The sequence below is a fragment of the Paenibacillus sp. LK1 genome (assembly GCF_002750415.1).
Classification (GTDB): domain Bacteria; phylum Bacillota; class Bacilli; order Paenibacillales; family Paenibacillaceae; genus Paenibacillus; species Paenibacillus taichungensis.
Window position 1 is genome coordinate 115343 of the sequence record NZ_PEII01000009.1, and the last position, 57671, is coordinate 173013.

General features: G+C 48.7%; 41 protein-coding genes (2 of these 41 running past the window's edge). 30 read left to right on the forward strand and 11 right to left on the reverse strand.

The window, feature by feature from the left end:
- The 6 genes from CS562_RS20290 to dnaI all read left to right on the forward strand — a co-directional run.
- On the forward strand, window positions 1–982 hold the final stretch of the coding sequence (locus CS562_RS20290) for a glycoside hydrolase family 3 N-terminal domain-containing protein (protein ID WP_180287192.1). The gene continues 1367 nt to the left of window position 1, outside the view; 982 of the gene's 2349 nt are visible here — the last part of the coding sequence; the start codon falls outside the window, past its left edge; the stop codon is at window positions 980–982.
- A 4-nt stretch (window positions 983–986) separates the two neighbouring features.
- Entirely contained in the window at window positions 987–4094 is a 3108-nt protein-coding gene (locus tag CS562_RS20295) for an alpha-mannosidase (RefSeq protein ID WP_099858049.1), read from the forward strand.
- 293 nt (window positions 4095–4387) lie between these two features.
- A complete protein-coding gene (locus CS562_RS20300; protein ID WP_099858050.1) occupies window positions 4388–5707 on the forward strand; it encodes a glycoside hydrolase family 125 protein in 1320 nt (439 codons plus the stop codon).
- The gene (locus CS562_RS20305) at window positions 5704–8877 is read left to right on the forward strand and encodes a beta-galactosidase (protein WP_099858051.1); all 3174 of its coding nucleotides are present in this window, start codon (window positions 5704–5706) and stop codon (window positions 8875–8877) included. Before CS562_RS20300 ends, CS562_RS20305 begins: the two co-directional genes overlap by 4 nt.
- A 4-nt stretch (window positions 8878–8881) precedes the next feature.
- Window positions 8882–11659, forward strand: a complete 2778-nt coding sequence (locus tag CS562_RS20310) for an alpha-mannosidase (protein ID WP_099858052.1) — start codon at window positions 8882–8884, stop codon at window positions 11657–11659.
- Between the two features lie 230 nt (window positions 11660–11889).
- Entirely contained in the window at window positions 11890–12840 is a 951-nt protein-coding gene (gene dnaI / locus CS562_RS20315; protein WP_053783224.1) for a primosomal protein DnaI, read from the forward strand.
- Window positions 12841–12956: 116 nt separating this feature from the next.
- Here the strand turns inward: dnaI and CS562_RS20320 are convergent, their stop codons facing one another.
- On the reverse strand, window positions 12957–13112 hold the full coding sequence (locus CS562_RS20320; RefSeq protein WP_090810527.1) for a YqzM family protein: 156 nt from the start codon (window positions 13110–13112) through the stop codon (window positions 12957–12959).
- Window positions 13113–13375: 263 nt separating this feature from the next.
- Here CS562_RS20320 and trxA point away from each other — a divergent pair, with 263 nt between their 5' ends.
- Together trxA and uvrC are read left to right on the forward strand one after the other, a co-directional pair.
- Entirely contained in the window at window positions 13376–13693 is a 318-nt protein-coding gene (trxA, locus tag CS562_RS20325) for a thioredoxin (protein ID WP_036605788.1), read from the forward strand.
- Between the two features lie 315 nt (window positions 13694–14008).
- Window positions 14009–16099 carry an excinuclease ABC subunit UvrC gene (uvrC, locus tag CS562_RS20330; protein ID WP_099858053.1) on the forward strand — a complete coding sequence of 697 codons (2091 nt, stop codon included), beginning with the start codon at window positions 14009–14011 and terminating at the stop codon, window positions 16097–16099.
- Here uvrC and CS562_RS20335 read toward each other — a convergent pair.
- A complete protein-coding gene (locus CS562_RS20335) occupies window positions 16068–17765 on the reverse strand; it encodes a CPBP family intramembrane glutamic endopeptidase (protein ID WP_099858054.1) in 1698 nt (565 codons plus the stop codon). The genes uvrC and CS562_RS20335 overlap by 32 nt on opposite strands.
- Before the next feature lie 475 nt (window positions 17766–18240).
- Here CS562_RS20335 and CS562_RS20340 point away from each other — a divergent pair, with 475 nt between their 5' ends.
- Complete coding sequence (locus CS562_RS20340; RefSeq protein WP_373561757.1) at window positions 18241–19575, forward strand: TrkH family potassium uptake protein; 1335 nt, start codon at window positions 18241–18243, stop codon at window positions 19573–19575.
- A 17-nt stretch (window positions 19576–19592) separates the two neighbouring features.
- A complete protein-coding gene (locus CS562_RS20345; protein ID WP_076290888.1) occupies window positions 19593–20264 on the forward strand; it encodes a potassium channel family protein in 672 nt (223 codons plus the stop codon).
- A gap of 55 nt (window positions 20265–20319) precedes the next feature.
- Here the strand turns inward: CS562_RS20345 and CS562_RS20350 are convergent, their stop codons facing one another.
- The gene (locus tag CS562_RS20350) at window positions 20320–21243 is read right to left on the reverse strand and encodes a LysR family transcriptional regulator (protein WP_076290887.1); all 924 of its coding nucleotides are present in this window, start codon (window positions 21241–21243) and stop codon (window positions 20320–20322) included.
- Between the two features lie 312 nt (window positions 21244–21555).
- On the opposite strand from CS562_RS20350, the gene CS562_RS20355 reads away from it, so the two are divergent.
- From CS562_RS20355 to CS562_RS20380, 6 genes are all read left to right on the forward strand, one after another.
- Complete coding sequence (locus tag CS562_RS20355; RefSeq protein WP_076290972.1) at window positions 21556–22224, forward strand: succinate dehydrogenase cytochrome b558 subunit; 669 nt, start codon at window positions 21556–21558, stop codon at window positions 22222–22224.
- 43 nt (window positions 22225–22267) lie between these two features.
- Window positions 22268–24010, forward strand: coding sequence for a succinate dehydrogenase flavoprotein subunit (gene sdhA / locus CS562_RS20360; protein ID WP_076290886.1), 1743 nt, complete (start codon window positions 22268–22270; stop codon window positions 24008–24010).
- A 464-nt stretch (window positions 24011–24474) separates the two neighbouring features.
- A complete protein-coding gene (sdhB, locus tag CS562_RS20365; RefSeq protein ID WP_053783217.1) occupies window positions 24475–25239 on the forward strand; it encodes a succinate dehydrogenase iron-sulfur subunit in 765 nt (254 codons plus the stop codon).
- Window positions 25240–25416: 177 nt separating this feature from the next.
- The gene (locus tag CS562_RS20370; RefSeq protein WP_099858055.1) at window positions 25417–26358 is read left to right on the forward strand and encodes a metallophosphoesterase; all 942 of its coding nucleotides are present in this window, start codon (window positions 25417–25419) and stop codon (window positions 26356–26358) included.
- A 39-nt stretch (window positions 26359–26397) separates the two neighbouring features.
- Complete coding sequence (locus CS562_RS20375; RefSeq protein ID WP_076290884.1) at window positions 26398–27132, forward strand: metallophosphoesterase family protein; 735 nt, start codon at window positions 26398–26400, stop codon at window positions 27130–27132.
- 180 nt (window positions 27133–27312) lie between these two features.
- Window positions 27313–27945: a GNAT family N-acetyltransferase gene (locus CS562_RS20380; RefSeq protein ID WP_099858056.1), complete on the forward strand. Its 633-nt coding sequence runs from the start codon at window positions 27313–27315 to the stop codon at window positions 27943–27945.
- A 470-nt stretch (window positions 27946–28415) separates the two neighbouring features.
- Here CS562_RS20380 and CS562_RS20385 read toward each other — a convergent pair whose 3' ends face one another.
- Both CS562_RS20385 and CS562_RS20390 read right to left on the reverse strand, forming a co-directional pair.
- Window positions 28416–29225 carry a histidinol-phosphatase gene (locus CS562_RS20385; RefSeq protein ID WP_099858057.1) on the reverse strand — a complete coding sequence of 270 codons (810 nt, stop codon included), beginning with the start codon at window positions 29223–29225 and terminating at the stop codon, window positions 28416–28418.
- A 32-nt stretch (window positions 29226–29257) separates the two neighbouring features.
- Window positions 29258–30160 (reverse strand): LysR family transcriptional regulator, encoded by a 903-nt coding sequence (locus CS562_RS20390; protein WP_076290883.1) that lies wholly within the window; start codon window positions 30158–30160, stop codon window positions 29258–29260.
- 446 nt (window positions 30161–30606) lie between these two features.
- Between CS562_RS20390 and CS562_RS20395 the strand changes: the two genes are divergently transcribed.
- The 5 genes from CS562_RS20395 (at window position 30607) to CS562_RS20415 (ending at window position 35675) form a co-directional block, all read left to right on the forward strand.
- Window positions 30607–31065, forward strand: a complete 459-nt coding sequence (locus tag CS562_RS20395) for a chemotaxis protein CheX (protein ID WP_063566082.1) — start codon at window positions 30607–30609, stop codon at window positions 31063–31065.
- A 56-nt stretch (window positions 31066–31121) separates the two neighbouring features.
- Window positions 31122–31895 (forward strand): SDR family NAD(P)-dependent oxidoreductase, encoded by a 774-nt coding sequence (locus CS562_RS20400; RefSeq protein WP_063566081.1) that lies wholly within the window; start codon window positions 31122–31124, stop codon window positions 31893–31895.
- Between the two features lie 406 nt (window positions 31896–32301).
- On the forward strand, window positions 32302–33675 hold the full coding sequence (locus tag CS562_RS20405) for a DEAD/DEAH box helicase (protein WP_076290882.1): 1374 nt from the start codon (window positions 32302–32304) through the stop codon (window positions 33673–33675).
- Window positions 33676–33702: 27 nt separating this feature from the next.
- Window positions 33703–34455, forward strand: coding sequence for an ABC transporter ATP-binding protein (locus CS562_RS20410; protein ID WP_076290881.1), 753 nt, complete (start codon window positions 33703–33705; stop codon window positions 34453–34455).
- A 2-nt stretch (window positions 34456–34457) separates the two neighbouring features.
- Window positions 34458–35675: an ABC transporter permease gene (locus tag CS562_RS20415; RefSeq protein ID WP_099858058.1), complete on the forward strand. Its 1218-nt coding sequence runs from the start codon at window positions 34458–34460 to the stop codon at window positions 35673–35675.
- 159 nt (window positions 35676–35834) lie between these two features.
- Here the strand turns inward: CS562_RS20415 and CS562_RS33025 are convergent, their stop codons facing one another.
- From CS562_RS33025 to CS562_RS20425, 3 genes are all read right to left on the reverse strand, one after another.
- A complete protein-coding gene (locus CS562_RS33025; RefSeq protein ID WP_162842448.1) occupies window positions 35835–35972 on the reverse strand; it encodes a hypothetical protein in 138 nt (45 codons plus the stop codon).
- 283 nt (window positions 35973–36255) lie between these two features.
- Window positions 36256–37554, reverse strand: coding sequence for an aminotransferase class I/II-fold pyridoxal phosphate-dependent enzyme (locus tag CS562_RS20420; protein WP_076290879.1), 1299 nt, complete (start codon window positions 37552–37554; stop codon window positions 36256–36258).
- A 178-nt stretch (window positions 37555–37732) separates the two neighbouring features.
- Complete coding sequence (locus tag CS562_RS20425; RefSeq protein ID WP_076290878.1) at window positions 37733–38350, reverse strand: pyridoxamine 5'-phosphate oxidase family protein; 618 nt, start codon at window positions 38348–38350, stop codon at window positions 37733–37735.
- 136 nt (window positions 38351–38486) lie between these two features.
- Here CS562_RS20425 and pdxR point away from each other — a divergent pair, with 136 nt between their 5' ends.
- Together pdxR and CS562_RS20435 are read left to right on the forward strand one after the other, a co-directional pair.
- On the forward strand, window positions 38487–39944 hold the full coding sequence (gene pdxR / locus CS562_RS20430) for a MocR-like pyridoxine biosynthesis transcription factor PdxR (RefSeq protein WP_099858059.1): 1458 nt from the start codon (window positions 38487–38489) through the stop codon (window positions 39942–39944).
- A 124-nt stretch (window positions 39945–40068) separates the two neighbouring features.
- Window positions 40069–40854, forward strand: a complete 786-nt coding sequence (locus CS562_RS20435; RefSeq protein WP_076290876.1) for a helix-turn-helix domain-containing protein — start codon at window positions 40069–40071, stop codon at window positions 40852–40854.
- A gap of 491 nt (window positions 40855–41345) precedes the next feature.
- On the opposite strand, the gene asd is transcribed toward CS562_RS20435, so the two are convergent.
- A complete protein-coding gene (gene asd, locus CS562_RS20440) occupies window positions 41346–42137 on the reverse strand; it encodes an archaetidylserine decarboxylase (protein WP_076290875.1) in 792 nt (263 codons plus the stop codon).
- Window positions 42138–42222: 85 nt separating this feature from the next.
- Window positions 42223–43353, reverse strand: a complete 1131-nt coding sequence (locus CS562_RS20445) for a YheC/YheD family endospore coat-associated protein (protein ID WP_099858060.1) — start codon at window positions 43351–43353, stop codon at window positions 42223–42225.
- A gap of 394 nt (window positions 43354–43747) precedes the next feature.
- Here CS562_RS20445 and CS562_RS20450 point away from each other — a divergent pair, with 394 nt between their 5' ends.
- On the forward strand, window positions 43748–48976 hold the full coding sequence (locus tag CS562_RS20450; RefSeq protein ID WP_099858061.1) for a WIAG-tail domain: 5229 nt from the start codon (window positions 43748–43750) through the stop codon (window positions 48974–48976).
- 183 nt (window positions 48977–49159) lie between these two features.
- Here CS562_RS20450 and CS562_RS20455 read toward each other — a convergent pair whose 3' ends face one another.
- Window positions 49160–50725, reverse strand: coding sequence for a M4 family metallopeptidase (locus tag CS562_RS20455; RefSeq protein WP_099858062.1), 1566 nt, complete (start codon window positions 50723–50725; stop codon window positions 49160–49162).
- A gap of 761 nt (window positions 50726–51486) precedes the next feature.
- On the opposite strand from CS562_RS20455, the gene CS562_RS20460 reads away from it, so the two are divergent.
- The 6 genes from CS562_RS20460 to CS562_RS20485 form a co-directional block, all read left to right on the forward strand.
- On the forward strand, window positions 51487–52437 hold the full coding sequence (locus tag CS562_RS20460) for a glycosyltransferase family 2 protein (protein WP_257219558.1): 951 nt from the start codon (window positions 51487–51489) through the stop codon (window positions 52435–52437).
- Window positions 52438–52499: 62 nt separating this feature from the next.
- Window positions 52500–53615 (forward strand): glycosyltransferase family A protein, encoded by a 1116-nt coding sequence (locus CS562_RS20465; protein ID WP_256716887.1) that lies wholly within the window; start codon window positions 52500–52502, stop codon window positions 53613–53615.
- Window positions 53612–54385: a glycosyltransferase family 2 protein gene (locus CS562_RS20470; protein WP_099858064.1), complete on the forward strand. Its 774-nt coding sequence runs from the start codon at window positions 53612–53614 to the stop codon at window positions 54383–54385. The genes CS562_RS20465 and CS562_RS20470 overlap by 4 nt, the downstream gene beginning before the upstream one ends.
- A complete protein-coding gene (locus CS562_RS20475; protein ID WP_076290869.1) occupies window positions 54382–55113 on the forward strand; it encodes a sugar phosphate nucleotidyltransferase in 732 nt (243 codons plus the stop codon). The genes CS562_RS20470 and CS562_RS20475 overlap by 4 nt, the downstream gene beginning before the upstream one ends.
- A 773-nt stretch (window positions 55114–55886) precedes the next feature.
- The gene (locus CS562_RS20480) at window positions 55887–56648 is read left to right on the forward strand and encodes a GT-D fold domain-containing protein (RefSeq protein WP_256716886.1); all 762 of its coding nucleotides are present in this window, start codon (window positions 55887–55889) and stop codon (window positions 56646–56648) included.
- Between the two features lie 64 nt (window positions 56649–56712).
- Window positions 56713–57671, forward strand: the 5' portion of a protein-coding gene (locus CS562_RS20485) for a glycosyltransferase family 2 protein (RefSeq protein ID WP_179087204.1). The gene runs 607 nt beyond the window's last position; 959 of the gene's 1566 nt are visible here — the first part of the coding sequence; the start codon lies at window positions 56713–56715; its stop codon lies off the right edge, out of view.

Below are 57671 nucleotides of genomic sequence, written 5' to 3' on the forward strand. Positions count from 1 at the left end.
TGTAAGTGAGAGTGGGCACGCAGGGGAAGGCTCAGTTGGACATTCGAATAGTGAAAATCAGGTTCTCTATGCACCGGGATGTCGCATCAAGGGTGATTCGAGAGAAGGGTTCGAGCACGCAATAGAAACTGCACGTCAGGCAGATACGGTCATCATGGTCGTTGGCGGCTCGAGTGCCCGTGATTTTGGTGAAGGAACCATCGATCTGAAGACAGGTGCTTCCAATGTGTCCGATAACTCATGGAATGACATGGAGTGTGGAGAAGGCATTGACCGCATGACGCTTGGGCTTGCAGGAGTCCAGCTGGAGCTGATTCAAGAGATTCACAAGCTTGGCAAAACACTTGTCATTGTTTATATCAACGGTCGCCCGATCACCGAGCCTTGGGTGGATGAACATGCCGATGCCATTCTGGAAGCATGGTACCCAGGCCAAGAGGGTGGGCATGCCATTGCGGACATCTTGTTCGGTGAAGTGAATCCGTCCGGTAAACTGACGATATCCATTCCGAAGCATGTGGGTCAATTACCGATTTACTATAATGGCAAACGTTCACGCGGCAAGCGTTATTTGGAAGAGGATCTGGAGCCTCGTTATCCATTCGGATATGGGCTCAGCTATACTACTTTTGATTACAGTGAGCCGAAGCTAAGTACAGAATCGATGACGGCCAACGAGACAGTCACCGTATCAGTAGAAGTCACCAATACAGGGTCTTGCAGAGGTGCAGAAGTCATTCAGATGTATGTATCCGACGTGGTTAGCCGTGTGGCACGTCCAGCCAAAGAGCTGAAGGGGTTTGAAAAAGTGATTTTGGAACCTGGAGAGACGAAGACGGTAGCCTTCCATATTGGAGCGGAGCAGCTGCAATATATCGGTCGTGATCTCACGCCTGTCGTTGAACCAGGACAATTCCATATTCATATCGGAAGACATGTGAAAGATACGCAGTTCGCCGAGCTGACGGTAGAGGAGGCGTAAGGAAATGGAACGCATCAGACGATTTATTCGCGAGTTGTCCGAACGTCAGTGGTTGGAGCAAATGGAGCTGCGCAGCTGGGACATCAGCCGCGCTTATTATAAAGTGCCAGGGCAATATGAAGATCAGAAGGCTTATCCAGAAGGAGAGGGGTTGAATCGTTTCCCAAGTGATCAGGGAACGACCTATTTCTTCCGGACACGGTTGGATGTACCTGCCTCCTGGCAGAAAGAACCTTACGGACTTGTATTTGAATCCGGTGGGGAAGGCTTGCTTCGGGTGAATGGACACTCTTATCAGGGGCTGGATCGTAATCATACGTATGTAACACTTGACCCTTCACGAGTAGGGGCTCAGCCTGAACTTGAGATTGAGTTATTCGATCCGGTACCCGAGCCTGTAGATCCACTGAACCAACAAGCGGTTATTCAGCCGCCGATTACATCGATTAGCAGTTTGCTGGTGCGACCGAATGAACCTGTTCGCAGTCTGATGTACACGGTCACGATTGTGCGTGATTCCGCGGTGCTGCTGCCGGAAAGTGATTTCCGTCGTGTACGCCTGCTGGAAGCGATCTATCGGGCAATGGATCAATTTGTTGGCCTGACAGAAGAGGCTGTCAAGCAGGGGAATGACATCCACAGTATCGAAGAAAGATTGATCCATGAAGTGCGAGAGATTGGTGGAAACGCCGAAGGCTTGGAGCATATGGTGGGGCAATCGCACATTGATATTGCCTGGCTGTGGCCTGTACGTGAGACGGTGCGCAAGACCAGTCGTACATTCTCCACGGTGGATGCACTCATGAATGAATACCCGGATTATGTTTATTCCCAGAGCCAGCCTTTGCTGTACGCTTTTCTGAAGGAACATGATCCCGAACTGTATGAACGGGTAAAGAAACGCATTGCGGAAGGACGCTGGGAACTGGTTGGAGGTATGTGGGTTGAGCCGGATCTGAACATTCCGAGCGGGGAATCCCTGATTCGTCAGATGTTATATGGTCAACGCTTCTATATGGAGGAGTTCGGCAAAACATCACAGATTGAATGGCTGCCAGATACATTTGGTTATTGTGCTTCCCTGCCTCAAATTTTGAAGCATGGCAATGTGGAGTACTTCATGACGACCAAGCTCGGATGGAATGATACGAACGTATTTCCACATGATCTTTTCCACTGGGTAGGCATTGATGGTACGTCCATCCTGTCTTATCTCAATCATGGTGTTAACGAGCATACGCTGCCGAAGGATATTCATGATCATTGGCAGTCATACCGCGAGAAGGCGGCGCATCCTGAGCATATGCTTCTGTACGGGCATGGCGATGGTGGCGGCGGCGTGACGCGAGAGATGTTGGAGTACGTGGACCGTTCCGAGTTGATGGTGGGCCAACCGAAGAATGGTTATAGTACCGCCGGAGCCTTTTTTGAAGGAATCGAGAAGGCACAGCCTGATCTTCCGAAGTGGCATGGCGACTTGTATCTGGAGCTTCACCGGGGTACCTATACGACCCATGGCCGCAATAAGCGCAACAATCGGAAGGCTGAGGTGCTTTATCGCGAAGCGGAGCTCTGGAACACACTTGCCCTACCGGATATGGAGCCGCAGCAGGATGCTGAAGTACGTTCGGCGCTGCATGATGGATGGAAGCTGATTTTGCTGAATCAATTCCATGATATTATCCCTGGTTCGGCCATAACAGAATCCTATGTAACGTCGGATGAGGAGTATATTCGGGTATTCGAATTGGGTAGAGAAGGACTGAATCAAGGTGTAGCTGCATTAACGAGGGGAATTAATACGCAGGGGCCAGAGGGTTCTGTTCCTTATGTTGTTTTCAACAGCCTTGGTTGGAATCGAAGTGAAGTCGTTCAACTTCATTTCCACGATGAATTGGATCGTTACGTCATCGATGAAGAAGGTCAGCGTTTGCGCATGGATCGGGAAGATGGCCAAATTTCGGTTCTAGTGACGGATATTCCAGCGTTTGGTCATAAGACGATTTGGCTCGTACCGGAAAATGCAAGGGAAACAAATGTACGGGAAATGGCGAGCATTGCTGGGCAAAAGAACTTTACAGATACATGGGAAACCGAGTATTACCATGTTCAGTTTAACGAGCTTGGCGAGATATCCCGCTTGTGGGACAAGACAGCAGAACGCGAGATTCTGAAGCCAGGTGAACGCGGCAATCAATTTCACTTTTTCCATGACCGTCCGACGCTCTGGGATGCCTGGGATATCGACAGCCGTTATGAGGCTCAGGTTGCTGGAGAAGTGGAGCTCTTGGAGAAAAAACTGGTTTTGGCAGGTACTACGAAGGACGTACTTCGTTTTCAGTGGAAGCTTCATCAGTCTGTGATTACACAGGATATGGTGTTCTATCATGACAATCGACGGATCGATTTCAAAACCCATGTAAGCTGGAATGAAGATCATAAATTGCTCAAAGTGGGCTTCCCGATCGATATAGTGACTTCCAAAGCAACCTATGAAATTCCATTTGGTGCATTGGAGCGTCCAACTCATCGCAACACGAGTTGGGAGCAGGCTCAGTATGAAGTGTGCGGACACCGCTTCGCAGATGTCGCCGAGCACGGATATGGCGTCAGTCTGCTCAATGATTGCAAATATGGATACGACGTACAGGGAAGCACGATTCGCCTTTCCTTGTTGCGTGCACCGAGATGGCCTGACCGGACTGCGGATATTGGAGAACATGATTTCACTTATTCCCTGTATCCACATGAAGGCGACTGGAGAAGTGCACATACAGTACGTCAGGCAGCCGAATTGAACCATGAAGTGCCTGTGCATCAGGTGGACCAGAACGCAGGCGTACGCCCGGCAACTGGAGCATGGATTGAATTCGATAGCAGCCATGTCATCTTGGATACGGTCAAACCGGCAGAGGCAGGAAACGGTATAGTGCTCCGTTTCTATGAGTCTTCGGGCACACGTGAACGTGTGACGCTGCAATGGCCGCATGCATTTGAGCAAGCTTATCTCTCCAATGCATTGGAAGAAGCAGGCGAGCCTTTGGATAGCACCAATGGTCAGATTGCATTATCTTTTAAACCTTACGAAATAAAAACCGTGCTACTACGGTAAACCTTTTTGAAATATTTTTGAGCTATGTAAGATGAATTAAAACATGTACACGATAACGGAGAGTGCAGAACCAGATGAAGAAACGGAGTGTTCGCCTAAAAGCTTTCTGAAAGAAAGCTGCATCGGAAGCATACGCTATCCCCGGATTTTCCCTTTGGAGAAGGGAACCAAAAAAATCTGGGGATAACAGCGATCGGATGATGGTACTGCAATCGTAGTGTCCTAGTGTACAGTTAATGGGTTTATCTTGCTACAGCTACACCATTCAATTTGTTTAAGGAGTGCACTCATTCATGGAACAATTCAGACTACCCAAAATACCGATGCCAACTGTTGCATTGCCACAAGCCGTACAGGCTGTAATGGAAGAAGCAGAGCAGAAGCTGGCGCATCGACCGAAGCTGCTTCAACTATTCAAGAACTGTTTCCCGAATACGATTGAAACAACCACGAAATTAATGGACGACGGCACGACCTTTGTCATCACTGGCGATATTCCAGCTTCCTGGCTGCGTGATTCCGTGGAGCAAGTGGTGCATTACATTCCATTTGCCAAGGAAGATCAAGACCTACAACGCATTATTGGCGGTCTGATCAAGCGGCATATCCAGTACGTTCATATTGATCCATATGCCAACGCCTTCAACGAGACAGCAAATGATTGGCACTGGAACACCACCGACGTGACCGAGATGTCACCTTGGGTGTGGGAGCGCAAATTCGAGATTGATTCTTTGTGCTTTGTTGTGCGTCTCGCTTATTTATATTGGAAAGAAACTGAACTGACGGATATTTTCGATTCCAGCTTCAAAGCCGCCATGCGCAAAATCGTGGATTTGTTCCGGGTGGAGCAGCATCACATGGAGCAATCACCATACAGCTTTACCCGCAATAACGGCATTGCTACGGATTCAATCCGCAATAACGGACGAGGCATGCCCGTCAATTACACAGGCATGATCTGGTCCGGTTTCCGTTCCAGTGATGATGCGTGTGATTTCCATTACAACATTCCAGGCAATATGTTTGCCGTCGTTGCCCTGCGTCAGATGCAGGAGTTCGCGGAGTGGGTATTCCGGGATATGGAGTTCCTGCAGGAGCTTAAGGATCTGGAAGCGGAAGTAGATCATGGTATTCAGCTGTACGGTATTTACCGCCATCCTGAATTTGGCCCGATCTATGCTTATGAGACGGATGGTTTTGGCAACTACTGCCTGATGGATGATGCGGGTACACCGGGACTGATGTCCATTCCTTATCTTGGTTACGTCACAGCGGATGATCCGATCTATCAGAATACGAGACGTTTTGCGCTCAGCAAAGAGAATCCGTTCTATTATGAAGGCAAAGTTGCCAAAGGAATCGGCAGCCCGCATACACCGCCGGATTACATCTGGCATATGGGTCTGTCCATGCAAGGATTGACGGCCCAGTCTGCTGAAGAGAAGCTCGAAATCATTCGGATGCTGGAAGCAACGGATGCGGATACAGGATATATGCATGAAGGTTTCCATGCCGATGATCCGACGATTTTTACGAGAAAATGGTTTGCTTGGTCCAACAGCCTGTTCTCCCAGTTGGTCTATAAATCCATGAAGGATGGTTTGCTATGAGTAGCGCACAGGTGAAGAGAACCAAGTTGATTATTTTCTCTGATCCAACGTTTCCAGTGGAGGGTACTTTGCCAACGCAAGGTGCTCTTGATTCATGGAAAGCATCGGAAGAGATCATCGTTGTGGGCGCGGATGAATTGGCTTCGGCTTTGAGCACAGCGGCAGGTGAAGGGTGTTTCGTGAACCTGCATGCGCCTTATTTTCCAAAATCCGCTTGGACCGCAATTGCAGCTTTTCTTCATCAGGGCGGAAGTCTGATCAGCATTGGTGGCGCACCATTCAAACGTCCTGTTCGTCAGGAGAATGGGGCATGGATTTCCGAGTCGGAACAAACGGCGTATCATCAGGAACTTTATATTCATGAGGCGTTAAAGGTATCCGCAGCCAAAGTGGATTCACTAACTTCCTCAGAAGATATTCCACTTCTTGCAGGCAAAGAGGGACTGTTCGAGAGTGCGGATACATGGAATCTGGTACCTCATACAACCAAAACAAGCGATTTGCCACATCAGATGGGTTCCTCAGGTCCGATGAGCACGCAGATTTCTCCGCTGCTTCGCGGCCGTAGCAAGGATGGTCGCAGCATTGCTGCCCCAATCGTATTATGGGAAAACTCCCGCAGTACGTTTGCCGGTTCGCGCTGGCTGTTTGTGCATCTGCCTTTGACGGCTGCCTTCTGGGAACAGAACGGAGCAGCCGAAATGGTGAACTGGGCGCAGTATTGCGCCAAAGGTGTAACCGAGCTATCTCTGAAGCCGAACTATGCTTCGTATGAATTGGGTGAACGAGCTTCACTGATCCTCCAAACCCAAATTCTACAGCGTGCGGGTAGCAGAAGAAGTGAGCCGGAACTTTGGACGTTTGATTTAACCGTTGAACGGGAAGATCGCACAAACGGCACGGTAGAGAAGGTATGGAATCATCAACTGGAGATGGAACTTTCCGGCGAACAGCGTTTTGAACGTATTCTTCTTCCGTTTTCAATCGAGAGCGGGCTGTATCGAATCGTCGGTCGTGTTCAGGCACCGGATGGAGAAGTTCGCATACTGCGGCAGGGCTTCTGGGGTCAGGACGCAGCGTTGTTGGCAGAAGGGGAAGTCATCACACGCAGCAGAGATTATTTTATCAAAGACGGTCGTCCATTGCCTGTGGTTGGTATGACTTACATGACCTCAGACGTGGCACGGAAATTCCTGTTCCTTCCCAATGCGGATGTGTGGGATCGGGATATGGCACAGATGGCGGCAGCCGGCATTAACTGGATTCGGACCGGAATCTGGACTGCCTATCGCAACATGATGCAGGTGGATGGTCACATGTCCGAGGATGTACTGCGTGCTATTGATGCGTTCCTGTTAACGGCAAAACGGCATGGTCTTCAAGTGACGTTTACCTTTTTCTCCTTTACACCCGAGACGTGGGAAGGAACAAATCCATATTTGGACCCGCAGAGTGTAGATGCACAGAAACGATTCATTCGCAGCATTGTTAGTCGTCACAGACATTCCACACATGTGGACTGGGACTTGATTAATGAACCGTCGATGTTTGATCCTGTGCGCATATTCTCCGATGGGCCACGTTCGGCAAGAGATTCATATGAACAGCAGGCGTTTATCGAGTGGCTTCAGCAGCGGCATCAGACGATTGAAGCGTTGCAGGAGGCATGGAACATGTCACCTAAAAAGCTCCCTGACTTTACCGCTGCAGTCATTCCTGAACCGGAAGAGATCAATTTCGATGTACAGGACATGCACAAGGCTAAAAAAGGAACACGCTGGCTTGATTACTGTCTCTTCTCGATGGAGATGCATAATGTTTGGGCGAGAGAGCTTGTAGGCACGATCAAGGATCTTGTTCCCCATCATTTGGTTACCGTGGGGCAGGATGAAGCTCTGGGAGCACAGCGTCCTTCACCGTTCTTCTATGAGCGGGAAGTGGATTATACAACCGTGCATTCCTGGTGGCTCAACGATGACCTGATCTGGGACGGCATTTTCGCCAAAACACCACATAAACCTAATCTCATTCAGGAGACAGGCATCATGTATGTGGAAACTCCGGATGGACGGGCCAAACGTACAGAGGAAGAGCTTCATAGCATTCTGGAGCGCAAATACGCTTATGCCTTCTCAACAGGCGGAGCCGGAGCTGTGCAATGGATATGGAATACGAACTTTTATATGGATAATGCCAATGAATCTCATATTGGAGCGCTGAGAGCGGACGGTACAGAAAAACCTGAAGCCGATGTGTCTTACGATTTTGGCCGATTCATGGAGCAGATTCGAGACCTGTTTACCGATCGCGAGCTGGAGGAAATTGCGGTGGTCTTCCCGTATTCCAACGATTTCTCGAACCGTTCCCTGGCCTACGATGCAACCACAAAATTGACACGTGTGATGGCTTATGAACTGAAGCAGCCATTCCGTGCTGTATCCGAGTATCATCTGGAAGCATTGAAGCAGCAACCTCCGAAGTTGATCATGGTTCCGAGCCCGCACAACATGGACAGCGATGCCTTAAGCGAGCTATTGAACTTCGCGGAGAATGAAGGAGCTACGCTGCTTATTACTGGCCCGCTCGGGTTGGATGCTTATTGGAAGAGAAGTGATCGGGCAGACCATCTTGTTGGCCAGCGCAGTCTGGGCAACGTACAACGAGAAGAAATGCTGAATATTAACGGTGTGAATCACCGCGTCACGTATGGTCGTCGCCGTATTGCCGAGGTGGCGAAGGAAACGTTGCTTCATGCGGAGAATCATACACCTGATGAAGTAGTCGTACTACCATTAGGCAAAGGCAAGTTGATCTGGAGCCCGCTGCCGCTGGAGCTGAACGGCCGGGATGAGCCGCTGGCTGACCTGTATCGATATGCGTCAGAAGTGGCTGGTATTGAAAATGAACTGGAATGGATATCTGGCGGTGATCTGGCAGGGATTTATGGCCGGAAGCTGAGCTTCCCGAAAGGCAATCTGTACGTATTTGTATCGGAGTTCGCTTTGAATCATGAGGTGAAAGTCAGAGATACACGTACGGGAGCCATATATACGTTCCTGTTGGAGAAAAATCGCTCCGTGCTGTTTGCCACAGATGCTGCCGGACAGCTGCAAGCCGTATATCGTCCGGATGAAGTAGAGATTGTACAACAAGAGGTAGAGGGGGAATAATACAATGACCAAACCAACAAGCAAATCGAAAAGAGCGCATATTATTTCTCACACGCACTGGGATCGGGAATGGTATTTGCCGTATGAGAAACATCATATGCGATTGGTGCAACTGGTGGATGCCTTGCTGGATCAGCTCGATCAGGGGCCGGATTTTAAAAGCTTCTACCTGGACGGCCAGACGATCATCATCGATGACTATCTTCAGGTTAGACCGGAGCAGAAGGAACGGTTAGAGAAGCATATTCGCGATGGGCGGATTGTCATTGGGCCTTGGTATATTTTGCAGGATGCCTTCCTGACCAGTGGTGAAGCGAACGTACGTAATATGCAGGTTGGACATCGTGATGCCAAACGATACGGAACACCTTCAAAGATCGGATACTTCCCAGATACGTTCGGACTTGTAGGACAGACACCGCAGCTTATGCTGCAATCGGGCATCGATAATGTCTTTTTCGGGCGAGGCGTGAAGCCAACGGGCTTCAACAACATGGTGTCTGACGATGGATACGAATCCAGTTTCTCAGAGCTGATGTGGGAAGGTCCGGATGGATCTAAAGTGCTCGGTGTTTTATTTGCCAACTGGTACTCTAACGGGAATGAAGTTCCGGTGGACGAAGCTTCAGCTCGCAAGTTCTGGGAAACCAAGCTGGCTGACGCGGAGAAATATGCATCGACCAATGAATTGCTGTACATGAATGGATGTGATCACCAGCCGATTCAGAAGGATCTGCCTGAAGCCATCCGTATGGCTGAACAATTGTATCCCGATATCGAGTTTGTTCACTCCAACTTCCCGGACTATCTGTCAGCGTTGAAAGCATCTGCGGTTCAGGAGCTGTCTGTTGTAAAAGGAGAGCTGCGCAGCCAGCGTACCGATGGCTGGGGCACTTTGGTGAACACAGCTTCCGCACGCGTTTATCTGAAACAGATGAACCAACTGGGCCAATCCATGTTGGAAAAGGTGGCTGAGCCCCTGGCTTCGTTCGCGCATCTGCTAGGTCATCCATATCCGCATGATCAGTTTACCTATGCGTGGAAAACGTTGATGCAGAATCATCCGCATGACAGCATCTGTGGCTGTAGCGTAGACGAGGTGCATCGCGAGATGGTCACCCGGTTTGATAAGAGCCGTCATGTGGCTGAGGCCCTGATTGAGGATAGCACCAGCCAAATCGCTGCAGCTGTGGATACTTCAACATTTGAACGATATGGTGAGGAAGCGCGGCCTGTGGTTGTGTTTAACACTTCGGGATGGGAGCGCAGCGGTGTAGTTCAGATTGAACTGGATGCGGCCCGATTGTACTTCCGTGATGGTTTCTCATTGGAAGATATGGCAGCCAAAATGAACGCCATTGACCTGTCAGGTCGTATTTTGGTGGATGAAGAAGGCAAACCAGTTCCGTGTACGGTAGAGGATCTGGGTCTGCAATTCGGCTATGATCTGCCTGATGATCGATTCCGTCAGCCATATAGCTGCCGTCGGGTCAGCATTACGTTTGAAGCAGAGAATGTGCCTGCACTTGGCCTGAAGACGTATGCTTTGGTCCGCATGGACAGCAATGCTGCGAATTCAAATACACTGCTGCGTGGTGAACGTGGCATGGAAAATGAATATTTTATCGTAAATATTGCAGACAATGGATCTTTTGCACTCACAGATAAACGGACAGGCCGGACGTATAAAGATCTTGGCGTGTATGAAAATGTCGGTGATATCGGCAATGAGTACATGTTCAAGCAACCGGAGAATGAAGTGGCATTGACTACGAAGGATCTTCGGGCAGAAATTCGGGTTATTGAAGATGCGCCTTACAGAGCTTCGTACGAAATTGTTCATCATTGGGAAATTCCTGAATCCGCTGACGAATCGCTTGATCGTGAGCAGCGGGAACTGATTTATTATCCACATCGTAAAGCTCAACGTTCCAAACAAATGGTTACGCTCAAGATCCGAACCATTGTGTCGTTAAGCCGCAGTGGAAAAGGCATCAAGCTCGAAACAACTTTCAACAATCAGGCGAAGGATCATCGGGTGCGGGCACTCTTCCCGACGGATCTGACATCGGCTGTTCATCACGTTGACTCGATGTTCGAAATTGCTACTCGCGATAATACGCCTGCACCGGAATGGCAGAATCCGAGCAATACCCAGCATCAGCAAAGTTTTGTTGATGTAAGCGAGGATCAGGTTGGGTTGGTTGTAGCCAATCTCGGTTTGAATGAATATGAGGTTCTTGAGGATGGGCGGAATACGATTGCCGTGACACTGCTTCGTGCCGTGGGAGAGCTTGGAGACTGGGGATTGTTCCCTACACCGGAAGCTCAGTGTCTCGGTGAGCATTCCTTCCAGATGGAGATTATCCCTCATGACGGGAACGGAGCAACCTCCGGAGCATACATTGAAGCTTACCAGTTCCAGATTCCATGGACTTTGGCTCAGACGAACGTACATCCGGGATTCCTGACGCCAAGCAACACACCTTTTGAGTGGCAAGGGGAAGGTCTTGCGTTTTCTTCACTGAAGGTGAACGAGGATTCGGGTGATCTGATGTTGCGTTGGTATAATATGGGGTCGAATACAACTGAGCTGAAGTTTGCTGCTTCTGAGTCCATCCCGCAAGCATTGGAAGATGCATATCAGAGCAACATTCTGGAAGAAGAGACAGGCAAACTGAATGATTCGGTGGTAAATGAATCTTCCGCTGCCTTGGCTAGCAAAGAATGGGCTCTTCAAGCGGGACCTTGTGAGATTGTTACGGTGGGGTTGCGTCGCTAATTTTCCAAGCGTGATTGGATCGATTTTTTGTGTAGTGTCTAACCGAAGTTCTGCGTACTGTCATGGAATGGATAATGCTTTTTCCAGCTGAAAATGTTGAGTTATTCCTCAAGTTTATATAGAATGAACAGTAGAATTATAAGCGATCGAAGGTTACCCTGCCATCATGATGGTCATCGTAAAATTCAATTGTTCATTCTATATTGAAACTATTAAGGGGGCTTGAAGCCATGGAATCCTTGGGAGGACTGCTTCAGCAGCTGAATCCTTCCTTTCGTGAACAGTCGCGGCGGATTGCGGCGGAATTGATGGAAGATCCGTACGTACGCGAATTCCGCGCAGGTCATCCTGAACTGAAAGATGCACAGCTTATTACCGATCTGAGCAAGCTGTATCAGTATGCCAAAGATTCGAAGAACTGTGCGAACTGTCCGGGGCTCGACAACTGTCCTAACGATTTCCAGGGTCACTTTTGCAAACTGGAAGTAGAGCATTTTAACGGTAAACCCGAAATTATAGATAAAAAAGCACCTTGTTCCAAGCATATCGCCCGGCAAAATGAGCATGTTATCAAGCAAAGAATCCGCAGTTTCTATGTGGACGAGCGTGCGCTCAATGCAGGATATAACGATGTGGAAATTATGGGCAAGGATCGGATGCGTGCTCCGGCGGTGAACCAGGTTCTGCGTTATATTAACGACACCAAGGAGAATGGATTGTCTCCGCAAGGACTGTTTTTGGAAGGATCATTTGGAACGGGCAAGACGTTTCTGATGTGTTATCTGCTGCATGAACTCGCGGTTGTGGGCCACACAGGTGTTATTATCTACATGCCTGATTTTGTGGAGGATCTGAAATCCATGATCAGTGAAGGAAACAAGCTGAAGGAAACGACGGATATTTTGAAAAGCTGTGATCTGCTCATTTTTGATGATATTGGGGCAGAAAATCTGAACCCATGGGTTCGGGATCATGTGATGGGTTCCATTCTGAACTACCGTATGAATCGCAAACCTACATTTTACACGTCCAACTACAACTTGGATGGGCTGGAGAAACATCTTAGCTTCACCAGTAGGGACGGCGAGGAAATGAACAAAGGCCAGCGTTTGATGGACCGGATTCGTCCGTTTGTTGATGTCATCTCGGTTCGGGGTGAGAATCAGCGGGGCAAACGTTAATTTCTACTTATGTTACCGATCTGATCTATTTTTTACTCCTATAGTCCCAAAAAAAGCCTGGCTTTCGCATTGTCGCGAAAACCGGGCTTTTCTGGCCTGCGTGCAGCCTGAAGATCCTATTCGGTGATAAATTTGAAAATCACCATTCCGAAAAAGATAACCGTCATCAGGCCGGCCATGCCAGCAACACCCGCAATCAGATCAAACAGATCGTTACGGGGTTCCTCGTTCACATGTTCACGCGGGTCGTTGATCCGCACATTTGCATCCATGGTATTGCCTCCTTATGGGGATAACAGCTTGCCCTTACAGGTAGCTGAAGCCCGGAGTAATTTTAGTATACTTGGAAAAGAAAGCGTTTGTAAAGATTTTGCAGCGAACCTGCAAGTTCTTCAATTGTGAAGATTTGATGTTGGGAAGATGAACATTGATGCGTTCATTTCACAACATTAGAGTACCTGTGTTATACTGGAAGTGTCGTTCACGACGTTACAGGTTAAAATAAACCGTAAGTATATATAAGGAGGACAATTTCATGGCTATTGTTAACGTATCCGATCAATCCTTCAACGCTGAAGTCGAAGGCGAAGGAACGGTTCTTGTTGATTTCTGGGCGCCTTGGTGCGGTCCTTGTAAAATGCTCGCTCCAATCCTGGAAGAGCTGTCCACCGAAGTTGGCGATGCAGTGAAAATTGCTAAAGTCAATGTGGACGAAAATCCGGAATCCGCTTCCCGCTTCGGCGTAATGAGCATTCCAACATTGATCTTCTTCAAAGATGGTCAACCGGTTGATAAAGTGGTTGGTCTGAACTCGAAAGATGCTCTCAAAGGAATTATCGAAAAACACCAATAATTAACCAAGATTTCACATACGCCTCCGGTTATGCGCCGGGGGCGTTTTGCGTCGAATACTTTCATATAGGACAATATAAGATATAATTATTTTTACACGATAATGTAGAGTGTAGAGCAATCTTTAGAAGCGCAGCGCTTGTATTTATCCTAAGACTTCTTTTTCCTTATATATTAATGGAACTAATTATTTACACAGTAGCGGAGAGGACAAAAAAACTGGGGATAACAGCGATTGGAAGAAGGTACTGCAATCGGAGTGGTACAGTGTAACCTTTTATTTATACTTTTTTCGGGAAGGAGGACCCACCGAATTATGGATGAATTCATTACTAACGTGCAGGAGCAAGAGAAGGCATTGGAGCAGATCCGCCACAAGCTGGCTTTGCTGCCTGACATGTCCGGCTGTTACCTGATGAAAAACAGTGAAGGTACCATTATCTATGTAGGTAAAGCCAAAGTGTTGAAGAATCGCGTAAGATCATATTTTATCGGCAGTCATAATGGGAAGACACAGCGCCTGGTGTCCGAAATCCGTGATTTCGAATATATCGTTACCGGCAGCAATATGGAAGCACTCATTCTGGAGTGTAACCTGATTAAGAAACATATGCCGCGGTATAACGTGTTGCTCAAGGATGATAAGACATTTCCTTACCTTAAAATTACGAATGAAAAGCATCCCCGACTCGAAGTGACCCGGCGGGTGCTCAAAGATAAAGCCAAATACTTCGGACCTTATCCGAATTCATATGCGGCACACCAAACGAAAAAGCTGCTTGACCGGATGTATCCGTTACGCAAATGCGGCGTGATGCCGAAGGAAGTATGCCTGTATTATCATATGGGACAGTGCCTCGCTCCCTGTGTGCAAGAAGTGGGCAAAGAGCAGTATGATGAGATCTCCCAGGAGATCAGTTCATTTTTGAGTGGCGGGCATGAGGAGATCAAAAAGGATTTACAGCGCAAAATGCAGGAAGCGGCTGAGGATCTGTATTTTGAACGTGCCAAGGAACTTCGGGATCAGGTCATTGCCATTGATGCGATGATGGAAAAACAGAAAATTACGATGGCGGATGCCAGAGACCGCGATGTTTTTGGTTTTGCCATTGATAAAGGCTGGATGTGTGTCCAGATTCTATATATGCGTCAGGGGAAAATGATCGAACGACACGTATCAACGTTCCCGTTTTACGGTGAGGCATACAGTGACTTTATGTCTTACGTGACCCAGTATTACAGTGATAATCCAGCGTTGCCACAGGAGATCTTACTTCCGGAAATGCCAAAAGATCTGGCAGCGGGTGACGGTGGTGCGGATGATATATCCGATGCTGATGGAGCGGTACCTGCGGCGGTGACAATCGAGCCAGAAGAGACAACGCGATTGACGCAAGATTCTGGGGTTGAGCTACGTGTTGCCGAGTCCCGTGCATCTTATGGTGATATCCAACCCGAAGCAGAAGCGGAAGAAGCTGCGATGGCTAACCAAGACGACGCTGTTGCTCAGGAAGATGTATCGGCTGATAAACAGCCTCCAGGCTTCGAAGACCCTTCTCAGGTCGCAGCAGCATTGCAGGAATGGCTGGAAATTAAAGTCCACATTCCGCAGCGTGGATTGAAACGCCAGATGATCACCATGGCCGTGGATAACGCACGTGTGGCCCTGGAAGAGAAGTTCCGCCTGATTGAGCGGAATGAAGAACGGACATCCAAAGCTGCTGAAGGACTGGGACGTTTTATTGGACTGGATCAGCTTCACCGTATTGAAGCGTTTGATAACTCGAACATCCAGGGTACGAACCCGGTATCCGCCATGATTGTATTTACCGATGGTAAACCGGATAAGAAGGAATATCGGAAGTACAAGGTCCGTTCGGTTGAAGGACCGGATGATTATGAAACGATGCGAGAAGTTATCCGTCGCCGTTACGAGCGGGTATTGAAGGAAAATCTGACCCAGCCTGACCTGATTGTGGTCGATGGTGGTAAAGGACAGATCTCGGCTGCGGTCGATATTTTGGAGAATGAATTGGGGCTGTTTATTCCGGTATGTGGCCTGGTAAAGGATGCGAAGCACAAGACCTCACAATTGATGATCGGCAACCCGCCGGAAGTCATCTCCTTGCCGCGTGACAGTCAGGAGTTCTACCTGTTGCAGCGGATTCAAGAAGAGGTCCACCGTTTTGCGATTTCGTTCCACCGCGAGCAGCGTGGGAAATCGATGGTGACCTCCCGTCTGGACGCCATTCCGGGTATCGGCGAAAAGCGGCGCAAGCTGCTGCTGAAGCATTTTGGCTCTTTACGCAAAATAAAAGAGGCCAGCGTCGAAGACTTCCGGCCTCTATCTATTGGTGACAAGCTTGCGAATCAGATTATTGCAGCACTTCGTGATGAGGAGTCGTGACATACGGCTTCTCTTTTTGTTGTGGATTCATCTTATAGATGACATAACCAACGATGGCCGGAAGCACAATCCAGAAGAGTCCTGCGGAAATGTTCAGTGCATCACCCATGAAGATCAGGCTTAGGCCCATCAACAGGCTGTCAAAGATAACATGTGCGAATACAACGGCGATGAAACCGTGGCGCAGCATGATCAGACTGAACAAAAGTCCGATGACAGTAAGCTCAATTGGACGTGTGATGACCGGATAGATTGGGTACAGGGTGTGTCCCAGAGCCCAAATTAATGTTGGGATAAGGCAAGCAATGAACGTATTGCGTACAACCTTCTGCATCATGCGAATTCCGAACAGACGATAGACCGTTTCCTCACCGATCCCGGCCATCCAGGCCATAATCGGGAAGATCCAGGCATAACTCATGTTGTATGTGGACTGGTCAGCCGATGTTGTTGACCAGCTTCCAATACTGCGCTCCAGAATAAAGAACAGTACGGATTGCACACCCAGCAGAATCAACGCCCATAAGTATCCTGTATACATACTGTGCAGGACATATTTGCCGTATCCGGGTTCTTTGGCTCGAGGCCAAGGATTCAGACCGATTTTGCGCCACATGCCGTCACCGGCAACGAGCGACAGATAGATGGTTGCACTCATGACTAGCGTAATCCCAGCTTGCATCACCATCAGGAAGGTCAGCATAAAGTTAGACAGCCCCTGCGCCTGAAAGAGCGGAATCATGTTCAGTGTGCCAATCACGGAAGCTGCAAAGTATACCAGAGACAGAACGATTCCGCGTTTGAATGACGTGTGTGCTCTCGTCAGAATACTGTAGATGATCGCGAGCACGCCAAGCACAAAGGTCAGGAAAGCATAACCGCCATAAGTCATCCAGTTGGCTTGCCGAGTCTGATTTTGTACATAGTCGGTATGGGAGGTAGGAACCGAGAAGACCGATTCGAAGGAGCGAACGGCTCCGTTTTCAAACGTAAAATTCAGTTCCAGCTTGGAATCTCCAATTTGCTTTTCGTTATCCGTGTATTGCAGCCCCGCTTCTTCTTCACGGGTGTCCAGTTGAAGTTTCGGTACATTATACCCGAATTCGCCAAGTACGCCAGCGGCAAGCTGCTCTTTTTCCTTTAGGGAAAGGTTATCTTCAGCTAAACGTTGGGCAGCATTTACTTTGCTTTTGTCCTGCTCAGCCTCAATGGATGCATACAGGGAGGACGGCAGTTCGCGCTTGAAACCGACAACTTTTCCTGTTCTCATATGTACGTCAACATTCAAATAACCGCCTTTGTCCTGATCGGGCAAACGAACGCGGTACACATCGTAAGGATAGGTAGTTTCCCATTTCTTGTTATAGGTTTCTAACTGTTTGGTTTTGGCCATATACCCATAGATGTCGGAATGGGTTTGGTACGTCACAAGCTCGTTTCCGGTATTTGACGGAAGGGTATAATCAGGTAGAGAAGCTGCAAAAGATCGTGCCGACTCCGCCGCTTTCTCCTTGCTTATGAAGGAAGTAGACTGGATATCAGTCGTTTGCGATGAGGTGGCAGGAAAGATTTGAAAAACGAAAAACAGAATCAGGCCAATCGCCGCAAGCAACCCTAAACGCTTGAAGTTAGCTTTGAGTACCAAAGGCTGCCCTAAGGGATTCATTTAATATTGTTCCTCCTTTATTAATATGGATATTAAAGTAAAGATAGCACAGCCCAAGCCCCGAATGCCAATGACGAAACGAGAAGTGGTGCAAATGCATGAAAACGAATGAAAATGATCGAAACAATCTGATCTATCCATCGCCATATCTGAGTTTTTCCCTTTTTGACGGAATTCGATGCTATTTACACAAAAATCGTTTTGTATACAAACGTCGCAGAGCTTATAATTTTGAATCAAATGTCCAATATTCCGCATGTCTTTAGGCTAACAAGGGAACGAATAGAATGTATAAAAGGTATTCCAACCTAATGTATATGTGTTACAGCGAAAATCATACATGTTTACACTCCGAAGTGAAGCTTTCCAAGTGCTTGGCTATTCCGTCAAGTCATGTGGAAAAGCGCTTCGGAGAAAGGCTCCACATCGTGGAGTCATTTTCTTTTTGGCAGAGGTGGATGATACTCAAGTGAAAATGAATGTTCAATGGATGCGTCTATCGCCACCCCGAATTCTGGTCCTAGGGTTCGCGGGTATTATATTGCTCGGGACACTTCTGTTGATGCTCCCGGCATCCAGTCGAAGCGGGGTCAGCCTTCCTTTTATTGACGCACTCTTCACTGCGACTTCCGCAGTCTGCGTAACAGGGCTGGTTGTGGTGGATACGGGTACTCATTTTTCGACGTTGGGTCAGATCATAATTGCAATCCTGATTCAAATTGGCGGCCTTGGCTTTATGACGATGTCGACACTGGTGGCGATTGCATTCAAACGGCGGATCTCTCTGCGTGAGCGGTTGATTTTGCAGGAAGCGATGAATCAGAGCACGATGGAGGGGATTGTCCGCCTTATTCGGAAAGTTGTGATCTACTCGCTCATATTGGAAGGCATATGTGGCACGTTGTTCGCCATTCGGTGGTCGTTTGATATGCCAATGGGGCAGGCCATCTATTATGGATATTGGCATGCCATCTCCATGTTCAACAATGCCGGGTTTGATATGTTCGGAGATTTCCGCAGCTTAACCGGGTATGTGTATGATCCGCTCGTGAATTTTACAGCCATGTTCTTGATTATTGCAGGAGGAATTGGTTTTGTCGTTTTGTCTGATCTGGTGGAGTATCGGAGGACGAAGAAGCTGTCGCTGCATTCCAAAGTGGTATTGCTGACAACAGGATTGTTAATCATATTTGGAGCTTTGGTTATATTTGTATTTGAATTCAGCAATCCCCGGACATTGGGTGGCCTGAACTGGGGTGGTAAAATTCTCGGTTCGTTCTTCCAGTCGGTTTCCCCAAGAACAGCAGGGGCGAATACGGTAGACATTGCTGGTCTGAGACAGGCAACGCAATTTTTCATCATTATATTAATGTTTATTGGTGCTTCCCCCGGTTCTACCGGAGGCGGTATTAAAACAACCACATTTATGATTATGGCCGGAGCTGTCTATGCCATGATGCGAGGACGGGAAGATATCGTCTTTTTCAGATATCGGCTCCTACAGGAACGCATTTTCAAAGCACTGACGATTACACTGCTTGCACTGTTGCTCATTATTGCCGTTACGATGGTGCTTAGTACGACGGAAGACAGCAGTTTTTTAATGATATTATTTGAGACAACATCCGCCTTCGGTACTGTAGGTTTATCTATGGGGCTTACACTGAAGCTGACCACGATCGGCAAGCTTTTGATCTGTTTCACGATGTTTGCAGGACGTCTTGGACCAATTACGCTCGCGTATGCACTCGGACAGAAAAAGGGTAAAGAGTTGTACAGGTATCCGGAAGGCAAAATGATTATTGGATAAGGGGTTCGTGAAGAACAATGAAAACACAGCAGTTTGCGGTAATTGGGCTTGGGCGCTTTGGCTCCAGTCTGGCACAGGAATTAATGGAGCTTGGTTATGAAGTGCTGGGTATCGATAAAAATGAAGAAGTCGTCGAAGACATGAGTGAATTGGTCACCCATGCCGTCGTCGCGGATTCAACGGATGAGGAAGTGCTGCGCTCCCTGGGCATCCGTAATTTTGACTGCTGTATCGTTGCCATCGGGGCTGATATCCAGACCAGTATTCTCACTGCTATTTTACTGAAGGAACTCGGCGTAAAAACAGTTGTGGCCAAAGCCATTTCAGTTCTTCATGGGCGGGCACTGGACAAGCTGGGGATCGATCGTGTTGTTTATCCTGAGCGTGATATGGGAATCCGGGTTGCCCATCAGCTCGTCACCCCAAATCTGCTGGATTATATCGAATTGTCCGATGATTACAGTATTGTGGAGATGAAGGTTCCGGCCTGTTTGCATAATAAAACGCTGTCCACTCTGAATGCTCGAGTACGCTTTGGTTGCAGCATTGTAGCGTTGCAAAAGGAAGCCGGGGTCATCATTGCCCCGACTGCACTGGACTCGCTTCAGATGGGTGATATCATGGTAATTATCGGCATGAATGACGACATTGACCGTTTTGAGGAAGAAGTGATCAGCCAAGAGAGCTAGAGCTGAGTCTATTAAATGAAAGCAGAGCGTTGAGCTCGGCTGATTGATATGAATGCTAAGGCGTCGTAGTCCTCCGTGAGGGCAGCGGCGCCTTTGCTGTAAAGAGCGCAGCCGTTTCTCTGACCCACTGTCTGGAGGTTTGGCTGAGGTCTTCCTTTTCCCCATAGATCATGCAGGTTGTTCGCCGGGTCTGTTGCAATTGCGGCAGATATACCGAGACGAGATCATTGTCCGCAAGCAACTGAGGGCGGAGATATGACTTGGGCAAAAGGGCTGCAGCTTTGCAGGTAGGCAGAAGACGGACAATCGCTTCAAAGGAGTCAATCTCCATGCGAATATCCGGCATCACGGCGCAGCGCTGGAACAGGTCGTCGGTTAATTTGCGATACCAGGTTCCTTTGGAGAACGTAATCATCGGCAGATCTTGCAAATGTTCCATTCCGGCTTCTTTACCCGATAGGGGATGCGTTAAGGGCACAACCAGCTCCAGATGATCATCAAAAAGTGGCACACAGTTTAGCCCGGCTTCACTTATAGAGGATGCAACGATGCCTACATCGGCTTTTTTATCCCGCACAAAAGAGACAATTTCATGCGTTTTCCCTGTCACCAGCTTGATTTCCGCATTCGGATGTTTCTGCATAAAGGCATTTACCAGCGGTGGCAATGTGGTTTGAAGCGTTGTCAGACTGGCTCCAAGCGTAATGGAGCTTTGTTCTTCGTCCTTGTACTGGGCCAGCATGGTCAGAAATTTTTGTTGCTGCTGTTTCTGCTCTACCGCGAAAGTATAGGCGAACTGGCCTACGCTGGTTAATTCAAGTCGTTTACCACGGCGATGAAAGAGCGCTACGCCGAGTTCATCCTCCAATTTGGAGATTTTGCGAGACAGCGCGGGCTGTGAAAGATTCAGCAATTTCGATGCACGGTTCAGACTGGACTGCTCTACAACCGCCGCAAAAGCGTTTAATTCCTCGAACATGAGCACTAACCTCTTTTCTAATGAACGTATGAACGTACTTTGCGTGAGGCATCTCCTTGTCAAATATTTCTTCATGTTGTATGGCCTGCACGACCGATGTTTATAACTTATACCTATAGGTTATAACATTTAATAATTATATTGCAATTCCCTTATAAGAAAAAAAGGAGTAACATGAATCGTGACACAAGTTGTTCACACCTGAAGAAAACGGAACAATTTGTCGAACCTTTCCTTGGGAAAGGTTTGTGTCATGATAAGCGAATTTTATTTATGAAAACGTTGTATTTAGCGAAAGGGGATCGACATTTTATGAAAGGGTTTTACTCCAGAAAGCTGCACTCCTTGCTTGGCGTCATTCCGCTCAGTCTGTTTTTCATTGAGCATATGGTGACGAACTTCTCGGCAGTTGAAGGCGGCAAAGAAGGCTTTAACGATGCAGTTGCATTTCTGAATGGCCTGCCGCTCGTAATTGTACTTGAAACGCTTCTCATCTGGTTGCCGCTGTTCTATCACGGAGTATATGGTTTGTACATTGCCTATCAGGCCAAGCCTAACGTGGGACGTTTTGGCAATGAGCGCAACTGGCGCTATACGTTGCAGCGCGTCAGCGGTGTCATTACGTTTGTGTTCGTCATCTGGCATATTTGGGAGACTCGTTTCCAGGTTGCGCTGGGGAATGTCACACACGAAGAGCTTGGCGGTGTCATACACGGCATCGTGATGAACCCGGTAACGTTTATTTTATATCTGATCAGTGTGGTTGCGGCATCCTATCACTTTGCCAACGGTTTGTGGTCGTTCCTGGTTAGCTGGGGAATTACCGTCGGTCCGCGTGCGCAGCGTGTATCTTCCTACATCTGCATGAGCTTGTTTGCTATTGTAGCTCTCATGTTTATTGCATCGCTGCTTGCTTTCCGGAGCATGGATTTCCAGGTAGCCACTTCTATGATTGACGCAGTTAAGACAGTTCTGATTTAAGCATTTGGACTTTAAATGCTGACTTATAAGGGAGTGAACAGCAATGGCATCATCTAATGTAATTATTGTGGGCGGAGGTCTCGCGGGATTGATGGCGGCGATCAAATCGGCTGAAGCCGGAGTCCATGTTCATTTATTTTCACTGGTTCCCGTCAAAAGATCCCACTCCGTATGTGCCCAAGGCGGTATCAACGGTGCGGTAAATACCAAGGGTGAGGGCGACTCTCCATGGGTACACTTTGACGATACAGTATACGGCGGTGACTTTTTGGCGAATCAGCCTCCAGTCAAAGCGATGTGTGAAGCAGCACCAGGCATCATTCACCTGATGGACCGGATGGGCGTAATGTTCAACCGGACACCGGAAGGTTTGCTCGATTTCCGCCGTTTCGGTGGAACGAAGCATCACCGTACGGCGTTTGCTGGTGCAACCACTGGACAACAATTGCTCTACGCGTTGGATGAGCAAGTACGTCGTTGGGAAGCAGCGGGTCTCGTTACGAAATATGAGAACTGGGAGTTCCTACAGGCTGTTGTGGATGACGAAGGCACCTGCCGCGGGATTGTAGCCCAGGATTTGAAAACGATGAAGGTACAAACGTTCCCGGCAGAAGCAGTTATTCTGGCGAGCGGCGGCCCTGGTATTATTTTCGGTAAAACAACCAACTCAGTTATCAATACAGGAACTGCCGCAAGTGCGGTGTATCAGCAAGGTGTAAATTACGCGAACGGTGAGTTCATTCAGATTCACCCGACTGCTATTCCGGGCGATGACAAACTGCGTCTGATGTCCGAATCGGCTCGTGGTGAAGGTGGACGGATCTGGACGTACAAAGACGGTAAGCCTTGGTACTTCCTCGAAGAAAAATATCCGTCATACGGTAACCTTGTTCCGCGTGATATCGCGACGCGTGAAATTTTCAGTGTCTGCGTGGATATGGGCCTCGGCGTGAACGGCGAGAACATGGTATATCTCGACTTGTCACACAAAGATCCGAAGGAGCTGGATGTGAAGCTCGGCGGAATCATTGAGATCTACGAGAAGTTCATGGGTGATGACCCGCGTAAAATCCCAATGAAAATTTTCCCGGCAGTCCATTATTCCATGGGCGGCATGTGGGTAGATTATAACCAAATGACCAACATTCCAGGACTGTTCGCAGCTGGTGAATGTGAATACCAATATCATGGTGCGAACCGTCTGGGTGCAAATTCCCTGGTATCGGCAATCTACGGTGGGATGGTGGCTGGACCGAAAGCAGTTGAATATATCAAAGGACTCAAAAAATCGTCCGCAGATATCAGTTCTTCCGTATTCGATGGTTATACCAAGCGCCAAACCGATAAATACGAAGGCATCCTAAATATGCAGGGCAATGAAAATGCATATGTCATTCATAAAGAGCTTGGCGAGTGGATGACAGCGAATATGACGGTGGTACGTTACAACGATAAGCTGGAAGCGACTATCGGCAAAATCAAGGAATTGAAAGAGCGTTACGGTAAAATCAACATGTACGACACTTCCGGTTGGAACAACCCGGGTGCAGCATTTACCCGTCAGCTGTGGAACATGCTTGAACTGGCAGAAGCGATGACTTTGGGCGCACTGCTGCGTAACGAAAGCCGTGGAGCGCATTACAAACCGGACTTCACCGAACGGAATGACGAAGAATTCCTGAAAACAACGATCGCAAGCTGGTCGAAGGAAGGTCCGAAAATTTCGTACGAGCCTGTAGACGTTTCCCTGATCCCACCACGGATCCGGGACTACTCGAAAGACTAAGTAAAGCGAAATTTCGGTCTGTTCATAAAGTTAATGACTTAGCAACATAACGGAAAACTAGTAGACACATAGAGGCAAAGCGTACGCGGAGCTTCTCAATGTTACTGCCACCAGAATGAATGAAGTGCAGTTTCCAACAAAGTGACCCTGCGTGCACGACGTAGCGGAGGAAGCGGAAATTCCCAGAAGAAGCGAAGCGCTCGCCTTTACTGCATAACACCAAAAGGATTTTATTTTATATTTACATGATCTAAAAGTTAACACCTGAACGGAGAAGGCAGAAGATTACTGAAGAAGCGAAGCGTTCGCCTTTATTCCGGATTTCCACCCTATAAGGTGGATCAAAGAAATCTGGGGATAACAGCGATCGGAAGGATCTTCTGCCAGCGGAGTGACCATTTGTGAACATTGTGGTCTTGTAACGATAGCAATCAATCATCGTCACCAAAGGAGGGGACAACGATATGACGGACACAGCTACAGCAAAAAAAACCGTCAAGTTTATCATCACCCGTCAGGACAGTCCGGAGTCATCTTCGTACAACGAAGAGTTTGAGCTTCCGTACCGTCCCGGCATGAACGTTATTAGCGCCCTGATGGAGATCCAGCGGAACCCGGTTAATACAGAAGGCAAGTCCATTGCCCCGGTTTGCTGGGAATCGAACTGTCTAGAAGAAGTCTGTGGAGCATGCTCCATGGTCATCAACGGCAAGCCGCGTCAAGCGTGTGCTGCCCTGATCGACAAGCTCGAACAGCCGGTTCGCATCGAACCGATGAAAACCTTCCCGGTGGTTCGTGACCTCGTCATCGACCGTACTCGGATGTTTAACGCCCTAAAACGGGTTAAAGCGTGGATTCCGATTGATGGAACCTATGACCTCGGTCCAGGTCCGCGGATGCCTGAGAAGAAACGTCAGTGGGCTTACGAGCTGTCCAAATGTATGACATGTGGTGTATGCCTCGAAGCATGCCCGAACGTCAATGAAAAGACAGACTTTATCGGTCCGGCAGCTCTTTCTCAAGTACGTCTGTTCAATGCTCACCCAACAGGGGAGATGAACGCTGAAGACCGCTTGGAAGCACTTATGGAAGACGGAGGTATTGAGGGCTGTGGTAACTCGCAGAACTGCGTACGCTCTTGTCCAAAAGGTATTCCGTTGACTACCTCCATTGCCGAAATGAACAAACAAACAACCAAACACATGTTCAAACGCTGGTTGGGTGTGTAATCTAGTCATATCAAATGCAGAACTTCGGATCTGCACCATTAGAAGAAGTCGTGATCCTTGGCATATTTAGCCTAAGATCCCGGCTTCTTTTTCTGTACTCGCAAAGGAACCGGGCTAGTCATGCAGAATATGGTATACTAAGGGGATGGATTTGGAGCGGAAGAAGGAGGGGGACGCATGGGAGAAACACCGCGTGAGGGCAGCAAGATCTCGCCGCCCCGGCGCTCGCAGTATGGATCTGATTCGGAGGACTCCATTTTTCCCGGAGAGGAAAAGGATCATGATCCCTCCCGGCGCAGTTTTTTGATGCGCATGATCTTAATGACGGCGAGTGCCAGTTTGCTCACAGGAGGATATGCCTGGTTGTGGGAGCCTCGTCATCTGGAGATCAAGCATGTTGAATTGAAACTGCCCAAGTTTCCAAAAGCATTCGAGGGACTGCGTGTGATTCAGTTCAGTGATGCTCATCTTGGATTCCATACGGGGCTGAAACAAATGGAGAAGCTGGCTGAAACGATACGGGAACAACAGCCTGATCTGATTTGTTTTACCGGAGATATGGTTGAACGAGAGGCAGAACCGATGCGTGAATGTATTCCTGCACTGGCTTCAATGCAAGCGAAGTATGGCAAATATGCCGTATTGGGGAACCATGATTACCGAGGCCATCAGCAGCATGAAGTGGAGCTGATGTTTAAAGAGGCCGGGTTCACGTTGCTCCGGAATAGCCATGTTTTGATTGAACGAGGGGATTCACGTATTGCGATAGTAGGTTTGGATGACGCGCTTACGGGCAGACCTGATCCTGTTGTAGCAATCAAGGGATTGAGCAGAGAGGTCTGGAAACTGCTGCTTATGCATGAGCCCGATTATGCAGACATTGCAGCACCTTACGGTTTCGGACTACAGCTCTCTGGACACAGTCATGGCGGACAGGTGCGTTTTCCCTGGATTGGGGCACTGACTACACCGAGAGGTTCACTCAAGTATATTCAAGGGTTATATTACGCAGGGGATAAGCATATGCCAGTCTATGTGAACCGTGGCTTTGGCATGACCCAACTGCCGATTCGCTTTTTGTGCAGGCCGGAATTGACGGTTTTTGAATTAAAGGGTTAACAACATAAACAATATAGAGCATAAAGGGAGGTTAGCCGGATGGAACGAATTGCGATTGTATCCGATATTCATGGCAATATGACTGCTTGGGAAGCAGTATTAAAAGATATTCGGAGTCGCGGATTGAAGCGAATCTTTTGTCTTGGCGACCTCGTTGGCAAGGGGCCTGATCCGGTACAGGTTGTTGATCTGGTTAGGGAGACATGTGAGCAAGTTATCCGTGGCAACTGGGATGAGTTGGTTGCGGTTAATCAGGACAATGAGAATTTTACTTGGCAAGCGAAGCGGCTGGGTAAGGAGCGATTGGCATATCTGGAGAGCTTGCCGTTTAGTCACCAATTAGAGCTGAGTGGTCGTACGATCCGCTTGGTGCATGCCTCTCCCCAAAGTGTATATCACCGTGTACAGCCGTGGGATGAGATCGAGAAAAGGTTAGCGATGTTCGATGCTCCGGCAGATGAACCTGAGCTTGGTGTGGCGGATGTTGTAGGATATGGGGATGTGCATAATGCATACTTGCAATTTATGAATGGGAAAATGTTGTTTAATGCGGGCAGTGTGGGTAACCCGCTTGATTTTACCCAGGCTTCTTACTGTATCCTTGAAGGAGAGAACAGCACTGATCGAAACAACCCGTTCAACCTTCAATTTGTAAGGGTTCCTTATGATATTGAGCAGGAAGTACAGATTGCTCAGCAGGCTCAGGTGCCTTCCCTTGATTTTTATATCCGGGAACTTCGTACGGGCGTTTATCGCGGGCTGCAAACGGATTAGTTATGTCAGGAATAATCCGCTGTAATGAATTGGCATACTAATGTTCGGGCTACTGAGCGGAGTACTGTAGAGTATAGTGATGTTTCATTGTTTATCCATGTATTTTATTTGCGCCGGATCATCCTCAGAGCATGCTTGTCTTACCGGACTAGAACCCGTTAGGCAAAAGGAGCGATTGTCATGCTGACCCGAAAAATGCTGGGCCAAGGATTGCCTGCTTTATGGACAGAGCGCCTTGTTCTTCGATCATTACGTCAGAGTGATTACAGCACGTTGTCGGAGCTGTTTTCCGACCCGCAGGTGATTCGTTATGTAAACAGGGGGAGTCAGCCCACGCCAATCCGGGCTCGGCGATTATTGAATCAGATTCGCAGCAGTAGTGCCAAGCTGGATTCACTGCATTACGGCATCTGCTGGAAAGGCAGCGAACAGATCATCGGCATCACTTCATTCCAGCATTGGAACGACCAGAACGGTACCGCACAGATTGGATATATTCTGAACAGGTCATGCTGGGGTAAGGGAGTCGCAACTGAGGCAGTACAGCGTTTGCTGGAATTCGGTTTTGCCGAACTTAATTTGTGCAAAGTGGAAGCGCGCTGTTACGAGGCAAATGTATCATCCGAACGGGTCCTCTGCAAAAGCGGTATGATTTATGAACGGACTCTGCCTTCGTTTGTTTTGAATCATGAGGATGGTGAGACGCCGGATACTCTGCTGGATGTTAAGGTTTATAGTCTGTATCGTGAACAGCATGTCCGTTCTCATTGGGAAAATCGCCTGCAAACGTTGGTATCCGACAAGCACGAGTAACATAGAATAGAAGCATATTGCATAAATCCAAAGAGCGTCTTTCAATTAGAAAAATATAGATCGAAATGTTTCTATTCGTCTATATTTTTTACTCGGAAGCGAGTTGAAGCGAATTATGCAAAATGCTGAATTAAATGAAACAGCAGGGGCTTGAAACGAACTTCAATTATTTGTTACACAAATGAAATATAGCTGCAATTGAACTCTAACAGACAGCGGGTAAACTTATCTCATGACCCCCTTTTTGATAATAGATAATGCTGTTGGGACCCGCACTTAGCGGGTTCATTTTTTTTGTCTATATAAGTTTAACTATGGAATTTCTATACCAACACTCCGATACAGAACTACATTCCGCTATCGTGTAAATATTTAGTTGAACTTATATAACATTTTTTATATTAGGATACAAAGAAAAAACCCTCACAGCGTTTTTTTTACGCCGTGAGGGCTATTGTGATGTTCTATGTTTAAAACGGTACAACTTGCATTTGTTTCTGCTTGAAGTATACCCATTCGGTGAATCCAATCTCTTGCAGACGTGTACGAACGTCATCCAGTTCATCGGCAACACGCTGCGGTTTGTGGGCATCTGATCCGAAAGTCACTTTCACTCCGTAATGATGCGCACGCTCCAGAATGGCATCGGAAGGGTACCAGCCCCCACTGAGTTTGGTTTTACCTGACGTATTAATTTCAATAGCCACGTTCGATTCTGCAATGACCTGCAACGTTTTATCGATGGCTTGATCCGCGATAATATCCGAGAAAGGTGGATAATTTCCTTTCATGGCATCAATATGTCCGAGAATCTGGAACATACCGCTTCGGGCCGATTGCCGAATCAAAGCATAGTAACTCTCTTTCACTTCAACCTTACGCGCATCGCTTAATCCGTTCCAGCGGGTTTTGTTGAATATGCTGACATCTTCCGTATGATGAACTGAACCAATAATATAATCAAAAGGATATTGCCCCAGTGTATTGCGATACAAATCGGCATGGACAGGGAAATAGTCGGATTCAATGCCAAGCAGCACATCAATTTTGCCCGCGTATTCTTCCTTCAGAGCCAGAACTTCTTCCACGTAATGACGCAATTCCGACTTGCCCATCGCGATCCGGGGAAAAGCCTGCTCCTCGTCACTCCCAAAGTAAGGTGTATGATCTGAGATACCAATGACCTGAAGTCCAGTTTGAATACCTGCCTCAATATAGTCGCGAATATTGCCGTCTGCATGACCACAACGAAAATGATGGGTGTGAAGATCAAATTTCATATGGAAATCCTTCCTTTCTCATGGCTCATTTGTCATTCTGAACTGATGAACTGGGTCTCCGGCATGCCTTTGAGATCGCTCAGGAATTGCTGCATAGCCGAATTGAGATAACGACTTGATTTGTAAATGACTCCGACAGGGTGACTGACCTCCAGTTCACTGAGTGGAATCATGCGCAGTGTGCCTTGCCGTAACTCGTGGGCAACGGATTGTTTGGATATAACGGCTGCCCCGAGATTAATCTCAACCATCCGTTTTACTTCCTCGCTGCTCGACAACTCCATAACGATATTGGGCTCAATATTATGTTTTTTGAAAATGCCTTCCGTAAAGCGGCGCCCTACCGTATCCGGAGATAGCAAAATCAGAGGTGTGCTGCGCAGGACATCCACCGCCGCATGCTTTTGCTTTGCCAGTGGATGGAATGGGGATACGACAAGTTCGAACGTATCATAATACAGCACGGATGTATTCAGGTTAGGATTCCGTTCCGTGAGATAACCGATACCGATGTCTACCATTCCATTCTCGACCTGGGTATAGATCTGGGAGGAAGGCAGGGATTGGATACTGGTTTTGATGAGTGGAAATTGATCCTGAAAGTAGGATAAGACCCGTGGCAAAATCTGAATGGCAATGGACGTGGTTGTACCGAGTCTGATATGTCCCTGAGGGGTCTCATCGAGATCCATCAGCTTCTGTTTCAGCTCACCCACGATGTCCAGCATACGTTCGGCATGTTGAAGAAACACCTGTCCGCGATCGGTAAGGGTGACCGGTTGGTTCCGATCGACAAGAACGGTACTGAATTCATCCTCCAGGCTCTTGATTTGGGCCGAGACGGCGGGTTGAGTCAGATTTAGAAGTTCTCCGGCTTTGCGGAAACTCATCGTTTTCGAGATGGTAATCAGCGTCTCCAGTTGACTGATATTCATGTATGGCCTCCTTGCACGTAAAATGTCTTCTGTCTATCCATAGGTGGAATCCCGTAACTGGTCATTGTTCCGTTCCTTAAATTATAGGTGATTCAGGACAGCAGGGCAATGAAGGGAACATCATGGATTTGGGGAGGTCCATAAGAACGAGAAATTAATTTTATTTCAAGAAATTAAATTTTTAACATTTTAAGAAACAGTAAAAAAGTCCTAAATGCCTTTTGCCATGCCTCTTCATGGCAATTGTTCTTGCAACAGATGCAAAAAGCCTCGTTTTTTCGCTAGAATCAGCTATAAACATTTGCCCCGCGGATGACGATAAATTATAGTACACATGCCTTGCCGAATTCTTGGTGAATTCTTGTACGTGATAAAGTATAATAAATTTATGAATATGGGACTTTTGGTGTGTGACCAATAACCCAGTGTAAGGGGGACATTAGACAGTGAAAGCGGAAGTGATTAATCCTTTCCTGGAATCCGCACGGAACGTATTCGAACAGCTCATCCAGGTTTCGCCTTCCACCGGGAGTCTTGGCGTGAAAAATGTGGAGTACATCGCAGACCATGTCTGGATCGTGATCGGAATGACTGGACAACTGAGCGGAAACATCGTGTTTGGAATACAAGAGTCGGTAGCATTGAAAATCGTTTCTGCTATGATGGGCGGCTTTGTCATTACAGAAATGGACGAAATGAGTAAAAGTGCTATTTCTGAACTTGGCAATATGATTAGCGGCAATGCAAGTACCATCCTGTCCAATCAGGGTGTCGTTGTTGATATTACACCTCCACAAGTGATGAATTCCGAATACGTGAGTTCTTTTAGTGCAACGAAGGCATTGAGTATTCCTTTGCTGATGGACGGAATCGGTGAGATGGATATTCAAGTGATGATCTCGTAGAATAGAACCATACGCCTCTTGGGGCAATATGTGTTCAATACGGGAGGACATCGGGTATGTTGAAAGATCAGGTTGTTTTTATCACAGGTGCGTCGAGCGGAATTGGTGCGCTCTGTGCACAGATGCTGATAGAAGAAGGAGCCATCCCGATTCTGGCTGCCCGCTCGCGGGACAAGCTGGAAGAGATTGGTGCTTCGCTGAAAGGGCAACATGAACTACTCACGTTAGATGTAACGAATACTGAGCAAGTTCAGACAGCCGTGGATGCGATGTTGCAGAAATACGGACGAATCGATATTTTGCTGAATAACGCTGGTTACGGAAAATTTGCAGCGATGACGGATATGTCTGTGCAGGAATTCGATGAGATGATGGACGTTAATTACATGGGCATTGTTCGCTGCACCAAGGCAGTACTGCCGCAGATGTTACAACGAGGCAGAGGACAAATCGTGAATGTAGCTTCCATGGCTGGCAAGATCGGAACTGCAAAATCCGCTTCATATACGGCAACCAAACATGCTGTACTTGGCTTCAGCAATGCCCTGCGCCAGGAACTTCGCAAGACTGGAGTCACGGTAACGACCATTAATCCCGGACCCATCGATACACCGTTCTTCCAACGGGCAGACCCCTCCGGTAACTATGTTAATAATGTACGCTGGATGATGCTGAAGCCGGAAGAGGTTGCGGGGCATATGATCCGTGCGATGAAGAAGCGCAAGGAAGAAGTGAATCTGCCCAGACTGGCTTCGGCTGGAGTGTGGCTGTATCAGCTATTTCCGCGTCTCGCTGACAGGCTGTCGCACGGTGTAATGAATCAGAAGTAAGATGCAACAATGGGCATCATATATCGGATAAAAGAAGGGCTCCGCCGAGGGGCTTTTCTTTTTTTTGTCTGCAAAGACATGTTTCATGAATAAGATTTGGTCCGTAGGCTTTTTTCGCATATAATGAAAGGTAATGTGATGACAGGCTTCGGTTTTATTAGTACAAGCAGGGCTATATATGTTCAACTAAACATTTACACGATAACGGAGAGGACAGAAATAACCTGAAGAAGCGAAGCTACAAGCTTTCTGCAAGAAAGCTACTTCGAAAGCATCCACTTCGCCAAAAAGCTTTCTGCAAGAAAGCTGCATCGGAAGGTTGTTCTGTCATCGGAGTGTTAGTGTAAATATTTATTAGTTGAATGTATATAGCGTCATAACGAATAAATTTAAAGGATGGACATACATGACGAATCAAACATTTGCTTCAATTGGCGTAGAACAGGATCTTGAGGCTGTACTCGCCAAACATGGCATCAACGAACCTTCACCGGTACAGGCACAGACGATCCCGGTTATTTTGGAAGGCCGTGATGTGGTTTCAAAATCTCAGACGGGAACAGGCAAGACACTCGCCTATTTGCTGCCACTGCTGCAATCCATCAAAAGTGATGTAAAAGGAACACAGAAGCTCATCATAGCTCCTACACAAGAGCTGGCGATGCAGATTGTACGCGAAGCACAGCGATATGGAGAAGAACGCAAAATTGGCGTTCTGGGGCTAATTGGTGGCGCCGCAGTAAAACGTCAGATCGAGAAGCTGCGTGAACACCCGGAACTGGTTGTAGGAACGCCAGGACGTCTGAAGGAACTGATCACGCTGAAAAAGCTGAAAATGCACAACGTCTCCACGATTGTTATTGACGAGGCAGACCAGGTATTCCAGCTCGGCGGGGTAAGTGATGTGGACTTCGTATTGCGCAGTGCCCTGCGCGACCGTCAGCTTATTTTCTTGTCAGCAACGATTGATGAACATACTGCTGGACTCGCGAAGCGGGAGATGAAAGAGCCGGTACAGATCGGAATTGAACCGGACCGGGCAACTGCGGCGGGACTTGAGCATTTTTATTTTGTGGAAGAAAACCGCAACAAAATTGATATGCTGCGTCGTCTGGTTAGACAGTATAACCCGGATCGCGCCATCGTTTTTGTGAATGCTACCGAGGATATTGGCGAGGTTGAAGCGAAAATGAATCATCTGGGCTTCTCCGCAGCTGCGCTGTATGGCGATGCCGACAAGGTGACGCGTAGCAACGTGCTATCCGCTTTCCGTAATGGAAAACTGCAACTATTGATCGCGAGCGAAGTTGCAGCCAGAGGACTGGATATTGAAGGTTTGCCGATGGTCATTAACTATGACCCTGCATTTGATTCGGAACACTATGTTCACCGTGCAGGAAGAACAGGTCGTATGGGTCGCAGTGGTATCGTGTTGTCGATCGTGGACGAAACGCAAATTTTCATTATGCGCAAGTTTGCGCGGGAACTTGGAATCGAATTGCCGGAACGTGTATTGTTCGGGGGTAAAGTGCTGGAGGCTGATCCGCGTCCGGATACGCGGCCTGAAGGCCATTCTTTCTCTAGAAAACCAGGGCAGTCCCGGGATCGTAGACCTGGTCAGGCGAGCCGCAATGGCGGTGCTAGAACTGCTGCATCGAATCAACGTCCGGCGGGCAGCAAGCCAGCTGGCAATACTGGCAGAACTGAACGGGACCAGGATCGCAAGAACAAGGGCGCTCCCAAATGGAGCAAAGGTAAAGAGACACGCTCTGAAGAATAAAACCTGACGAAAGAGGTGCAGGGATAGATGGATAACGTTCAACCACCCGTATTGAAAATCAACGGGCTAAGCGGAGGATACAGTGCCAAGCGGCCGGTCCTCCACGGCATCGATCTGGAAGTTGGACGCGGAGAAATGGTCGGACTGATCGGATTGAACGGTGCTGGCAAAAGTACTACGATGAAGCATATTTTAGGATTGATGACTCCTCAACAGGGAGAAGTGCGGGTCATGGGCAAGAAGCGGGACGAAGATCCACAGGTATATCAATCTGCCATGGCCTTTGTACCGGAATCTCCTGAACTGTATGACGAGATGACAGTCATGGAGCATCTGGAGTTTACGGCCAGAGCATATGGTGTTTCTGAGGCTGATTTCAAAAAGCGTACGGAGAAACTGCTGGACTTGTTCCGCATGAATGAGAAAAGCACAAGTCTGTCGACCCACCTGTCCAAAGGTATGCGGCAAAAGGTCATGATCATGTGTGCTTTTGTGGCAGGTCCGCCACTCTATATCATTGATGAACCTTTCCTGGGACTTGACCCGCTCGGAATCCGCTCTTTGCTTGATTTTATGCTTGAAATGAAGGCTTCGGGATCATCCATTTTGTTGAGTTCACACATTCTGTCCACCATTGAAAACTACTGTGACCGTTTTATTGTCCTGCACCGAGGACAGGTCATTGCTCAAGGGACGCTGAATGAGCTGCGTACTCAATTCGGGGAATCGAACGCCACGTTGGAGCATATGTTCTATTCCCTTGTACAAGGCAGGGATTAAGTATGGATCTGAAGCAGTTATGGAAGCAAAGACGCACGGGATTTTGGAATGGAATTCTTCCTTATCTGGGTTATGTCATTCAGAGCGGCGTAGCCATGGTTTTCTTATTTCTCGTCATTGCGTTCTCCGCCTGGTATACATCGTTTGTACAGCATATTCCGGCGGGATTTCCGATTCGCTGGATTACGTTGCTGTTGCTGGCACCCCTGGTGCTGTTTAGCAGTTATCGTACATATCTGCATCCGGCAGACATCGTATTTTTACGTCCGCAGGAATATCGGATGCACGAATATCTGAAAAACAGCTTCGCTCGTGGCATGATCTATAAAACCTTGGGTATGCTGCTCGTATTTGTAACGTTGTGGCCGCTCTATGTTCGAGCAGATCAGGATGCAAGGCCATTTGGCTGGTTTATCCTGCTTCTCCTGTTGTGGAAAGGGTTATCGAGCTATGGGGCTTGGCAGGAACTGCGCATGGTGCAAATCGGTGCCGCTAGAGGATATCGTTTGCTCCGGTGGGCGTTGGCTGTACTGGCGATTGCCGCCTGGTTGTGGCAGTCTCCGCAGCGCAGCATCTGGTTCCTGCTGCTGCTGGCTGTTGTATATATCGTTGCTCTGCGTATCCCTCTGAAACATCGGGTTTCATGGGAACGTCTCATTCAGGTGGAGCAGGGCCAGGCTGGACGAGTGATGCGTACGCTGGGATGGTTCGTAGATGTTCCTTCATCAGGCCAAAAAGTAAGTTCTCGTCGCTGGCTCAGCAAATGGGGGAGTGGTCTTCCGTGGAATGCAGGAAAAGCCTATCGCTATTTGATTACCAAAACGTTCATCCGAACTGAAGTGTTCTCCATCGTGGTGCGCTTGGTTGTACTGGGCATGTTGCTGTCCTGGTGGACGGCAGGCAGTTATTTCGGTATTGGTGTATACCTGTTCTTCCTGCTGCTTGCAGGTGTGCAACTGGGTGCGCTGCGACGCAGTCATAGTGAATCGTTCTGGATTATGATTTATCCCATCTCGGGAGAGAGTCGTCGATCCCAGGTGCTAGGGTTCATCTCGAATCTACATGCGCTGGTTGCTCTGCTTATGTGGTTGCCGATGCTGGCTGCGGGATGGAGTGGACTGAGCATGACCATAGCAGCACTGGTCCTTGGTGTGCTGGTCATCTACTTGATGCGACGTTCTCAGGGGAACAAGTGGTTGAAGGAAGAAGAGGATGAATGAACGGTTGGGCGTATGACTAGTTAGCGTCCAATGGCAACGCCGACTAGGGACGCTTGCGTAACATAACAAAAGAAGGGTATTCCGAGCTGTATCCCGGAATACCCTTCTTTGTGCTACAGTCAGCTTACCTTGTTCCGAATCCTGGTGAGGACGTATGGACTAACAGAGGAACGATTTTGTGATAATGACGAGCAAGATGAACAGAACGAGAATGGCACCTGTATTTGTAAATCCTCCTCCGTAACCGTAACCGCCGCATCCATATCCGCCTCTTGTTTCTTCAACTACTCCAGACATATGGTCATTCCCCTTTCAAGTGGTGTTAGGCACGCCCTTGCGTACATCGTATATTATGTGCCTTGGGGATAGGCTGATTGGGCCGTTGCCCGGTAGAGCCTGAAAATCATCGTTTTGGGCATTTGCCCGTCAAGATAGCCATACGTTTTCAGGTTGGAACACAAAACACCCCTTTGTATCTAGAGGCATTCATCAGGATACAAAGGGGTGTTATATTTGTCAGGCAACGGATGCAAGTCCGCTCCCTGACTTATTTATTTGGATAAGCATTACTGCATATAAATTAAGTTGTCTGTAGATCCAAAACTCCACGATAAATCGTATCGAACAGATCTTCCAGTCCGGATTCTTCAATACAGGAGAAGGCAATTCGCAGATCGGCTTCACCCAGCGCAATAGTACCGACGCCGTATTTCTGTAGCAAATGGGTCCGGAGTTGCTCTGCGCCGACATCCTTCAGCTTCAGGCACATGAAGTAACCGGAGTTGAACGGATAGTAATCCCATACCTCACCGTATTTACCGCTATCGAGGATGGATTTTACTTTGTTGGCGCGGCCTTTCATGATTTCAAACTTCTCCAACTTCTGTGCTTCAAACTCAGGTGCTTTCAGCGCATCCAATACAAAAGTTTGGGAAGGATGCGGACCACTGGAGATGGTTGCCCGGATAATACCGAGTGTTTTTTGCTCCAGAGCATGGAGAACTGCAGCATCTTCATGAGCGTACGTGATGAATCCAACACGGAAGCCCCATACAAATTCTTCCTTTGTGGCACCGTCAACTTTGACAGTCAACACACGTGGGTGGAGGTTCGCCAGTTTGCCAAACAGGGATTCGTGAATGGAATCTTCGAAGAAGAGACCAAAGTAAGCATCATCTGTCACAGCAACAACGTTCACACCAGCCTCAGCTGCTTGACGAATCGTATCCACGATTGCATCTGCTTCTTCAGCTCCAGGTGTATAACCTGTCGGGTTGTTCGGGAAGTTCAGCAGCACGATGGCTTTGCCTTTGTCCTTCTGCGCAAGCAACGCTTCTAGCAGGCCTGCACTGTTAAAGTTCAATTGATCATCGAACAGGGGATAATGAACTAACTCGCCATGACGACGAATTCCGAAGGTTAGCTCATAATTTTCCCAGTTTTTATCCGGATATATAACAGCGTCCCCTTCTTCGGCGAACAGGTCGGCTACGATACTCAGTCCATGAGTTAATGCGTTAGTCACAATGGGGTTACCAAACGTTTTACCTTCAAGGGAAGGTGTTTCCTTCAGCATCTTGTCTCTCCATACGGTCCGCAACTCAGGCTTTCCTGCAGGCGGAGCGTAAGGGTACAAATCCTTCGGTTGATATGCAGACAGCTTATCCTGAATAACAGCTAAGTGCATCGGCACACCGCCCTCCAGGGCAATACCAATTGTAGCATTGTAGGTTTTGGCCAGACTTGCTGCTTCTGCAGACTGACTCAAGATACCTTCTTTTGGAAAATAGATTTCTTTGCCGAGCTGCGACAGCATGGAGTAGACGTGACTGCTGCCTGCCTGAATACTTTCGTTCAACTGTTCAGCCAGTGGATTCATTCTTTTCATCCTTCCAAGTCTTTGGGATTCAACTGCCTAACATTATAACACCTTACATTGCCCCCGTCACGGAAATTACGCATAATGACAGTTTTATCACTTTACCGCGTTGTTGCAGGTGTTTTTGAGTGAGGTTAATGTCACTTCTCCCGATTGATTATACGATAGAAAATGGATGTTATTTCTGATGAAAAGGACAGTATTTCCGCATCATTTCGGCAGTTTCCGCATCTCGTCCTTCGTTACGCTGTTCCAGTTCGCCGCTAATATGATCAAAGCGTTCAGCCGAGAGGTTCTGTCCAAATTTGAACTTGGCACTGACCCGTTCAGGAACAATGCGGACCACAGCAACCGCTTTGAGATTACCCTTGTAGCGGGGATCAGCTGCATTAATGGGGATATATCCGCCCTGCGGTTGGAGTTTCTCCATAAAACGTTGAAGAACCTTGCCCTTGATATCCAGATCCTGAACCGGCTCTGCCTGTCCGAATGCCATTACACTTTTGAAAAAAGAAGTTGCCGGACAAGCTAACTCGGGATCACTGAAATAAGATGGAATCAGGGAAAACTCTTCTGCAACGGTAAAACTGACGGAGGAATCCTGCTTGATCTGTTTCATTTTTTCTCCGGCAAGACTGCCGTGGAAATAAAAACAACCGTCCATATATACGAAGTTTAGCGGTGTTACCCTTGGCTGCCCATCTGGACTGACCGTTCCTAGAAAACCAAAGGAGCATTGATCCAGAAATGTTATCATTTCCTGCTCTTCATCTACATTGAATTCTTTTCTTCTCATCGGTGTTCCCCCTTGAATGGCATGTGGATTAGATCGCTGTACCTTAGCCATAACAATAGAACCTGCATTGACATATAAAAAGATCCAATTTACATTCACTTTAATAGACCAATTTTTTCGGAAAAAGAGGTGCACGATGGAATTATGGCTGCCTATGGATTCATACGTGGTTCAACACCGTTACAAATACGAGGCATTGTACCATGCTTTGCGTGACGCCATCCATGCAGGGACGCTGGTTGGAGGCACAAGACTGCCTTCCACCCGAGAGCTGGCACGTCAATATGAAATGTCACGCGGCTCCGTGGCCCAGGTATATGACATGCTGCTCGCGGATGGTTATGTGCGGGCACATAGGGGGAGAGGAACTTTTGTTTCGGACACCTTAACAGCGCAGGAACATGAGGAAGAGGAGGCAATCATTCAACTTTCTCCATGGGGAGAGCGGGTGAGTACGCTGAATATTCAGAATCAAAAGCAACAACCGTCAGCCCTTGCACCGGAGCAACGAGTCATCAACTTCCATGTACAGCGTATGCCTGCCGAGCATTTCCCACAAGCGGAATGGAAAAGTGCGCTGGCCGCCGTTCATCGAAGCGGGTCGCATGAACAAAGTGGTGCTGCCGGAGACCCTGAACTGCGTGAGGCCATCGCATCACATCTGAGGTGGACACGAGGCATTCAGGCTGAGGCATCACAGATCGTGCTGTTTAGTGGTTCCATGCAGGGCATCACTTTGCTGGCGCAGCTGCTTATTCCTGAGGGGGCCGCTGTCGTATTGGAAAATCCGGGATATCAGGGAATCGCTCATGCCGTTAGGTCCTGCGGAGGAAAGATTATTCCAGCGGAAGTAGATACCGGAGGGATTGTTCCGCAGTCCTGGGAAGCACAGACGTTATTTGTGACACCAACCCGCCAGTTTCCTACAGGGGCTGTCCTTGGCCTGGATAGACGGAGAGCCATACTTGAATGGGCCTCCGAGCGAAATGCTGTCATTATTGAAGATGATTATGATAGTGAATTTCGCTGGGGAGGTAGGCCGATTGAACCGCTCAAAGTACTCGATCGTGAACAACGGGTCATCTATGTCGGATCGTTCTCACAAACGATGGTTGCATCCTTCCGGCTTGGTTACGCGGTTCTGCCACCCAGTCTGGTGCAGCCACTGATCGCTGCAAAAGCACTGTATGAACCCGTACCTCCAGCCCTTCTGGAGCAGCGTGCACTTGCGAAGTTTATGGCCCGAGGAGGGTATTTGCGCCATCTAAGAAGGTTAACCCGTCTCTATGGGGAACGGCATGCTTTTTTTGTCAGTGAGATGAAGCGGGAATTACCGGAACCTTTCATCATGCAGCCGGGAGATGCTGGATTGCATATTTATGCTACGTGGAAAGGGGATATCAACAGTTACGAGCGGTTCAAGGCACTGGCTCAGGAAGAAGGTGTCCTGTTCCGCGATGCGGGGCGTTATCGGCTGACTTCAGGTCATCCGGCTGTGTGTTTTGGCTTTGCACATCTGGAGAAAGGGGAGATTCAAGAGGGGATAAGAAGAATGCGGTTAGCATGGGAGAAGTGCACATTTTCGTTTCGGTGAATTCCGCTGTATAATGGGATAAGGCGTTTCGCTCCAGCAGGAGCAGAAATTATATATAAACACATATCTCATCATTTTTGATGCAGTATGCAAAAGAGATTAACTTTCAAGGGGGAGTGGCGACATGCTGCAGGCATCGCCGTCATCTTTTGTTATTTTGCCCGCCGTCGCCAAAATTGTCTGCGAACCGGGATGGAAGTGGCAGAAGCGGGAAAAACCGATGCAAAACTATGACTTATTTTATGTATGGAGTGGTGAAGGGACCGTTGTGCTGAATGACCGGTCGTATGAAGTTGGCAAGGGTAGTTGTTTTCTGTTCAGGCCAGGCGATCATCCTACTGCAACACATAATAAGCAAAAACCGTTGGTACTTACGTATATTCATTTTGATGTAGATATACCCGTTAATGATGTTCCCCAGTCCTATCGTGAGGTACTGGAAACGGTGGAATTCGAGCATTTGCTGGCTCGGTATGTAAGACTGTTTCTATCCGATGTATATGGGCGGGATGAGGAGAGCCGACTGATTCTGAAACAGCTGATGATTCATTTGCTGCGCGCGGACACGGAATCTCCTGTGGAGAAAAAGGTGAGCAACCAGTTGTCTGATGTCATCCAGGAGGTTGCTAACTATGTACGTCAGCATCCGGGGATAACACATCGCGTGGAAGACCTCGCGGCAAGGGCTGGATTATCGCCTCGATACTTCTCGATTAAGTTCAAGGAATTGATTGGTTCGTCCGTGCAATCCTATATCATTCGCATGCGCATTGAGCGGGCCGAGCATCTGTTAGTGCACACTGGCATGAATGTGACCGAAGTGGCAGATGCCCTTGGGTACCGCGATATCTTTTTCTTCAGTCGTCAGTTCAAGCAGTACACCGGCAAAAGTCCGTCCGAGATTCGATAGGACTTCTCTCTGACCGGAAGAATATGGCAACGTTTCAAAGCTGGAAAGCAGGGGTAAGTATGTAGCATTCCAGACGAAAGGGGAACTTGTGATGAACGGAAAACGTCGGGTCCGCAACCGGGGATGCTCTATTAAGGGCTTTAATATTTTCCGGAACCGCCTGCGCCGCTCCAAACCGGCAGAGGAAATGCAGGACGTATGGTTTTAAGGAATGGTCTGAAAACCAATATGACGAAGCTTAGCTTCGTATTGCATGTATACATGGAATGGGAACGGTAATCATCCACTTCTACATAGCTCTGAAGCGGATAATCGAATTCTCTGATTAGCAAAAGGTACTCATAGCCTGGACACTTTACCCTAAAAAGGTGTTCCGGCTGTGAGTACCTTTTTATATTTTTTATATAGGCCAAAGTTCTGTGTAATCTCTTTCTTTAGATCGGAAATTAAAAAAGATGACTCCTGTTATTCAGGAATCATCTGCGCATTGCTCAATGGATTGGTTTTAATCGACCGAGCAACTCTCCCATTTTGACGGAGTCGCCAGGCTGCAAGCCTGGTTTCGGTTCGAATGTGCCGCTCTGCGTTAACAGTACGACGGTGGAACCGAATTCAAAATATGCGAGATCATCGCCTTGTGCCCATGAACTTACATCTGCACCAGCGTACTGTATGCTGCTCACATTCATTGCGCCTACTTTCACGACAGCAACTTCTCCAAAGTCATGAGCAATATACGTAATGAGCCTTTCGTTGCGACTCAGCACCGATTTCATATGGGTCAGACCAAAATCATTTACAGGATATACCTTGCCCTTAATATGTTCACTCTCAATGCGGCGACCGCTAACAGGCGCATGAATGCGATGATAGTCGCGTGGGCTGAGATACAGGACAAAGGCATAACCGTGCTTGTACTTCTCCAGATGTGGCGAGTGGTTTAATAATTCAGCAAGTGTATAATTTTGTCCCTTAACATTCAGGAGCGTTCCAGCAGATACAGGACCGGCTGCCGTAATTTTGGCATCTACCGGACTGATCAGAGCATGTTCTGAAAGTTCAAGCGGGCGCATGCCCGGTTTAAGTTTACGGGTAAAGAAATCATTCAAAGAACGATATTCCTTCCAGTCTTTCTCAGCTTCCTGAACAGGGATGTCGTAGGTCCGGACAAAATAAGGGATAAATGCCTTGCTTCCCCGGCTCTTGGAGAAGGCTCCCACAGTCCGGGAGATCCATTTGCGAGAAGAAAGCTCGGTCATTAACCGCAACAGCGTTTTTGCCATGAATATCCCCCTTAGGGTTAGTGCGAACTTCAAGGCCGGCAGGACCGGCCGTTCTGCATAATATTGACACAGAATGCCCACGAAATCAATATAGGCCACGATCATACGTCTGGGGCTGCCGCGGTATGCGCGAATTCTGCTCCAGAAGCAGACGTCCATAAGCCATCGGTTGCCGGTAGCTGGCTTTCCAAGTCTCCGTCATTCCGGCCTTCCGGAAACCGTAGCGCTGATCCCTTCCGTTGCATTCGATAAAATAAATCTGGCCCTTCGCTGTTATCCCCAGATCAAGTCCAAGGTCCGCAAGATGAGGCAGGCTGGAAGCCAGCGTCCGTGCGATTCGGAGCCCGACAGATCGGATTCTGGCCTCCAGTTCAAGTGCATGCCAATCGGTTGCCTGCAAGTCAAGGGCTTCAGCCAGCGTCATGACTTTGCTACCTTGGGCGATATTGGTAACAAACGTATGAGCCGGAGCCACCTTAGCGAATATGCCCGTGATCCCCCACAAACCGTCGCTTCCACGCTGCACGGATACCCGCAGATCTACGGGTCTTCCTTCATAACGGACCAGAGGTATCCGCTCTTCAATGAGATAGGCATGCCGGAAAATACGGCGCAGGGTGGCTGATGGCAGTTGTCCCTTATTCAGTCGAAAGGTGGCCCATCCCTTGCGTGAAGTCCTTGTCTCACATGTCAGTTTCCACTGACCATCCTTTTCAAATATCCGCATAATGCCGTGACCGATGCTTCCGCTGCAAGGCTTGATCACCAGATCATCGTAATTTTCCATCATATATGCCAAAGACTCAGGTGTAGCCTTGACCGCACGGGGGAGGTGCTGCCTGAGACCGGGGTCCTGATAAAGCATCTCGTGAATGTGGTCTTTGCGGTATCGATTGCGTACATTGTATACCTGTATGCCCTGCAACAATAGTTTGGTTACCTGATGCTGCTCCGAACGGCGAAGCTGGAGAGCCCGGTTATGAATAACGGAGGGCAAGGGCATTCTTTGACGAACGTACATGCCCTCTTTTTTTACATAAGCAATACAGGTTTTGGTATCCGCATCCACGTCCTCCAGCCGCAAAAAACAAGGGGTTAATCCATAACAGGCCGCTGCCTGTTCAACATTCGCAAGTGATTCCTGACCCGTCCTCCCAGCTGGTATCCCCCGGTACATGCGTGAATCGAACATAATACCGATCGTTTCTTGTAGCATGACCGTTCCTCCTTCAATGTTATCGCGACCATAGATCGTCCATCCATGGAATGCCGGCCTGTCACCGCATGGTTGGACATCACGATAACGCAGACCGGATTCATGATGCTTCGATATGCATCAACGAGTTCTCCTAGCAGCTCCTTTGCATCATATGGATTTATGCAAATGGCTTACAGGATATCGTATGACATCTCGGGAGCAGGGGCGTGGACAGCCGCCTTACATAAGTGAACGGGTACAGCCTATTTCAGTAGGGACAGCTCAATTATTCATGCCTTGAAGCTTGTGCAGCGATGAAATGTAACCCACTAAAGTCAGGAATTACAGTGGCAGATGCCCATACTGACGCATATGATGCCGGAGACGAACGTTAGAGGAAGGAGCTAGCTGCATGAGTAAAAAGGGCAATAAGAAGGTTCCTACGCCAAAACTGCGGCATGTGAGTCCTAAATTTAAGGAACTGGATCTGACCAATCGACGGTCAGACACAATGGACTCGGGTTTCACTTCGAATAGGGAAGAACGCTTGAATACAAATAAACGGAATTCGAAGGCCATTCAGGCATCAGAAGAATTCCTATCCGAATCAATGGAGCTACCTGCTTCAACGAACGAGCTGGAAGACCTGGAGATCGTAACCAAATCGATCAAGCCGGAACCCGTAGAGTTTGATAGCGAGAAAGTCGTCGAGACGCAAGATATCCTGGAAAAGCAGATTCAGGTTAGCAGCGTGGCTCCGCCTGCTCTGGAAGAAGAGCAGGACATCAACAAACAGGAGATAAGCAAGGACCGGCTGCAGATCCTGAACCAGAACCAGATGCCGGGTCATACCGGACACTACATCTACACGGACGACTTGAGTGAATTTGCTGTTACAGAGAGCAAACTGGCTCCTTTCTCTGTGGATGCCTCAAAGCTGAAACCGGATGCGGTCGGCAGTGAAGCATTGCAGGATTATGCGGTGACCAGCATTCACATTGCAGACGGGGCCATTGTTTCAGCAAAACTTGCAGAAGCGTCTGTATCTGAGGAGCACCTGATTGACGGCTCTGTATCTGGTCACAAAATACGTAATGCTTCTATTGCAGGTGAGAAAATCAGAGATGGCAGTATTACTTCTCAGAAGCTTGGCAACCAGGTCATCGATTCGGCCAAAATTGCCGACGGTTCCATCAGCACAAGACATCTCAGCCGCATGCTGGTAACGGAAGAATTAATCAAGAATCATGCCGTAACTGGAGACAAGATCGCGATTAGCGGCGTGGACACAAGGCATCTCACGGGAGGAGCTGTGAATACTTCCAAACTGGCTGATGATGCAGTGACTACATCCAAAATTCGAGAAGCTGCTGTCACAGGCAGCAAAATCGAAGAACACTCCATTGAGTCTCACCATATTCAGGCAGGTGCTGTTAAACAGACACATCTGGCAGAAGGGTCTGTCGGTCGTTCACAACTATTAAATGGCAGTATTGGAAGTGACCAGATAGAGGATGGATCCATACAAACAAGACATTTAGCTGAGGGTTCATTAAGTGGAAGACATCTACTGGACGGTTCAATTGGTTCAAGCCAGATTCGAGCTCATTCCGTTGGCAAGGAGCAGATTGGCAATGGAGAAGTGGGCAGTGAGCATTTGACAGAAGGCGCAGTAACCAGCAGCAAACTGGCAGACCAGTCTGTTGGAACAGCAAAATTGCTGGAGCAGTCCATTACGGCATCCAAGATCTCTGATCAGAGCGTCATTTCTTCCAAAATTGCGGATGAAGCCGTACAGGGTAAACATCTTGCCAAAGGGTCCATTCGTGCGGAACACATTGCGAATCGGGGAATTACGCCGGTACATGTGGACAATTCCGCAATTCATTCCATTCACATCGCAAGTGGAAGCATCGAGGCAACTCATCTATCTACCGGAAGTGTGTCCGGAGACGCTCTTGCAGACGATGTGGTGTCTGAGCGGCATCTTGCAGAGTCGGCCGTGGGTACGTATGAATTGCAGGATGCTGCCGTTACAGACGTTAAACTCGCGGATGGAAGTGTGACAACAGAAAAGCTTGGAACGGCATCGGTGAGTAGCAGAGCGCTTGCCCCGGGAAGTGTTATATCCTCGCATCTTGCGAGTGGTGGAGTCACAGGGACACATCTGGCTCCAGGCAGCGTGGGTTCCGAGGCCCTGAGACCTTATGCAGTGAAATCGGAACATCTGACAGAACATGCCGTAGGTGTACCTCATCTTCAGCCGGGCAGTGTTGAAACGGATGCGATTGCACGGGCCGCGGTCACAACAGATAAATTGGCTATTGATAGTGTAACTTCAGCCCAGCTGGCTGGCGGGTCCATTTTTCCGCCTCATCTAACAGATCATGCGGTTACCTCCCCCAAGCTTTCACCAGAGAGTGTTGCCACAGATAAACTGGCGGATTTTGCTGTCACGTCAGCTAAACTGGCAGACGGCAGCGTGACTTCTTCCAAGATTATGGCAGAGAGTATTAACGCCAAACATATTCCATCAGGAACCATTCGCGGGTATCACCTGAAGCAGCATGCCGTTTCTCTGGAACATTTGTCGGAAGAAATACGCTCACCGGAATTATTCGCTGATGGCAGTATTACTGGCAACAAACTTCGGCATGGCTCCATAAGTGCGGACCATTTGACAGCAGACTCGGTATCCGGAACAGAACTACAACAGGCCGCTGTAGGTAGCGAGCACTTGCAGCCATCCGTTGTACAATCCGTCCATCTGGCTGAAGGCAGCGTGAAATCTGACCATTTGGGAACTCAAGTAGTGAGCTCACAGCATCTGAAGGCAGACATCATTCATGAGGAGCATATTGCTGAACAGGTGGTCACATCGCATCACTTGGCACCTGGATCTGTTGAAACAGACCATCTGGCACCTTTATCCATTACAGCGGCTCATCTTCAGCCAGGTTTGATTAGTGGTTTGCATCTTCAGGCAGAGTCGACAAGTGCTGTTCACCTGCAGCAAGGAGCGGTGCATTCCCGTCATATTCAAGATGGTGAGATTCTTCCTCATCATATCCATGAACGCAGCATCGGAACGTCTCATCTGGAAGAAGAAGCGGTAAGTACGATTATTTTGCAGGATGAATCTGTAACACGCTCCAAACTAGCAACGGGTAGTGTGGATGGCAGCAAATTAGCCGCAGGAACCGTATCGGCTACTCACATTGCCAATGAAAGTGTGCAAACCCGTCATATCCAAGAAGGAGCAATCCTTGCTGATCATATTCAAGAGGGCAGTATTGGCTCAGTTCATCTGGATGAGGAGTCTGTGAGTGCGGTTCATTTGCAAAATGGATCTGTAACCAGTGCCAAACTGGCGGATGGCAGTATAAACGGCAGCAAATTGCTTGAAGGAACCGTATCGGGAATTCATATTGCGTCCGAAAGCGTGCAATCCGAGCATATTCAGGCAGACGCCATTCATGCTGACCATATTCAGGAGCGGAGCATCGGCACAACCCATCTGGAGGAGGAAGCAGTAAGTGCGATTCACCTGCAAAATGGGTCTGTCATCAGTGCCAAACTGGCCGACGGCAGTGTAACCGGCAGCAAGTTGCTCGAAGATGCGGTGTCGGGAATCCATATCGCCTCTGAAAGTGTGCAATCCCGCCATATTCAGGCAGGAGTAATCCTTGCTGACCATATTCAGGAGCACAGCATTGGCATGCTTCACTTGGAACAGGAAGCAGTAAGTGCCATTCATCTGCAAAATGGATCTGTAACAAGTACGAAGTTGGCCGACGGCAGTGTAACCGGCAGCAAGTTGCTTGAAGGAGCAGTATCGGATATCCACATTGCAGACGATAGTGTGCAATCCCGTCATATTCAAGAGGGAACAATTCTTGCTAATCATATTCAAGAGCGGAGCATCGGCACAGCACATTTGGAAGAGGAATCGGTAAGTGCCATTCATTTGCAAAATGGATCTGTAACGAGTGCCAAACTGGCGGATGGCAGTATAAATGGCAGCAAGTTACTCGAAGGTACGGTATCCGGGATTCATATCGCATCGGAAAGTGTACAATCCGGGCATATTCAGGCAGGAGCTATTCATGCTGGTCATATTCAGGAGCGAAGCATAGGCACAGCCCATCTGGAGGAGGAAGCGGTAAGTGCGGTTCATCTGCAAAATGGGTCCGTAACAAGTGCCAAATTGGCTGACGGTAGCATTAGCGGCAGCAAATTGCTCGAAGATGCTGTATTGGGGAGCCATATCGCATCGGAAAGTGTGCAAACTCGCCATATCCAGGCAGGAGCGATTCTTGCTGATCATATTCAGGAGCATAGCATTGGTACGTCCCATCTGGAGGAGGAAGCAATAAGTGCAGTTCATCTGCAAAATGGGTCCGTAACGAGTGCCAAACTGGCCGATGGCAGTGTGAGCAGCAGCAAACTGCTTGAAGATGCGGTGTCGGATGTCCATATTGCCAATGGAAGTGTGCAATCCCGTCATATCCAAGAGAGAGCCATCCATGCTGACCATATTCAAGAGCGTAGCATTGGAATCTCCCACCTCAAAGCGGAATCAGTCAGTTCGATTCATCTGCACAATGGTTCCATAACAAGTGCCAAATTGGCTGACGGCAGTGTAAACGGTAATAAATTGCTTGAAGGTGCGGTATCGGCAATCCACATAGCAGACAAAAGTGTGCAATCTCGGCATATTCAGGATGGAACGATTCTTGCTGATCATATTCAGGAACGCAGTATTCGCACAACCCATCTGGAAGAGGAAGCAGTAAGCGGGGTTCATCTGCAAAATGGGTCCGTCACCAGTGCCAAATTGGCCGACGGCAGTGTAACCGGCAGCAAACTGAGTGAACAAAGCATTACCTCCAATCACTTGAATGCGGGAATTGTAGGTCCGGCCCATTTGAGCGAAGAGATATGGAATGCGATTCGTCAGTTCAGTGGAGAAACGCTCGAACAGCTGGCAGCGATCAAAAAACAAGAGGTATTGCTTCAAACAGGAAGTGAGGCTGTACCGCCATCACAGCCGGCAATTGTCGTGGAACACTCAAGTGTCGATCTGAAGGAAACGCAGTTTATCCAGACGTCGGGTCAGGAGCTGGGGCAACAACAAGAGCATCCATCGCAAGCTAACCAGCTTGGAGATTCATTGACGACAGCTGGCACGGTCCAGCCACAGCTACCGCTACCACAGCTTGAATTTTCACATGAGATCGATGGAAATAAGGAGTTCAAGCTGAGGGAGCAAGCAGTTAAGCAGGAGCATTTGAGTGATGGAGCAGTTGGAAGCAGCCAGTTACAGCATGGAGCTGTGGGTCCTGAACACCTGTCATTCCAGCCTGTACGAAGTGTCAGCCGTCAGCCTGTGGTGCAGCAGTTCGGTATGGAAGCCTTTATATTGCCTGAGAATGAACAGTGCGTGGAAGTAACGGTAGCTTTTGAGGAGTCTTTTATTTCCGAGCATTATGTGATTGTAGCTATGTGTAATGATCGGGGATTCCAGGTGTCACTCCTCTCCCAGAGTGAGGATGAAGCCGTGCTGGAAGTGTCACGTACTGCGGGCTCCACACACACCTACGGATTGTTGTCATGGATTGCTGCTGGGCCTTCGAAGTAAAAATGGGAGATCATGTGTCTTCATTCAAGATAACTGTAGAGGAATGGATTTCACATGTTTAAATAGACAAAAGCGGTTCCCGGATATGTCCGGGACACCGCTTTTTTTCATATATAAGCTTGATCCGTTCGGACGATGAGGGGTGCCTGAACGATTGAATATGAGTTCAACAACGAATGATTCTTACAATCCTACAGCTTGATAAGCTTTGGTAATTGCAGTAGCTTCAGCAGAAGTTGCTCCGTACAGATCTTTAGCGGCATGGATTGTCGCTGTTTTGGCAGCGGCGAATTTGGATGTAGGCGTCAGATAGTTCACAAGTGTGCTGTAGAAAATCTGAATGGCTTTATCACGCCCGATTCCAGTTACAGTCACACCATTATGTGTGCCGCCTTGGGCTGCAAGATAGTAGGCTTTGTTGATGATACCGCTGTTGATATGAACACCACCGTTGTCGGATGTTCCGGTATAACGATCACTGTATTTGTCAGGTTGTCCATAGAGTGTAGGATTGGACAGGGAGCGCAGTGCATCACCTGCAATGTTAGGAGTGTATACATCGTCGCCAAGCAACCAGTTTTTGCTTTGAATGGTATTTCCGAAAATATCAGCGAAGGCTTCATTTAATGCGCCTGGCTCATTGCGGTACTCCAGATTGGCTGTGTACTCAATGACACCGTGTGTCAATTCGTGGCCTACTACATCTAGATCACCAGATAGGGAGCGGAAAGTCGTTCCATCACCGTCACCAAATACAATCTGTACTCCGTTCCAGAAGGCATTATTGTAGTTGGAGCCGTAATGCACCGTAGATTTAATTAGCAAACCGTTGCCATTGATACCGTTGCGGTTGAATTTGCTTTTGTAGAAATCATACGTGGCAGCAGCATGGGCGTGAGCATCTACGCCAGCACGATCAGTCCATACGTTATCTGAATCTGTCAGGAGCGTACCTGGAATGGAAGAGCCATTGTTTGCAGTGTAAGTTTCAATGCCATTACCGCGAGTGGTATCTTTCAGTTGGAAGCTACTGCCGGATTGGGTGGTTGTAAGGGTTTTGGTATCACCAAGTACACCTGTACCTGTTCCTGTTGCGAAATTGATGAGGTCATATTGAGATACGATACTGCCGTCAACGGCATTCACGAAATATTTAGTACGTAACGGGGCGGGGTCCAGCACATTGACTTCGGTAATGTAAACAAGGTAGGTTTGGTCATCTTCCTCATTGTGGTAAATGTTTAGTTCCGCTTCAGGGGTTTTCTGTGGTTCGCCAAGTTCTCCAACGCGGGAAGTGGCTTCTTCGGATGCGATCTTGATCGCATCTTCTGCGCTGATTTCAGCGACACCGTCATTAGGGATAGCTTGTTCTTCAACCGGTGGAAGATCACCAAGTGCGGATGAAACCTGGCCAGTCTTGTCTAAGTGGATCGTTTGCTCGGCACCGTACACTGGAATTCCTTTAATGTACTGTTTCAGGCGGAAGTGTCGTACACCAGAGGTGTCTGTAGTTCTTTTAATAATTTTGAGTTGGGATTTCACATCGGAGTTCAGGAATTGTTCCTGTTGTCCAAGGAAATTGAAGATTGTTTCGTCAGAGCCGCTGTTCAACTGGATACCCTCCTCAGAGGCATAAGGGGCCTGCAATAGAATGGACTGATCAGACAATGGAGCTGCAGCAGCAGAAGATACGGAAGCGAGCAAAAGAGCTCCTCCAAGAATTGTTGGCATAACTTTAGCAAATTTCATAATAAACTCTCCCATTCTCAATATGATTTTTTGAATAACAAATGATTATGCCAATCTCGGTTGGAGTTCCGTCTGCAACTTGGGCAGCGCGGAGTGTGGGGGCTGAATCTGAAACGTGGAATATGACAAGAAACGATAAAGAACAAAGTCGGCAGAGCCTGTATGTCTGTGGTGGGACTTGACAAAGGAGTACCGTTTATTCGGTTCAGCCATGAGGCTTAATCGTTTATTGTTTTTCCTCTCTCAGAAGCCAGGGGTCTTGTCCACTTGCGAAGCAGAAGATGTTCTTACGGAGCCGGGGTGTTCGTTCCGGGTTCACATAATAAAGCCTGAATTACGTATTGAACGGCATCACTCCTCTCAAAGTACATGTAACAGAGCAAATACGGTCTCCTGTATCATCCTGTATGCATAAATTAACCTTAGGTCAATTAACAGGAATAAAAAAGCAATTAGAGAGAACGTTTGTTCCTTGCTAGGATTTTTTTGTAAATCTACTGCTTGCAACGTATACTATCACAATGTAAAAGTTTGGAAAAGATGCAATTTTAAATTTTTTTTAAAATTGTGTCTGAAGTAGGGAAGCCGTAGCATATTTCGCATTTTTTGACGAATCATGTCTAAATAAATGGATTGACTGATCCTGGTAGCAGACAGAACCTGCTCAGTTCAAGGACATACGCCGTTTCCACTGCTCCATGAATACATAGAATAACGTGTACTCCCTTTGCATGGCATTGATGTACACCCGGGAGGTGACTGTGTTGCAAAAACGCGGCAATACAGCTTTTTATGCAGCCAAATCGAAGCTGGTACAAAGAAAAGCGCAATTAAAGAAGCGTCGTTTGAAATCTGCTTACAAAAAGGGTACAAAGGCCTACAAGTACGTGATTCCACCCGTGGAGCAAACGGAATTGCCAGCATTCGGAGCTGAGCATGCGATGAGAGAGACACTCGCACAAGGTTCGACGGACTCGCATAACCCACTGCTTTCGGTCATTATACCTGCCATGAATGAAGAGCGAACCATTGGTGCAGTCGTTCGTCAGGCGCTGCGGATATGCCGTGATGCTGAAGTGCTTGTTATTGTGAATGGTTCCACAGATGGGACGGCAGCAGCGGCAAAAAAGGCGGGGGCACAGGTGCTTCGTTATGCCGAGGCTTTGGGACATGATGGAGGCAGAAGAATCGGTGCAGCGGCAGCTCGTGGCAGGGTGCTGTTGTTCACGGATGCAGACATCCCAATTCCGGCAGAACATCTCGCGCCTTATGTGCGAGCGATTCTGGATGGGACGGATGTGGCGCTTAATGATTATAACGGACCGGTGGCGCGTATCCCTGTTCACCCTGTGGTAGAAGCCAAACATGTGCTGAACAGCATGCTTGCTAGACCTGATCTGCAAGGAACTTCCATGACAGCCATTCCGCATGCATTAAGTCGCAGGGCACTTGAAGTGATTGGTACGGACACACTGGAGATTCCACCGTTGGCACATGCAAAGGCGGTTACCAGCGGGTTAAAGGTGCGTGCCGTTCATCATGTGCCTGTAGGTAAAATGAACGCAGTTCGAGTCAAGAAACGAAAAGGACCGGACCCGCTCAGTCAAGTAGTATGGAATGATCATCTGACAGCGATCAGGTGGATAACCGATACGCTTGGACCACGCGGAGGACATTCCGATCTGCAGCGTGTTCGTAGCCTGACGAGGTGAGCATGTTGCCTAAAACAAGCAAGAAACCTCGTCAAAAGATACAACATGCTGGAGGTGAGGAAATGAAGGAGCGTTCAGGGCGTATCCGTCGTCAACGGACAGCAGGCAGACAAACAACAAGGAACAGAATCAGAACAATGGGCAGGAAGAGCCTGATTAAATCGCCGCTAAAGAGTTCGACAGCGAGCAGGTCTGCTACGAACAGCTCCGTATTGCATGAAGCATTCCGCGCAGGGCAACGGGCAGGACGCAAGGCGTTTGAAAATGAGCAATCGATTGAACAACATGCACGTTCAACATGGCAGGAACATGAGGCTGCGATCTCAGTGGAGCTAAGGGGATATTCTGCTGCAATGCACGCAGGGAAAGCATTCATGCAGGGTTATGCTCATGCTGCAGGGCGTTCATTAAATATCGTTCCACTTGCCCTGAGAAAACCTGCCGCTGCAGTCGTCTGTGCATGCAATGAGGAACTCACGCTGGGGCAAGTGCTTGTACAACTGAAACGGTTACCCCTGACGGATATCGTTGTGGTATTGAATGGAACAACGGACAACAGTCTGACACAGGTGCTTGAACAGCCTGGTATCACGCTGGTCTATGAACCTGACCGGGCGGGACATGATGTGGGCCGCGCCTTGGGGGCCAAGATGACGGAGGCAGAGACCCTTCTCTTTGTGGATGGGGATATGGTCGTCCCGGCAGAGCAGCTCGCCCCATTTCTATATGCGGTTGACCGGGGAGATGATGTGGCGCTGAACAATCTTTCATCCCTTTTGCCTCCATTTGCTCGCCAGGATGAAGTGAGCCGCATCAAGGCATATCTCAACCATGTGCTTAATCGTTCGGATCTGGGTTCTAATTCGTTGACGGCCGTACCTCATGCCCTTTCGCGTAATATGATCCAGATCGTAAAACCGGAGGCGCTGGCCGTTCCTCCCAAGGCGCAAAGTCTAGCCATCCAGCACGGATTAAGAGTGACTGCACCCAGTCAGGTGGATGTCATTCGTTCCAATCGCCTGCGTTCCACCAATACGGGCAGTGGCAACGAAGTCGCCAGATTGATCATTGGCGATCATCTGGAGGCGATTGCAACCTGGCTGGATATGGGCGGAAATAAGTCACAAGCCCGATCCATATCCCGTGCTGAAGTGGCCTACAGGAGGAACGCCAGATGACACTGACGAGTATTATTATTCCGACGTACAATGGGTTGGATTTGCTGAAGCCATGTATCGATGCCATTCGAAAATATACCGATCATCATACAGCTTATGAAATCATCGTAGTGGATAATGGCTCGGTTGATGGAACGGCAGCGTATTGTGCCCAGGAACGAATTCGCTTTGTCCGGTTACCGGACAATCGGGGTTTCCCGGCGGCTTGCAATGCCGGGCTCCGCGCAGCCTGTGGTGATGAACTGTTGCTGCTGAATAATGATGTTACAGTTACCACCCGTTGGCTCGATAATCTGCGGGCAGCACTCTACAGTGATGTAAACATTGGTATTACAGGTCCGGTGACCAACTACGCAAGTGGTATCCAGCAGGTGGAGCTTGAGTTCCGGGACATGGAACATTTTCAGGAACTGGCTGCTGCCAACAATATAGTCGATTCTTCCAGATGGAAGAAACTCAGACGGATCGTCGGCTTATGTATGCTCATACGGCGAAGCGTGATGGAGGACATTGGTGTGCTTGACGAAGTCTATTCGCCGGGACACTATGAAGATGACGATTATTGCTACCGGGCCTGCCAGAAAGGGTATCGTTTGCTGGTATGCGGGGATGTCTTGGTACATCATCGCGGCAGCGCGAGTTTCCTGAAGACCGATCCTGTAGCATGGAAACAGTTGCTTGAGCGCAATCGATCCATTTTTATCAACAAATGGCATGTCGATCCCCTTAAATATATTGAGACATCTGATGAAGGAGGGATAGTGGAATGAAAGGTGTAATTCTTGCTGGCGGAACAGGAACACGACTGTATCCTCTCACCCGGCTGATTAACAAGCATCTGATTCCAGTCGGCAAGCATCCGATGATTATGTATGGCATCGACAGACTCCGCCAGGCAGGCATTGAAGAGATATTGATCGTGATCAACAAACATTCCGCTGGGTTATACACGGAGTATTTGGGTGGTGGAGCAGATCATGGCGTCAAGCTGACGTATCGGATTCAGGAAAAGGCAGGCGGAATTGCTGAAGCATTAGATCTGGCGACGTCGTTTATCCTTCCTGGAGAGAAATTCGTTGTGCTTCTGGGAGACAATCTGTTTAGCGACGATTTGAAGCCTTACGTGGATCGGTATATGCAGCAGTCTGCGGGTACAGCTCGTGTCTTGCTCAAAGAAGTGGACGATGCACGGCGGTATGGGGTACCGGTGTTTGATCCGCAGCATCCGGAACGAATCTCATACATTGAGGAAAAACCGAGTGATCCGAAGACCTCTTATTGTGTTACTGGCATATATATGTATGATGACCATGTCTTCAACCTCATTCAGAACATTACACCTTCTGCACGCGGCGAACTCGAAATTACGGACGTGAACAATCATTATGCAGCAGCTGGAGGACTGGAATACGATATTTTGCAAAAATATTGGAGTGATGCCGGGACGTTCCAATCGCTTCAGGAAGCAGCCATCCGCATGAAGGGTCAACTGCCCTAAAATATATGCGCCTGATGCTGCCGCTGTGAGAGGTCCCATGAGAGCAGAAAAACTTGCGCCGGAGCCGGAAGAATGCTCCGGCGCTTTGTGCAGCGGCGGCACTCCTCGTGCATGCCAAGGGAGGGAATGCCGTGAGAGTAGCAAAACGCAGCGACTTGGGCAGAAAGAAGACACTGGGCGGTCATGCCGGCTCCTTGTACGTATCTGTGGGAGTGCAGCCCAAAGCAAGTTCGAATCACGAATGGGGAAACCAAGGCGCGAAGCAGGGGAATGTGGAACTCACAGGAATAGAGCGCAAGCTTCTTGCAGAACCGAAAGGCAAAGCCAACGGGCGCACCGGCGCAAGACGTGCGAGCGCTGGAACACGAACCAGAACGGGAGCGAAAATAGGCGAAGGGCGTGGCATTTCAGGCACCCGCGTGAAAGCAGGCGAGCGTACAGGCGTGAGCCGTGGCCGTAAAGGGGCGCGAGCCAAAACGGGCAAGCGCGCAGTTGCAGGCCGCGGGCATGCTGCGCCGCGGGGCGGGCGGGCCCCAGGTGCCCGCGCCAAACAGCGCACGGCTGCGCAGCGTGCGCCCGGGCCAGCACCGCAAGCCAGCACGCCACAGGCGCTGCCTGCCAGCGGTGCTGGCACCGCCCCGCCGCAAGCGACACACCGACGCGGTGGTGTCGCCCCCGCGGGGCGGGAAAGCGCTGCCGCGCATGCTGCAGCGCCCGAGAGCGGCTACGCCGAGGGCTTCCGCGACGGCGTGTTCGCGGGCGGGGAGGCGCTGGTGGCGCAGCACATCCCGCCTGATCATATTCTGCCTGCCGTGGCGGCAGATCTGATCGAGGCGGGATTCCGCCAATATGCGCCCACCCTAACCCGGCTGGCCAGCCCTCATGAGATGGCTGGCCACATCCAGGGGGCGCTGGATGCGCAGCGCCCCCTGTCCGTCGTTCGCCTCGGAGATGGCGAACTGCTAACCTTGGCAGCCGATACGGTGCTGCCAGGCGAGCAAGTGCAGGAGCTGGCACCGTTTCTGCCTTATGCAGGGGTGCCACGCTCCACCCCGGACATCCGCGCTGAGCTCGCGGAAGCCATTCGCGGCGCTGATTGGATCGGTGTTCCCATCTCGCGTGCGCCTACTTTTCAGGGGCTGTTATTTCCAGTGTTACGCCATTTCGGCATTGATTGGTCCCGTCTGAATCTGACCAGTTCCACGATTAACTACAGCCTGCATCATTCGGGTCTGTTGTTGCCTGTGGTACAGGGGCGTCGGGTGCTGCTGATTGGAAGCCAGGCTGTGGAGCTTGGGGCGTTATTGATCGGCCGCGGCGTTCATGTCACAGGCATCATAGGTACAGTGGAGGGAGTTGCGGATATCCCGAGAGTGATGCAGCAAACTGCGGAGCATTCGTTCGATATCGCTCTGGTAGCTGCGGGAATTCCGGCCGTCATTCTGTGTCGCCGAATCGCTGGTGAGCTGGGTCGGGTTGCCATAGATTTTGGACATTTGGCTGACAAATTGGTTACAGGAGAGCTTCATCTCTAATGGACGATCTGGTGCGACGTTCATCGTAACGCGCATTTGGATGAGGAGAAATGGAGGAAGCAACATGAGCACATCAGGCAAACGTTCAAAACAGCGGAAAGCATCGTCATCCGAAACCGTTGTTTTGCATGCAGCTCGAAGCCGGAGTGGTGGGAAGATTAGACGCCAAGGCTCAGGTAAACGGGCAGCCAAGAACGCAAAACTGTATAAGCAGGGCTACCATAGAGGCTACGATGAGGGCGTGCGACAGGGGGAAAGCTCATTCGGGCTGGTATTCGAAGGCGTAAGCATTGTTATTCCGACGTATAACCAGCGCGAATATGTCTTGCAATGTGTGTCCAGTATTGAAAAGCATACCCCGGCCCCCTTTGAAATTATTGTTGTGGATAACGCGTCAAAGGATGGCACGGCGGAAGCCATGCTTCGCAAAGGTGGCATGGTAAGGGTCGCTGCGCTGGATAAGAATCGTGGTTTCGCTGGCGGTGTGAATCATGGACTGATGATGGCGAGGGGGCGACATATCGTCGTGCTGAACAACGATATACTGGTCACCCCGGGCTGGCTGGAAAACATGATGACCTGTCTGGACAGTCATCCCGAGATGGGAGTTGTGGGTCCGGTTACGAATTACATTGGTGGAGATCAGCAGATTGAAGTCCCGTACAGGGAAGTGGAGGATATGTGGTCGTTTGCTGCTCGACATAATCGCCCGGATGCCACGAAACATCGAGAGACCGAAAGGCTGGTCGGATTTTGCTGGCTGTTCTCACGGGAATTGCTGGAGCGGGTAGGTTATCTTGATGAAGGTTACGCCGTGGGCAATTTTGAAGATGACGACTGGATCATCCGAGCGAAGCTAGCGGGATACAGGCTGGGGGTGGCCGGGGATGCCTTCATACATCACTACGGAAGTGTAAGCATGAAGGCGCTGGGAGAGCAGGATTATGAAGTCGTGAATAAGGATAACGAACAGTTTTATACACAAAAATGGGGAGATCCTCATGCGCTGGTTGCCGATACTTC

What these genes read in the sequence shown, in the direction of transcription:
- CS562_RS20375 (WP_076290884.1), top strand. Translation starts at nt 26,398, where the DNA reads ATGGAACGAATTGCGATTGTATCCGATATTCATGGCAATATGACTGCT.
- CS562_RS20340 (WP_373561757.1), top strand. Translation starts at nt 18,241, where the DNA reads ATGAATGTTCAATGGATGCGTCTATCGCCACCCCGAATTCTGGTCCTA.
- CS562_RS20380 (WP_099858056.1), top strand. Translation starts at nt 27,313, where the DNA reads ATGCTGACCCGAAAAATGCTGGGCCAAGGATTGCCTGCTTTATGGACA.
- CS562_RS20465 (WP_256716887.1), top strand. Translation starts at nt 52,500, where the DNA reads ATGAAGGAGCGTTCAGGGCGTATCCGTCGTCAACGGACAGCAGGCAGA.
- CS562_RS20405 (WP_076290882.1), top strand. Translation starts at nt 32,302, where the DNA reads ATGACGAATCAAACATTTGCTTCAATTGGCGTAGAACAGGATCTTGAG.
- CS562_RS20420 (WP_076290879.1), bottom strand. Translation starts at nt 37,554, where the DNA reads ATGAATCCACTGGCTGAACAGTTGAACGAAAGTATTCAGGCAGGCAGC.
- trxA (WP_036605788.1), top strand. Translation starts at nt 13,376, where the DNA reads ATGGCTATTGTTAACGTATCCGATCAATCCTTCAACGCTGAAGTCGAA.
- CS562_RS20335 (WP_099858054.1), bottom strand. Translation starts at nt 17,765, where the DNA reads ATGAATCCCTTAGGGCAGCCTTTGGTACTCAAAGCTAACTTCAAGCGT.
- sdhA (WP_076290886.1), top strand. Translation starts at nt 22,268, where the DNA reads ATGGCATCATCTAATGTAATTATTGTGGGCGGAGGTCTCGCGGGATTG.
- pdxR (WP_099858059.1), top strand. Translation starts at nt 38,487, where the DNA reads ATGGAATTATGGCTGCCTATGGATTCATACGTGGTTCAACACCGTTAC.
- CS562_RS20355 (WP_076290972.1), top strand. Translation starts at nt 21,556, where the DNA reads ATGAAAGGGTTTTACTCCAGAAAGCTGCACTCCTTGCTTGGCGTCATT.
- CS562_RS33025 (WP_162842448.1), bottom strand. Translation starts at nt 35,972, where the DNA reads ATGTCTGGAGTAGTTGAAGAAACAAGAGGCGGATATGGATGCGGCGGT.
- CS562_RS20320 (WP_090810527.1), bottom strand. Translation starts at nt 13,112, where the DNA reads ATGGATGCAAATGTGCGGATCAACGACCCGCGTGAACATGTGAACGAG.
- CS562_RS20300 (WP_099858050.1), top strand. Translation starts at nt 4,388, where the DNA reads ATGGAACAATTCAGACTACCCAAAATACCGATGCCAACTGTTGCATTG.
- CS562_RS20475 (WP_076290869.1), top strand. Translation starts at nt 54,382, where the DNA reads ATGAAAGGTGTAATTCTTGCTGGCGGAACAGGAACACGACTGTATCCT.
- CS562_RS20470 (WP_099858064.1), top strand. Translation starts at nt 53,612, where the DNA reads ATGACACTGACGAGTATTATTATTCCGACGTACAATGGGTTGGATTTG.
- CS562_RS20345 (WP_076290888.1), top strand. Translation starts at nt 19,593, where the DNA reads ATGAAAACACAGCAGTTTGCGGTAATTGGGCTTGGGCGCTTTGGCTCC.
- CS562_RS20385 (WP_099858057.1), bottom strand. Translation starts at nt 29,225, where the DNA reads ATGAAATTTGATCTTCACACCCATCATTTTCGTTGTGGTCATGCAGAC.
- CS562_RS20350 (WP_076290887.1), bottom strand. Translation starts at nt 21,243, where the DNA reads ATGTTCGAGGAATTAAACGCTTTTGCGGCGGTTGTAGAGCAGTCCAGT.
- CS562_RS20455 (WP_099858062.1), bottom strand. Translation starts at nt 50,725, where the DNA reads ATGAAATTTGCTAAAGTTATGCCAACAATTCTTGGAGGAGCTCTTTTG.
- CS562_RS20400 (WP_063566081.1), top strand. Translation starts at nt 31,122, where the DNA reads ATGTTGAAAGATCAGGTTGTTTTTATCACAGGTGCGTCGAGCGGAATT.
- uvrC (WP_099858053.1), top strand. Translation starts at nt 14,009, where the DNA reads ATGGATGAATTCATTACTAACGTGCAGGAGCAAGAGAAGGCATTGGAG.
- CS562_RS20390 (WP_076290883.1), bottom strand. Translation starts at nt 30,160, where the DNA reads ATGAATATCAGTCAACTGGAGACGCTGATTACCATCTCGAAAACGATG.
- CS562_RS20310 (WP_099858052.1), top strand. Translation starts at nt 8,882, where the DNA reads ATGACCAAACCAACAAGCAAATCGAAAAGAGCGCATATTATTTCTCAC.
- CS562_RS20370 (WP_099858055.1), top strand. Translation starts at nt 25,417, where the DNA reads ATGGGAGAAACACCGCGTGAGGGCAGCAAGATCTCGCCGCCCCGGCGC.
- CS562_RS20295 (WP_099858049.1), top strand. Translation starts at nt 987, where the DNA reads ATGGAACGCATCAGACGATTTATTCGCGAGTTGTCCGAACGTCAGTGG.
- CS562_RS20425 (WP_076290878.1), bottom strand. Translation starts at nt 38,350, where the DNA reads ATGAGAAGAAAAGAATTCAATGTAGATGAAGAGCAGGAAATGATAACA.
- dnaI (WP_053783224.1), top strand. Translation starts at nt 11,890, where the DNA reads ATGGAATCCTTGGGAGGACTGCTTCAGCAGCTGAATCCTTCCTTTCGT.
- CS562_RS20415 (WP_099858058.1), top strand. Translation starts at nt 34,458, where the DNA reads ATGGATCTGAAGCAGTTATGGAAGCAAAGACGCACGGGATTTTGGAAT.
- CS562_RS20445 (WP_099858060.1), bottom strand. Translation starts at nt 43,353, where the DNA reads ATGCTACAAGAAACGATCGGTATTATGTTCGATTCACGCATGTACCGG.
- CS562_RS20435 (WP_076290876.1), top strand. Translation starts at nt 40,069, where the DNA reads ATGCTGCAGGCATCGCCGTCATCTTTTGTTATTTTGCCCGCCGTCGCC.
- CS562_RS20410 (WP_076290881.1), top strand. Translation starts at nt 33,703, where the DNA reads ATGGATAACGTTCAACCACCCGTATTGAAAATCAACGGGCTAAGCGGA.
- asd (WP_076290875.1), bottom strand. Translation starts at nt 42,137, where the DNA reads ATGGCAAAAACGCTGTTGCGGTTAATGACCGAGCTTTCTTCTCGCAAA.
- sdhB (WP_053783217.1), top strand. Translation starts at nt 24,475, where the DNA reads ATGACGGACACAGCTACAGCAAAAAAAACCGTCAAGTTTATCATCACC.
- CS562_RS20450 (WP_099858061.1), top strand. Translation starts at nt 43,748, where the DNA reads ATGAGTAAAAAGGGCAATAAGAAGGTTCCTACGCCAAAACTGCGGCAT.
- CS562_RS20305 (WP_099858051.1), top strand. Translation starts at nt 5,704, where the DNA reads ATGAGTAGCGCACAGGTGAAGAGAACCAAGTTGATTATTTTCTCTGAT.